The sequence below is a fragment of the Amycolatopsis plumensis genome (assembly GCF_042652605.1).
In the GTDB taxonomy this organism is placed as follows: Bacteria; Actinomycetota; Actinomycetes; order Mycobacteriales; family Pseudonocardiaceae; genus Amycolatopsis; species Amycolatopsis plumensis.
Map to the genome: position 1 here is coordinate 3,555,250 of NZ_JBHSJY010000001.1, position 56,292 is coordinate 3,611,541.

Consider the following 56,292-nt stretch of genomic DNA (forward strand, 5'->3'; position numbering starts at 1 on the left):
CACACCGGACCGAACAGGGCCGCGGGCGGTGCCCACGGCGGCTGCTCGAGCCGCGCGTAGGCCTCCCGCGCCGACGTGGCGGCCAGGCCGCCGACCACGGCCACGACGGCGACGACGCCCAGGAATCCGGCCAGCATGAGCCACTGGTTGCGGTGCGGGGCGCGTTCGGTCACCGGCTGTTCCCCTCCCGGGCGGCTGCCCGCCATCTTAGGCGGGTTTGGGAGTATGGACCGGTGAGCACTGGAACCGAGCAGTCCAAGGCATGGTTCGACCGGGCGAAGACGGCCATCCCGGGCGGGGTGAACTCGCCGGTCCGGGCGTTCAACTCGGTCGGCGGCACGCCGCGGTTCATGGTCCGCGGCGAGGGCCCGCACCTGTGGGACGCCGACGGCAACCGCTACGTCGACCTGGTGTCGTCCTGGGGCCCGATGATCCTGGGGCACGCGCACCCGGCGGTCGTCGAGGCGGCGCGCACGGCGGCGACGTCCGGGCTCTCGTTCGGCACGCCGACGATCGGCGAGGTCGAGCTGGCCGAGGAGATCATCAACCGCGTCGGGCCCGTCGAGCGGGTCCGGCTGGTCAACTCGGGCACCGAGGCCACGATGAGCGCGATCCGGCTGGCCAGGGGCTTCACCGGCCGCACGAAGATCGTGAAGTTCGCCGGCTGTTACCACGGTCACGTCGACGCGCTGCTCGCGCAGGCCGGCTCCGGCGTCGCGACGCTCGGGCTGCCGACGTCGCCGGGTGTCACCGGCGCGCAGGCTGCGGACACGCTGGTGCTGCCCTACAACGACCTCGACGCGGTCCGGAAGTCCTTTGAGGACAACCCGGGGGAGATCGCCGCGGTGATCACCGAGGCGGCGGCCGGGAACATGGGCGCGGTCGCGCCCGAAGACGGCTTCAACGCGGGCCTGCGTGACCTCGCCCACGAGCACGGCGCGCTGCTGATCATGGACGAGGTGATGACCGGCTTCCGCGTCTCGGCCGCGGGCTGGTTCGGCCTCGACAGCGTGGCCGGCGACCTCTACACGTTCGGCAAGGTGATGTCCGGCGGCCTCCCGGCGGCGGCCTTCGGCGGCCGCGCCGACGTGATGGCCAAGCTTGCGCCGGGCGGCCCGGTCTACCAGGCCGGGACGCTCTCCGGGAACCCGGTCGCGGTGGCCACGGGCCTCGCGACGCTGCGCGCGGCCGACCACGCCGTGTACGCGGCTCTCGACGCCAACGCCAAGCGCCTCGGCAACCTCTTCCACGCCGCTCTGAGCGAAGCGGGGGTTGCGCACAACGTCCAGTACGCGGGCAACCTGGTGAGCGTGTTCTTCGGTGAGGCTCCGGTCCGCGACTACGCCGGCGCGCAGGCGTCCGAGACGTGGCGCTTCCCGCCGTTCTTCCACGCGTTGCTCGACGGAGGCGTGTACGCGCCTCCGAGCGCGTACGAGGCCTGGTTCGTCAACGCGGCGATGGACGACGAAGCGTTTTCGGTGATCGAAGCGGCGCTGCCCGCGGCGGCGCGCGCGGCGGCGGAGGCCGTCCAGTGACCACCGTCGTCCACATGCTGCGTCACGGCGAAGTGCACAACCCGGAGAAGATCCTGTACGGCCGTCTCGAGGGGTACCGGCTCTCCGAGCGCGGGCAGCGGCAGGCGCTGACGGTCGCCGAGGCCGTCGCGGGGCACGATCTCGTGCACGTCGTGGCGTCGCCGCTGCAGCGGGCGCAGGAGACGGCGGCCCCGATCGCCGCCGCGCACCGGCTCGACATCGCGACCGATCCCGGGTTGATCGAGGCGGGGAACCAGTTCGAAGGCCTGCACGTGGCGGTCGGCGACGGCGCGCTGCGGGAGCCTCGCCACTGGCCGAAGCTGGTCAACCCGTTCAAGCCGTCGTGGGGCGAGCCCTACATCGAGATCGCGCACCGGATGCTCGGCGCGGTCCACCGGGCCCGCGAGGCGGCTGACGGACACGAAGCGCTGTGCGTGTCGCACCAGCTGCCGATCTGGACGCTGCGGCGGTTCCTCGAGGGCAAGCGCCTCTGGCACGACCCCCGCCGCCGCCAGTGCTCGCTGGCGTCCCTGACGTCGCTGGTGTTCGACGGCGACGAGCTGCGCGAGATCGTCTACAGCGAGCCCGCGGGCGCCACCGACCCGAAGGTGACCGGGGCATGAGGTCGCTTCTGGTGGTGCTCGCGGTGCTGGCCCTGGCGGGCTGCAGCACGGGCAAGGACGCGGTGGTCCAGGGGAGCAGCTTCAGCTTCGTCTCCCCGGGCGGCCAGGTCGACATCACCTACGACGTCGCCCAGCGCCAGACGGCCCCGGTGCTGGCCGGCGAGGACCTGATGAACGAGGGCAAGCAGCTGTCGCTGGCGGACTACGCGGGCAAGGTCGTGGTGCTCAACCTGTGGGGCCAGTGGTGCGGGCCGTGCCGCACGGAGGCGCCGGAGATGGAGTCGCTGGCCAAGCAGGGTGTGCAGGTGGTGGGCATCGACGTCCGCGACCCGGCGCGCGAAGTGGCCCAGGACTTCGTGCGCGACCGGCAGCTGACGTACCCGTCGATCTACGACCCGGACGGCCGGGTGCTGCTCAAGCTGAGCGGTTACCCGAGGAACATCATCCCGTCGACGATCGTGCTGGACAAGCAGCACCGCGTGGCGGCGGTGTTCCTGCGGCCGGTGCTGGCCCAGGACCTCCTCCCGGTGGCGCAGCGGCTGACCGCGGAAGCTTGACCCGGTGACGGCCGAGGAGCTGCTGCAGGACCAGCCGCACCGCCGGGTCGTCCGCGTCGGCGACACGGTCCGTCGCCCGGTGCACCCCTGGACGCCCGCGGTCCACGCTCTGCTCCGGCATCTGGAGGACGTCGGCTTCCCCGCCGCGCCCCGGGTGCTCGGCATCGACGACGAGGGCCGCGAGGTGCTCACCTACCTGGCGGGCGAATCGGGCCCGCAGGGCTGGGCCCAGGTGGTCGGCGACGCCGGCTTGGCCGCCTTCGCCCGGCTGCTGCGCGACTATCACGACGCGGTGGCCGGCTTCCGGCTCGCCGGCGAACTGACGTGGTGCACCGGGACCGGGACCGGCGAGGTGGTCTGCCACGGCGACTTCGGCCCGTGGAACACCGTCTGGCGGGACGGGCGGCCGGTCGGGCTTCTGGACTGGGACTACGCCCGGCCCGGGCCCCGGCGCCACGACGTCGCCTACGCGCTGGAGTACGTGGCACCCTTCCGCGACGACGCCGAATGCCTCCGCGCCCTCCGCTACCCCGAGCCGCCCGACCGGCGCCGCCGGGTGGAGGTGTTCGCCGAGGCGTACGGCCTGACGTCGACGGCGGGGCTGGTCGACGCGGTGCTCGACGTCCAGCAGTCCGGGATCGAGGAGGTCCGCCGGGCGGCGGAGCAGGGGCTCCAGCCGCAGGTCCACTGGGTGGCGGAGGGGTTTCTCGACGAGCTGGCGGCCCGGGTCGAGTGGAGCCGGGCCCACCGGCACCTGTTCGAATGACGCGCGCTCCGCACCGGGCCGGGCCACCGGGACCAAGGTCCTGAACTGCTGTGACCGAGGTCCTGTGAAGCGGCCCCGGCGTTCTCACCAGGACCTCACTGCCTACCCTCAACGGGGTGAACTCCGTGACCGAGCTGGCGATCTCCGGGCCGCTGCTGCTCGCCGCGGGTGTCGCGCTGCTGGCCGGGGCCGTCTCCTTCGCCTCTCCCTGCGTCGTGCCGCTCGTGCCGGGGTACCTCGCCTACCTCGCCGCGCTCGTCGGGGCCGAGGCGCCCGCCGTCAGTGCCGATGAAGAGCGCAAGCAGGGGCGGTGGGCCGTTGTCGGGGCCGCCTTGCTGTTCGTGCTCGGGTTCACCGTCGTGTTCGTCGCCACGCTGGGCACGCTCGTCTGGCTCGCCGCCACGCTCGTGCTCAACCAGGACCTGCTGCAGCGCCTCGGCGGGGTGCTGACCATCGCCATGGCCCTGGTCTTCCTCGGCTGGATCCCCGGCCTGCAGCGCGAGATCCGCTCGCACCACGTGCCGCGCGGCGGGGTCTGGAGCGCTCCGCTGCTCGGCGCGATCTTCGGGCTCGGCTGGACGCCGTGCATCGGCCCGACGCTGTCCGCGGTCATGACGCTGGCCAGCGCCACCGGCGGCGCCGAGGTCCGCGGGTACCTGCTGATCACCGTCTACTGCCTCGGCCTCGGGCTGCCGTTCCTGCTCATCGCGCTCGGTGCCCGCTGGGCCGTGCGCGCCACCGACTGGGTGCGCCGGCACGGCCGCCAGGTGCAGATCTTCGGCGGCGTGCTCCTGCTGGCCGTCGGCATCCTGCTGGTCACCGGCGTCTGGGGGGATCTGATGGGCTGGCTCCGCAACGAGTTCACCGGCACCCTGGAGCTGCCGCTGTGACGACCACGGAGGCACCCCCCAAGACGCCGCCGGGACCGACGCCCGCGAAGCGGACCTTCGCCTTCCTGCGCAACACCTGGCGCGGCCTGACGTCGATGCGCACCGCGCTCGTCCTGCTGTTCCTCCTCGCGCTGGCCGCCCTGCCGGGCGCGCTCCTGCCGCAGCGGAAGCTCAACGCGCCCAAGGTCGACGAGTACATCACCGCCCACGGCTGGTGGGGGACGCTGCTCGACAAGCTCGAGTTCTACGACGTCTACTCCAGCATCTGGTTCTCGGCCATCTACCTGCTGCTGATGGTCTCGCTGGTGGGCTGCCTGACCCCGCGCAGCTTCGAGTACGTCCGGGCGATGCGCGCGAAGCCGGTGCTGACGCCGCGCAACCTGGCCCGGATGCCGCACTACCGGCTCGGCCGGGGCAAGACCGACGTCGCGGCCGAGATCGCCGCCGCCCACCGGCAGCTCGCCGGCTGGCGCCGCGTCGAACGCGAGGAAGCCGGGGGTGTCCGGACCATCTCGGCCGAACGCGGGTTCCTGCGCGAGACCGGCAACCTGCTGTTCCACTTCAGCATGCTCGGCCTGATCGTGTTCTTCGCCCTCGGCAAGCTCTACGGCTACGAGGGCCAGGTCATCGTCCAGGCCGACGGCGACAGCTTCTGCAACGCGGGCATCTACAACTACGACTCCTTCAACGCGGGCCTGCGCGTCGACGGCACCGACCTCGACCCGTTCTGCGTGAAGGTCAACGACTTCACCGCGCGCTACACCGAGTCGGGCCAGCCGGACTACTACCACTCGAACATCGAGTACCAGTCCGGCCCGGACCTCGAGACGGGCACCTGGCGCCCGTACGGCCTCGAGGTCAACTCGCCGCTGCGGACCGCGGGCGACCGCGTCTACCTGCTCGGCCACGGCTACTCGCCGAAGTTCACGGTCACCTTCCCGGACGGCTCGCAGCGCACCCAGAACACCCAGTGGCGCACGGTCGACCCGGCCACGATGCTCGCCGAAGGCGCGACGAAGTTCGACCAGCCGGGCATCACCGACGAGGTGCAGCGGCGGACCCGCCAGCTGGCCATCACCGGCCTGTTCGCCCCGACGGCGTTCCTGCACGGCAACGTCCTGACGTCGTCGGCGCCCGAGGCGAACGACCCGGCGGTCGCCGTCGACGTCCTGCGCGGCGACCTCGGCCTGGACTCCGGGCGCGGCCAGTCGGTCTTCGAGGTCGACCAGACGCGGGTCGACGACGGCAGGCTGAAGAAGATCGCCCGCCAGAACCTCAACGTCGGCGAGGAGATCAAGCTCGACGACGGCACGAAGGTCCGCTTCGACGGTGTCGGCCAGTGGGTCTCGCTGCAGATTTCCCACGACCCCACGCAGGGGTTCGTGCTCGGTTTCGCCATCGCGATGTTCGTCGGCCTCGGCGCTTCCCTGCTGGTCAAGCGCCGCCGGCTGTGGGTGCGGGTGCAGCCGGGGACCGACGACGACCCGGGTACCGTGATCGAGGTCGCCGGGCTGGCCCGCACCGACCAGGCCGGCTACGGCGAAGAGTTCCACCGGGTCAGCGAACGCCTGATCAGTGGGCAGAAGGGCTGAGGCATGCCGATCAACGAGACGCTCTCGACCTACAGCGACTGGCTGTACACGACCGCCGCGGCGATCTACGTCGTCGCGCTGATGATGACGCTGGTCGAACAGGGTTTCGGCGCCAAGGGCCGGCTCGCCACCGAACGCGCCAAGCTGCGGGCCCGTGAGCTCGTCGGCGCCGGTGGGCCGCCGGTCGAGGAGGTCCCGGCCGCGCAGCGCGAGGTCGGCCGTCCCGAGCGGATCGGCCGGATGGGCGCGGCGCTGCTCGTGCTCGGCGCGCTGCTGCAGCTGACGGCGATCGTGCTGCGCGGCCTCGCCGTGCACCGCGCGCCGTGGGGCAACATGTACGAGTACGGCATGGCCGTCACCTTCATCACGGTGGTGACCTGGCTGATCGTCATGAAGAAGTTCCCGGTCCGGCACCTCACCGGCTTTCTGCTGCTGCCCGTCGTGATCCTGATGTTCATCAACGGCACGCTGCTGTACACGACCGCGGCGCCGGTGCAGCCCGCGCTGCAGTCGTACTGGCTGGTCATCCACGTCGCCGCGGCCATCATCGGCTCCGGCGTCTTCCTGGTGCCGGGCGTCGCGAGCGTGCTGTACCTGTTCCGCGCGGCCTACGAAAAAAGCACAGCCAAGGACAGTCTTGAAAACAGCACTGTGAAGTTCGCCCGCTTCGCCCCGAAGCTGCCCGCGGCCGACGTCCTCGACCGGATCGCCTACCGGACCACCATCTTCGCCTTCCCGGTGTTCACCTTCGGCGTGCTCTGCGGCGCGGTCTGGGCGGAGTCGGCGTGGGGCCGGTTCTGGGGCTGGGACCCCAAGGAGACCTGCGCGTTCATCGCCTGGGTCGTCTACGCGGCCTACCTGCACTCGCGGGCGACGGCGGGCTGGCGCGGGACGCGGGCCGCGATCATCAACATCGTCGGGTTCGCCGCGATGATCTTCAACCTGTTCTTCGTGAACCTCGTCTCGGTCGGCCTGCACTCCTACGCCGGGGTGGGCTGAGCAGCCCGCGCGTCCGCCGACTACCGTCGACACCGGGGGCGGAGTGTCAGGCGGAGCGCGTGGAGGTTTTCACCGGTGACCGGACCCAGCGAAGAATCGGCTCCAGGCCACCCCGAACAGGCTGAACCGGCTGCTGCGGCGCCGCAGCCGGGGCTGTTCGCCGACGATCGGACGGACTCGCACCCGCACCCCGAGACGTCGGGGGCGTTCGACGTGCAGCCGACCCAGGCGGTGCCGCCGCCCAACCCGGCCGTGTCGGGCCCGCACCAGGTGCCCAACCCCGCCGTGTCGGGGCCGCACCAGGTGCCCTACGGCTACGACCAGAACCTCCCGCCGCTGCAGCCGCAGTACGGCGACCCGGCGCAGGAGTACCAGGCCCAGGCCCAGGCCCAGTACCCGCAGCAGCCGCCGTCCGGGCTGCCGCAGCCCCAGGGCGGCCGGCACGCGGCGCCGCAGCCCGGCCCGGGCCACGGCCACGACCTGTCGACCGCGCACCTGGTCAAGCAGACCAAGCGGCCGCCGCAGTCCGGCTGGCGCAAGGCGCTCTACGTCGGCTCCGGGAAGCTGGTCAACCCGGGGAGAGCCCGGCGGACACCCGCCGCCGCGAGCTCATCGCCCGCGTCAACCAGCCGCTGCGCGGGTGCTACAAGATCGCGATGCTGTCGCTCAAGGGCGGCGTCGGCAAGACCACGGTGACGACCACGCTGGGCTCGACGTTCGCGTCCCTGCGCGGCGACCGCGTGGTGGCGGTGGACGCCAACCCGGACCGCGGCACGCTGTCGCAGAAGATCCCGCTGGAGACGACCGCGACGGTCCGCCACCTGCTGCGTGATGCCGCCCGCATCACCCGGTACAGCGACGTCCGGTCCTACACGTCCCAGGGTTCGAGCCGGCTGGAGATCCTCGCCAGCGAGCAGGACCCGGCCGTGTCGGAGGCCTTCTCCGAGGACGACTACCGGCGCACGGTCAACCTGCTGGAGCACTTCTACAACATCGTGCTCACCGACTGCGGGACCGGCCTGATGCACTCGGCGATGAAGGGCGTCCTGGACGTCGCGGACGCGCTGGTCGTGGTCTCGTCCGGCTCGGTCGACGGCGCCCGCAGCGCCTCGGCCACGCTCGACTGGCTCGAGGCGCACGGCTACGGCGAGCTGGTCAAGCGCTCGGTGGCGGTGATCAACTCGGTCCGGCCGAAGGGCGGCTCGGTCGACCTCGACAAGCTGTCGGCCCACTTCGGCGCGAAGGTCCGGGCGGTCTGCAAGGTGCCGTTCGACCCGCACCTGGAAGAAGGCGCCGAGATCGAGCTGGACCGCCTGTCCGGCGACACCCGCCTGGCCCTCCTGGACCTGGCGGCGACCGTCGCCGACGGCTTCGCCACCCCGCTTTCCCAGGGCTACCGCTGAGCCTCGAGCGCAGTGAATGACTCATTCCTGGCGTCTGACGCCAGGAATGAGTCATTCACTGCAGCCGGGACGGGGCAGCGAAGGTAAAGGGGTTCCTAAAGGTCTTCGTCCCGGCGTTTGCGTTGCTGTTCGGCCAGCTGACGCAGGAAGTCGGGGTCGTCGTCCGGGGCGAGCGGGGCCCGGCGCGGGGCCGAGGTCACCCCGATCCGCTGGCCGGCGAACGACCGCCACAGGAGCAGGGCGACGACCAGCGCGCCGACCGCCGCGAGCAGAGCGAGCATGCCGGATCCTTCCGTATGGCTGCCTGTCCCCCGAGGTTAACCGGTCCGGCCGTGTGGTGGGCCTGAAGCCGGGCCGGTGGCGCACGAAGGCCGTGCCGGGGACGGGTGGGTTCCCGTACCCGACACGGCCCTGGCGTCCGGATGGTTCAGGCGTTGCGAGCCGGTTCGCTGGCGTCGGTGGTCAGCTCGGCGAGGAGCTCGTTGACCTCGGACTCCCGGAACCGCCGGTGCCCGCCTGGCGTGCGGATCGAGCCGATGCGGCCCGCCGTCGCCCACCGCGTCACCGTCTTCGGGTCCACTCGGAACAGCGCTGCCACCTCGCCAGGGGTGAGCAGGCGTCCGCCCATCGTCGCGGTCATTTTCCGCCTCCTTAACGAACTCACTGCTATACCGGAGGCGTCCGGGCCCTTCTGCCCGTCGCGCCGGGGTAGCCAACAAGGCAATCGTTGCACTTCACCCGTCGGGTACTCGAACGGTTGTCTCTGAGTAAAGAGCCCTTAAAGGTCAAAACGGACAGGTTGTTTGTCCTCGGCAACTACCCTGCGGTGACCTGACGTGCGGAGACGGCCCTCTCCCGGCCGGTGGCGGCGAGGCGTGGTGCCAATGGGGGATTGTCCAACCGCATAGAGTGATCCTCGTGGATCAGTTGGACCGGAAGATCATCGCAGCGTTGCGCATCAACGGACGGGCCACCTACGCCGATCTCGGACGAGCCGTCGGGCTGTCCGCGTCGTCGGTGCACGAGCGCGTGGGCAAGCTGGAGGCCGCCGGCGTGATCACCGGCTACCACGCGGTCGTCGACCCGAGCTCGGTCGGCCTCGGCGTCACCGCCCTCGTCAGCATCCACCCGACCGACACCGCGACGGAGGACGACGTCGCCGACGCGCTCGCCGAGCTCGACGAGGTCGAGAGCTGCTACGCGGTGGCGGGTGACGAGGCCTTCGTCGTCAAGGTGCGCGTGTCGACCGTCGACGAGCTGGAGCGGACGCTGGGCCGGCTGCGCCGCATCCCCGGCGTCGGCCGGACGAACACGACCGTGGTGCTCTCGACGCGGTTCGAGGGCCGCCCGAACAACGCGGGCCTGCAGAAGGACCGGCCGGGCGGGGCGTAGCCTGCGTTGATGTGAGCGACGAGAAGGCCGGCCACCTGCCCCGTGACCTGACGCTGTACCTGCTGGCGCGGTTCGTGCTGGTCGGGGTGATCGCGTGGGCGCTGTCCCTGACCGGCGTTCCGCTGCTGGTCGCCCTGCTGATCGGCCTGGTCGTCGGGCTGCCGCTCGGCCTGCTGCTGTTCCGCCCGCTCAACGCCCGCGTGACCGCCGGGCTGGCGAAGCGCAACGAGAAGCGCGCCCGCGCCCGGGCCGAGCTGCGCGCGCAGCTGCGTGGGGACGCCGCCGGGCAGCCGGAATGAGCCGCCCGCACAACCGCAGCTGGGTCCGCGAGGCCGTCCGGATCATCGAGGCCGACGCCAACCGCAGCGCCGACACGCACCTGCACGTCTTCCCGCTGCCCCCGGAGTGGGGCATCGACCTGTACCTCAAGGACGAGTCGGTGCACCCGACCGGCTCCCTGAAGCACCGGCTGGCCCGGTCACTGTTCCTCTACGGGCTGGTCAACGGCCAGATCGGGCCGGACACCGTGCTCGTCGAGGCCTCCAGCGGATCGACCGCGGTGTCCGAGGCCTACTTCGCGCGGATGCTGGGCCTGCGGTTCATCACCGTCGTGCCCCGGCGCACTTCGAAGGAGAAGATCGCGCTCATCGAGTTCTACGGCGGCGAGTGCCACTTCGTCGACCAGGCCCCGGCGATGTACCCGGAGGCCGAGCGGCTCGCGGCCGAGTGCGGCGGGCACTACCTCGACCAGTTCACCTACGCCGAGCGCGCGACGGACTGGCGCGGCAACAACAACATCGCCGAGTCGGTGTTCGCGCAGATGCGCTCGGAGCGCCACCCGATCCCGAAGTGGATCGTCGTCGGCGCGGGCACCGGCGGCACGAGCGCGACCTTCGGCCGGTACGTCCGCTACAAGCGCCACACGACGAAGGTCTGCGTCGTCGACCCGGAGAACTCGTCGTTCTACGGCGCCTGGGAGACCGGCGCCCTCGACTACGGCACCGGCATGCCCTCGCGGATCGAGGGCATCGGACGGCCGCGCTGCGAGCCGTCGTTCGTGCCGGGCGTGATCGACGAGATGTTCCAGATCCCCGACGCCGGGTCCCTGGCGGCGATCCGGCTGCTGCGCGAGCGGACCGGCCACTGGGCGGGCGGCTCGACCGGCACGAACCTGTACGGCGCCTTCCGGCTCATCTCCCGGATGGTCGAGGACGGCCAGGCGGGCAGCGTGGTGACGCTCCTGTGCGACGGCGGCGAGCGGTACGCGCACACCTACTACAACGACGAGTGGCTGGCCCAGCAGAACCTCGACATCGCGCCGCACACGGCGTTGTTCGAGGAATTCCTCGCGACCGGGAAGTTCCCCGAGCTTTAGAGGTTCAGCCCGACCGCGGCCAGCACCGCCCAGGCGAGCATCGCCAGCCCGGTGTCGCGCAGGGCCGGGATGAGGTCGCGGCCGGTCGCGTTGTGGCGGATCGCGCTGACCGACTGGATCAGCAGCGGCGCGCTGAGCAGGGGGAGTGCGGTGAGCGCGTGCAGCGTGAACCCGAGGACCAGGGTGAGCACGTACGGCACCGCGATCAGGGCCAGGTACAGCCGCCGGGTGCCTTGGTCGCCCAGGCGCGTCGCCAGGGTGCGCTTGCCGGACTCGATGTCGGTCGGGATGTCACGCAGGTTGTTGGCCGTCAGGACCGCCGTCGAGAAGCAGCCGACCGCGACCGCGCAGGCCAGCGCCGCCCAGCTGACCCGGCCCGCCTGGACGTACACCGTGCCGAGCACGCCGGCCAGGCCGAAGAAGACGAACACCGCGATCTCGCCGAAGCCGTAGTAGCCGTAGGGCTTCTTGCCGCCGGTGTAGAACCACGCGCCGAGGATGCACAGCGCGCCCATCCCCAGCAGCCACCAGTGCCCGCTGACGGCCACCAGGACCAGGCCGAGCACTCCGGCCAGGCCCAGGGAGACCAGCGCGGCGGTCAGCACGGCCTTCGGCGCGGCGACCTTCGAACCGACCAGGCGCAGCGGGCCGACGCGGTTTTCGTCCGTGCCGCGGATGCCGTCGGAGTAGTCGTTGGCGTAGTTGACGCCGACGATGAGCGAGAGGGAGACCAGCAACGCCAGCACGGACCGCCACCAGGAGAAGGCGTCCAGCGCGATCGCCGCGCCGACCCCCGCCACCACCGGCGCCACCGCGTTGGGCAGCGTCCGCGGCCGGGCCCCTTCGATCCACTCGCTCAAGCTCGCCATGGCGCCATTCAACGCCATGGTGATCAGCGCGCGGCGGGGAGCCCGGACCGGTCGCCGTCCAGGGCGTCGAGCTGCCGCTGGACGCGTTCGGCGTCGTGGGGCCGGTCCTGCTGCCGGTACATCTCGAGTGCTTCGCGCCACACCGTGCGGGCGTCGTCGTGGTGGCCGAGAGCGGCGTGCGGCTCGCCGAGGCGGTCGAGGGTGTCGGCCACCTGGAAGGTGTTGCCGCTCTCACGGTAGAGGGCGAGGGCGGCCTGGTAGTGCCCGATCGCCTCGGCGTGGTGGCCGGTGTGGAACTCGATGTAGCCGAGGCTGTCCAGGGTGTCCGCCTCGGCGTGGGCGTCGCCGTGGTCCCGGTGCAGGGCAAGCGCGGCCGTGCAGTGGTCGCGCGCGGTCTCGAAGTCGCCGGTCCGGGCGGCGAACCAGCCCACCTGGTTGAGCCCGCGCGCCTCCCAGACCCGCTGGCCCACGACGCGGAAGAGCTCCAGCGCGCGGGAGGCGTGCGCGAGTGCCTCGTGGTCGTCGCCCTGCAGCTGCCAAGCCCACGAAAGACTGTGGTGGGCCAGGCTCTCTTCCGTGGCGTCTTCGTGGTGTTCGGCGAGGGCGATGGCCTCGTGCAGGTGCTTGACCGCCTCGTCGTGCCGCCGGAACCAGAGGAAGACGTCGCCGAGCAGCCGGTGCGCCCGGATGCCCGCGGCCGGGTCGGCCAGGTGCGCGGTGGCGCCCATCGCGGCCTGCCACACCGTGAGCCGGTCGTGGAGCCGCCCCCGCCGGTTCTGGAAGGTGTGCAGTCCCCACGCCAGGTGCCACACCGCGTCGTGCCACCCGAGCGCCGCGGCGGTGCGCTGGGCGGCCAGGAGGTTGGCGTGCTCGCCGTCGAACCACGTCATGGCGCCGGAGTCGTCGGGCGGCGAGCCGGGTTCGGCGCCGGGTGCCGGGGCCGGGGGCGGCACGACCGTGCGGTGCGGATCCAGCCGGTGGTCGGCCGCGTGCGCGGTGTGGGTGTAGAAGTCGATCACCCGGCGCAGCGCGGCGTCACGCTCTTCGCGCGGGAAGTCCCGCTCGGCGGTGGCCGTGGCGTAGTCGCGGATGAGGTCGTGCATCGCGTAACGGCCGCCGGCGCGGCGAGTCAGCAGCGAGGCCTCCTCCAGCATGCTCAGCACCCTGGCGGTCCGCCGCGGGGACGTGCCGGCGAGCGCGGCCGCGGCGGGCAGTCCGATGTCCGCTCCGGGCGCGATGCCGAGCAGGGCGAACAAGGTGCGCTGTTCGCTGGTGAGGGCCCGCAGCGACCACGACAGGACCGTCGGCAGGCTGACCGTGGGATCTTCGTGGTCGAGCGCGTCGAGGCCGAGGTCGCGCAGTTCGGCGGCGAACTCGGCGAGCGGGATGTGCGGCCGGGTGTGCGCGTGGCGGCTCATGATGGCCAGCGCCAGCGGATAGCGCCCGCACAGGCTGATCAGCGCTTCGGCCGCGGCCGGCTCGGCGGCGATCCGGGCCTCGCCGAGGCGTTCGGCCAGCAGGGCGTGTGCTTCGGCGTGGCTGAGGATGTCGAGCTGCAGGTGCCGGGCGCCGTAGCGGGTGATCAGCGGGGCGAGGTGCCGACGGCTGGTGACGATGGTCGTGCCGGCCGGGCTGCCCGGCAGCAGCGGGACCACCTGGTCGGCGTTCGCCGCGTTGTCCAGCACGACCAGCACCCGCTTGCCGTCGACGAGCTTCCGGTACAGCGCGACCTGGGCGTCCTGGTCGGGCGGGATGCGGCTGGGGGTGACACCCAGCGCGCCGAGGAACCCGCGCAGCACGACGGACGGCTCGAGCGGCGCACCGGCGGGGGAGAACCCGTGCAGGTCGGCGAACAGCCTGCCGTCCGGGAACCGCTCGCGGTGGGCGTGTGCCCAGTGCAGGGCCAGCCAGGTCTTGCCGACCCCGCCCGCGCCGGCCAGCGCGGAGATCTGCACCACGCGGCTCTCGTCCCCCTCGGGACGGGACGCGGCGGTGAGCGCGGCGAGCTCGCCGGTCCGGCCGATGAACGACGGCGGTGCCGCGGGGAAGTGGTGCGGCACCGCGTCGGGCTCGGTTCCCGCCGCGGTCAGCTCCGGATCGCCCCGGAGGACCCGCTGGTGCAGCTCCCGCAGCGGCGGGCTGGGGTCGGCGCCCAGCTCCTCGACGAGCCGCCGGCGCAGCTGCTCGTAGTGGGCGAGGGCGTCGGCCTGGCGGCCGCAGCGGTAGAGGGCCAGCACGACCTGGCCCGCGAGCCGCTCGTCGAGGAGATGCTCGCGGGTCCACGACGTCAGTTCCGCCAGCAGTTCGGCGTGCCGGCCTTGGCGCAGCCGCACGTCGGCGTGGTCGAGCTCCGCCGCCCACTGCTCGGCCCGCAGATCGCGGCGCAGCTCGTCGGCCCACTCGGTGCCGACGTCGGCCAGCGCTTCCCCGCGCCAGAGCGCGAGGGCCCGCTCGAAGAGGACGGCGGCGGTCTCGTCGTCTCCGGCCTCGCGCGCCTCGGCGACGAGCCGGCGGAACCGGTGCAGGTCGACCGCGTCGGGGTCGACGCGCGGGAGGTAGCCGCCGCCGAGCCGCTCGATCTCCAGCCCGCCGCCGGCCAGCAGGCCACGCAGCCGGGACAGGTAGCTGTACAGCGTGTCGCGCGCCCGCAGCGGCGGGTTCTCCGGCCACACGCGGTCGATCAGCTGCTCGACCGGCACCATCCGGTTCGCGTCGGCGAGCAGGGCCGCCAGCACCGACCGCTGCCGGACCGGCCCGAGATCCACCGGCCTGCCGTCCTGGCGCGCTTCGACCGTGCCCAGCAACCGGAACTCCACCCCTGCGCCCTCCCCGCGGCCACCGGCCCCGTGGCGGGCCGGCAGTGCATTCGACCAGCTCGTTCAAGCGGGCTGCAAGGTTTCACCACGATGCGTACGGCACGGTGGTGGACACACCGCGTGAGTGAGCGGTCGCGGGAGCGGGGCCGGGACCATGCCGTCGAGGGGGCGGCACGGTCCCGGTTCGCCCGGGTCAGTCGGTGGACGGCACCTGCAGGACGAGCGAGCCGCTGTTCGGGTCCGCGGTGGGACCGTCGGCCAGCGCCGCACCCGCAGGAAGGAGGACCCCCAGGGCGACGACGGTGCTGATCAGGGCGGTGCGAATCAGGCGCGTCATGGTGGGTAGCCAAGCGGCCGCGCGCCGTGAATGTCAAGGAAGTGCCGCCATTCAGCCGTTCGAAATCGATCCGAACCGATTCCGCACCGCGGCCCGGTCGACCTTGCCCGGCCCGCGCAGCGGCAGCTCGGCGCCGAACTCGATGCGCTTCGGGGTGGCCGCCGCGCCCAGCTCCGCGCGGACCGCCGCGCGCAGGTCGCCGTGCTCACCCCGCGGGACGACCAGCGCCACCACGGCTTCGCCCCACTCCGGGTCCGGCACGCCCACGACGCACGCGTCGCGCACCCCGGGCTGCGCGCAGAGGCACCGCTCGATCGCGTTCGCCGACACCTTCACGCCGCCGGTGTTGATCATGTCGTCGGCCCGGCCGAGGACCTCGATGCGGCCGTCTTCGTGCCGGATCCCGCGGTCGGACGTGGTGAACCAGCCGTCCGAGAACGACTCGGCGGTCAGGTCCGGGCGAAGCCGGTAGCCGTGCGCGAGGACGTCTCCGGCGATGCGGATCCGGTCGCCGTCGACGTCGACGCGGACGCCGTCGAGGGGAAAGCCGTCGTAGACGCAGCCGCTGGCCGTCTCGCTCATGCCGTACGCGGGCACGATCCGGACCCCGGCGTCGGCGGCGCGTTCCCGCAGGGCGGGCGGGGTCGCGGCCGCGCCGACCACGATCGCGTCGAACGTCCTCGCCGCGGCCAGCCCGGCGCCGCCGTCGTCGAGCAGGCGGACCAGCTGGGTGGGCACCAGCGCCGTGTAGCGCGGGCTGCCCTCGAGCTTCGCCGCCGCGGCCGCGAAGTCGTCCGGGCGGAAGCCGGTGCCGGTCAGCAGCACCGGGGTCGTTCCGGCCAGCAGCGACCGGACCAGCACCTGCAGCCCGCCGATGTACTGCGCCGGGGTCGCCAGCAGCCAGTGCCCGGGGCCGCCGAGCCGGGCGTGCGTGGCCTCGGCGGACGCGGTCAGCGCGCGGGCCGACAGCAGCACGCCCTTGGGGGCGCCGGTCGAGCCCGAGGTGGCGATGACCACGGCGGTGCCCGGTTCGGCGGGCTCGTCCGGGGCCATCGCGTCGCGCAGGGCCGGGTCGGTGAACGGCAGCACCGCCGGGCCCCCGCCCAGCGCGTCCGCGAGGGCGTCCTTGAGCCTGGTCAGCGCGGACGGCGAGCCGTCGAGGTGGACCGGGAGCAGCTCAGTAGTAATAGGGGACGTCCTTGAAGTCGGGGTCGCGCTTCTGGAGGAAGGCGTCACGGCCTTCGACGGCCTCGTCCTGCATGTAGGCCAACCGGGTGGTTTCGCCGGCGAACAGCTGCTGGCCGACCAGGCCGTCGTCGGTGAGGTTGAACGCGTACTTGAGCATCCGCTGCGCCGTCGGCGACTTGCGGGTGATCTCCCACGCCCAGGTCAAGGCCTCTTTTTCCAGGTCGGCGTGCGGAACGACGGCGTTGACCGCCCCCATGTGGTGCATCTGCTCGGCGGAGTACTCCCGGCCGAGGAAGAAGATCTCGCGGGCGAACTTCTGCCCGACCATCTTCGCCAGGTACGCCGAGCCGTAGCCGCCGTCGAACGAGCCAACGTCGGCGTCGGTCTGCTTGAACTTCGCGTGCTCGGCCGAGGCGAGGGTGAGATCGCACACGACGTGCAGGGAGTGCCCGCCGCCCGCGGCCCAGCCCGGCACCACCGCGATCACCGGTTTCGGCATGAAGCGGATGAGCCGCTGGCACTCGAGGATGTGCAGCCGGCCGGCCCGCGCCGGGTCCACCGTGTCGGAGGTCTCCCCGCTCGCGTACTGATACCCGGAGCGTCCGCGAATACGCTGGTCACCACCGGAGCAGAACGCCCATCCGCCGTCCTTGGGCGACGGGCCGTTCCCGGTGAGCAGGACACAGCCGACATCGGCGCTCATCCGGGCGTGGTCGAGGGCCCGGTAGAGCTCGTCGACGGTGTGCGGCCGGAAGGCGTTGCGGACCTCCGGGCGGTCGAACGCGATGCGCACCACGCGTTTGCCGCCCCGGTTCTCAGCGGAACGGTGGTAGGTGATGTCGGTGAAGGCGAAACCTTCGACCTCGGTCCACGCGGCGGGGTCGAACAGCTCGGAAACTCGGGCGTCATCCACGTTTGCGAGGATAGGACCTGTGGACATATCTGCTGTGCTGGCTGCCGCCTCCGCGGTAAAGAGTGCGTCGGCGGGCGACGGATGCGAGGCCTGCCGGTGAACCCTTCCACCGCGCAGGCCAGGGTCATCGTCGACGAACTCGTCCGCAACACCGTTTCCCACGTCGTCCTCTGCCCGGGCTCCCGCAACGCGCCGCTGTCCATCGCGCTGTACGACGCGGCGGCCGCCGGGAAGCTCCGGCTGCACGTCCGCATCGACGAGCGCGGGGCCGCGTTCCTCGCGCTCGGCATCGCCGCGCGCACCGGACGGCCGGTGGCCGTGCTCTGCACGTCCGGCACCGCGGCCGCGAACTTCCACCCCGCCGTCCTGGAGGCCGACCGGGCCGGCGTCCCGCTGATCGTGCTGACCGCCGACCGGCCGCCCGAGCTGCGGGCCGCCGGGGCGTCGCAGGTCATCGACCAGCACCAGCTCTACGGCGACGCCGTCCGCTACTTCGACGAGCTGGCCGTCGCCGAGCGGCGGGCCGGCCAGAACTCGTACTGGCGCAGCCAGATCTGCCGGGCCTGGAACGCCGCCTACGGCGAGTGGCGCTGCGGGCCGGTGCACCTGAACATCCCGTTCCGCGAGCCGCTCGTGCCGGACCTCGACGACACCGGTGAGTGGTACGAGTCCCTGGACGGCCGAGCCGACGGTTCCCGCTGGACCGAGCTGCCGGACTTCGGCGCGCTGCCGTCGTTCGTGGTGCCCTCGGCGCGGCACGGCCTGGTCATCGCGTGCGACACCGGCGTCCAGGCGGCCAGCGAGTGGGCCGAGCAGCACGGCTGGCCGGTGATCTCCGAGACCGGCGGGATCGGGCTGTCCGGCGGCACGGCGATCTCGTCCGGGGTGTGGCTGCTGGCCGTCGAGGAGTTCATCAGCAGGCACAAGCCGGAGCAGGTGCTCTGCCTCGGCCGTCCGACGGTGTTCCGGCAGATCCAGCAGGTCCTCTCGGACGCCTCGGTCGAGGTGCTGCTGGTGCGCCCGGACTCGGACTGGCCCGCGCCCGCGCACAACGTCCGGCAGGTCGGGCAGTGGTTCGACGAGCCGACCAAGCCCGCCGACCCGGAGTGGCTGGCGAGCTGGCGCCGGGCCGACGCGGCGGCCGCGTCCGCGGTGGCGGCGACGCTGGCCGAGGAGCCGTGGCCGTCGGGGTTGCGGGTGGCGACCGAGCTGGTGGACGCGCTGCCCCCGGACTCGCTGCTGGTCGTCGGCTCGTCCAACCCGACGCGGGACGTGGCGCTGGCCGGCCGGCTGCGTCCGGACGTCCTCGTGCACCGCAACCGCGGCGTCGCGGGCATCGACGGCACGGTCTCGACGGCCATCGGCGCCGCGTACGTCCACCGCGGGCCGTCGTACGCGCTGCTGGGTGACCTGACGTTCCTGCACGACGCGTCCGGGCTGCTGACCGGGCCCGCCGAGCAGCGTCCCGACCTGACGATCGTGGTCCTCAACGACGACGGCGGCGGCATCTTTTCGCTGCTCGAGCAGGGGGCGCCGGAGCACTCGGCCAGCTTCGAGCGCGTCTTCGGCACGCCGCACGGCGCCGACCTGGGCGCCCTGTGCGCGGGTTATCGCGTCCCGCACGTCGTCGCGGAGACGTTGACGGAGTTCCGGGCGGCACTGGCCCCCGCGCCGGGATTGCGGGTGGTCGAGGTGCGAGTGGACCGGACGCGCCACCGCGACCTGCACGCCCGCCTGCGCGCGGCGGTGTCCGAGGCCGTCTCCGCGCGCTGACGTCAACCGCTTTCCGGGTGGAATCCCAGCAGGCAAGAAACCTCCCTTCGGCTGTTCCTGGGTGCTTCCTGGCTGGCTACGTTCGAGCGCGCTGCTTCCTCACTCCTCTGGAGGATTTCGAATGCGTGCAAGAACGCGCACCGGCCTCGGTGCGCTCGCGGCCGGCGTCGTCTCGGTGCTGCTCGCCGGCACCGCGAGCGCGGCGCCCTCGCCCGGCGCCCCCGGCGTGGGCGACCCCTACTACCCGAACGCCGGCAACGGCGGCACGGACGTGCTGCACTACGACATCCGGCTGACCTACCAGCCCGCGACCGACCTGCTGTCGGGCACGACGACGCTGCTGCTCACCGCCACGCAGGACCTCTCGCGGTTCGACCTGGACTTCGCGCTGAAGGCCTCCAGCGTGCGGGTGAACAACCGCCCGGCCCAGTTCACGAACCAGACCGGCAACGGCGAGCTCGTCGTCACGCCGGCCCAGCCGCTGCTCAAGGGCCAGACCGCGACGGTCGTCGTCGCGTACGCGGACACGCCGTCGACCGAGACGGTGGACGGGATCAACGCCTGGAAGAAGGGTTCCTTCGGCGCGCTGGGCATCGACGAGCCGCAGAGCTCGGCGTGGTGGTTCCCGGCCAACGACCACCCGACCGACAAGGCGACCTACGACGTCTCGATCGAGGCGCCGGACGGCAACGTCGCCATCTCCAACGGCTCGCTGGTCCGGACCCAGAAGAGCCGGGCGGGCTGGACGCGCTGGCAGTGGCGCAGCACGAAGCCGCAGGCCACGTATCTGACGTCGTTCATCGTCGGCAATTACGAGCTGGTCCAGTCGACGACCCCGGACGGCAAGCCGTTCATCACCGCCTACGGTGCCGACCTCGGCGACTCGCTGTACGCGGCGAAGGCCAGCGTCGAGCGGACACCGGAGATCGACGAGTTCCTGGCGACCCAGTTCGGCCCGTACCCGTTCGAGGCCGAGGGTGGCGTGGTGACCAGCGGGATCGGCTTCTCGCTGGAGAACCAGACGCGGCCGACGTACGGCGCCCGGAACTTCCGCGCGGGCTCGAACACGACGTTGATCGCGCACGAGAACGCCCACCAGTGGTTCGGCGACAACGTCTCGCTCGGCCGCTGGAGCGACATCTGGCTGAACGAAGGCTTCGCGTCGTACGCGGAGTGGCTGTGGTCGGAGCACGAGGGCGAGGGCACGGTCGCCGAGCTGGCCCAGTACACGTACGACTCGAACCCGGCCGACGGCGACCTGTGGAAGCTCGTCCCGGCCGACCCCGGAGCGGACAACCAGTTCGACAACGCGGTCTACGACCGGGGCGCGTTGACGCTCCAGGCGCTGCGGACGGCCGTCGGCGACGAGGCGTTCTTCAAGATCCTGCAGACCTGGCAGGCCACGAAGGGCGGCAAGGACGGGCGGATCCTCGAGTTCATCGCGCTGGCGGAGAAGATCTCGGGCAAGCCGCTGCACGACCTGTTCCAGACGTGGCTGTACACGGCGGGCAAGCCGGCGGTGGGCCCGAACGGCGCTGCTCCCGCGGCGCTGCGTTCCGCCGCTCCGGGTTCCGTGAAGCCTCGGTCGTACGACCAGATCCAGCAGAACCACCGGTTCCTCGCCGCTTCACACGCGGGCTGAGCCGGAACGCTACGCTCGCGGCGTGAGCACGAGAGGTGAGCGGGCGAGGCGCGTCGGGTGGTGGGTCATCCTCGGCGTTGCCTCGCTCCTCACCGTGATGTGCGGCTGCTTGCTGTTCGCGGCGATCCGGAACGACAGCGCGATCTCCGCGCAGATGGGGACGGCGACGGCCACGGTGGACTCGGTGGCCTTCGACCGGACGATCATCCACTTCGAGACGCCGGACGGGATCGTGCACAGTCCGGCCAACGGGGTGCTGTACCCGGATGGGCTGGCGGCCGGGCAGCTGGTGCGGATCGAGTACGACGCTTCTGATCCGGAGCTGGCTCGGGTGGCTGGGCGGTCGGCGGCTTTGACGTTGCTGCCGTTGGGGAGCTTTGTGTTTTTCACCTGGGTGGTGGCTGGGCCGGCGCTTTGGTGGATTCGGCGGCAGGGTAAGCGGGCTTCGGTTGCTTCTTCTGTCTGAGCTGGGGCTGTCTGAGCTGGGGCTGTCTGAGCTGGGGCTGCCGGGGCTGGGGTTTGGGCGCCGGTGAGTGGGCTGCCGGGGTTTCCCCCGCTCCTCGTCCTTTGATTGTTCAACACCGGAGAGCCGGCCTCAAGGGCGCCTTCGGCGTCGCTTCGCGATTCGCTTCGCTCACCCTTGACCCCGGCTCTCCGGTGCTGACTGCGGCTGGGACGAGGTTCGGGGGAGGTGTAGGGCGGGTGCCTGTTGGCCAGGCGATCCCTCGCCTTCGGGGCAGCTGTTGTCCTCACCCCAAGGCAGGGGCGCTCCGCTGAACCGGGCAAACCGGTCCGGTGGGCGTTGTGGTGGCGCAGTGAATGACTCATTCATTGCGTCTGGGGTCAGGAATGAGTCATTCATGACGCGGCTGGGGCGGGCGTGCCCAGCCACGTCTGGCGCGTGATTTCGTACTCGACCTCGCCCTGCTCCGCTCCCTCGATCGGGTCGTCGTACTCGCCGGCCGAGATGAACGCTCGCTTGAACGTCATGCCCACCGAGGCCATCGTTGCCCGGGAAGGGGTGTTCACCGCCATCGTCTGGGCGAAAATCCGGTTCAGCCCCAGCTCCTCGAAGCCGTACCGGAGCACCGCCAACGATCCCTCACGGGCGTACCCCTGCCGCCAATGCCGGCGCAGCAGCCGATACCCCAGCTCCGCCTCTCCTTCGGCATATGGCTGGTCCGGGCCGTTCGGCGGGCGCAGGAGCCACCACCCCACGAACTCCTCGCCCGCGAAACCCATCCAGAACCCGAAGCCCGGCGCGGTGGCCATCCGCCGTGCGTGCATCCGGGAGACTTCCTCCCGGGTCGAGGCGCGGCCGGTCAGGTACCGCATCACCGCCGGATCCGAGTCCAGCTCGTACTCCAGCTCCAGGTGATCGTCGGACAAAGGCACCAGCGTGAGCCGTGGTGTGGGCAGCGTCGGCATGGCTCGATCTTCGCCCCCGGCGCAACCCGATTCAGCCCGCCGTCTCCTGCCACCAGCCCAGGACCTCGTCCGCCACCCCGGGGGCCGCCACCAGCAGGCCGTCCGTCGGCAACGCCGTGTCCTCGCCGTGCTTGTCCAGGACCACCGCGCCCGCCTCGATGGCCATGGCCACCGAGCCCGCCACGTCCCACTCGTGGTAGCTGTGCAGCACCGCCGCCGCCGCGTGGCCCAACGCCACCTGGGCGATCGACAGCGCCGCGGACCCGAGCACGCGGACGCCCGCGTGGGCCGCCGCCGCTCTCTCGATGAAGCCGCCCATTCCCGGCCAAGGACCCGTGCGGGCCAGTTCCGTGCACACCAGCGAGCCCGCCGTGACGCAGCGGTCGGTCAGGTGCACCGGTTTGCCGTTCGCGCGGGCTCCGCGGCCGCGCGCCGCCGCGTAGATCTGGGCGCGGTACGGGTCCGCCACCACGCCCACCACCGGGCCCGCCGCGTCCACCAGCGCCAAGCTGTACGCGCACCACGGCACCCCGGCCACGTAGTTCGCCGTGCCGTCCACCGAGTCCACCACCCAGCGGTACTCCGCGACGTCCGCTCCGTGATCCGCGCCGAACTCGTGGCCGACCACCGGGATGCCCGGGAACTCCGCCGTCAGGACGCGGCGGGTGTGGCGCTCCAGGATCCGGTCCGTGTCGGTGACCCAGTCGAACGGCGAATCCAGCGTCGAAGGGTGCGCGCCGCGGCCGGCGGTCGCGGTGATCACGTCGGTGGCGTCGTTGGCCAGCCGCCCGGCCACTTCGAGCGCCCTCGACAGCAGACCGGGCTCGACGGGCCGCGGCGGCCGTGAGGACAAGAGGGTCATGCCTGCTTAGTCTGGGCCACCCGGGTTTCCGGCACACGACCTTGAGATGACATGTCGTAGCCGATCTGTTCCGGCACCGTTGGCCCGAGTGTCACACGAGCGCCAGGATCGGGTGCGATCGTCCATGACGTGCGAGTCGCCATAGTCACCGAAAGTTTCCTGCCCCAGGTGAACGGCGTGACCAACTCCGTCCTCCGGGTCGTCGAGCACCTGCGCGAACGCGCGCACGACGTGCTGATCATCGCGCCCGGCCCCGGCCCGGACTCCTACCGCGGGGCCCCGGTGGTCCGGATCCCCGCGCTCGACGTCCCCGGGGTCAGCTCCCTGCCGATCGGCCTGCCGACGCGCACCGTGCTCACCGCGCTCACCGCGTTCGGCCCGGACGTCGTGCACCTGGCCTCGCCGTTCGTGGTCGGCGCGCGCGGGCTCGCCGCCGCGAGACGGCTGCGCGTCCCCTCGATCGCCGTCTACCAGACCGACATCGCCGGGTTCGCCGCCGCGTACGGCTTCGGCATCGCCGCCCGCGCCGCGTGGCGCTGGGTACGGCGGCTGCACTCGCGGGCCGACCGGACCCTCGCGCCGTCCAGCGACTCGGTCGAGCAGCTGGAGCTGCACGGCGTCCCGCGGGTGCACCGGTGGGCCCGCGGTGTTGACATCGAGCGCTTTTCCCCGGACCACGCCGACGCGGCGCTGCGGGCCGAACTGGCGCCGAACGGCGAGCTGCTCGTCGGGTTCGTCGGACGGCTGGCCCCGGAGAAGGAGGTCGACCGGCTGGCCGCGCTGGCCGGGATGCCGGGGATCCGGGTGGTCGTCGTCGGCGACGGTCCCGAACTCGAAAGCCTCAGGGCGCAGCTGCCGGGCGCGGCCTTCCTCGGCGCGAAGTACGGCGAAGACCTTTCGAAGGCGTACGCGAGCTTCGACGTCTTCGTCCACACCGGTCCGCACGAGACGTTCTGCCAGGCGGTGCAGGAGGCCATGGCGTCCGGCCTGCCGGTGCTCGCGCCGGACGCCGGTGGCCCGAAGGACCTCGTGCTGCCCGGCCGCACCGGCTACCTGCTGCCCGCCGAACGCGAGCAGTTCGGGCCGGCGCTCGTCGAGAAGGTCGGCGCCCTGCGTGACGCCGCTTTGCGCGCGAGGCTCGGCGAGAAGGCGCGCAAGGTCGTGCTCGGCCGGACCTGGCCCGCCGTCTGCCGCGAGCTGATGGACCACTACGAAGCCGTGCAGGGCCGGGCCGCCCGCGCGGCCTGACCATGCACATCGTCCAGCTCGCCAACTTCTACGGGCCACGCTCGGGCGGGCTGCGCACCGCGCTGCACCACCTCGGCGCCGGGTACGTCGCCAGCGGGCACGAGGTGACGCTCGTGGTGCCCGGCACCCGGTACGCCGACGAAGTCCTGCCCACGGGGGTGCGCCGGTTTTCCCTGCCCGCGCCGAAGATCCCGGGCACCGGTGGCTACCGGGCCGTCGACCCGCACCGGGTCCGCGCGGTGCTGCGGAAGCTCGAGCCGGACCGCCTGGAGGTCTCCGACCGGCTGACGCTGCGCGGGATGGGCGGCTGGGCGAGCCGCCACGGCGTACCCAGCACGGTGATCTCCCACGAGCGGCTCGACCGTCTGCTGGAGCAGTTCCTGCTGCCCGAGCCGGTGGCGCGCCGGGTCGCCGACGTCGCGAACCGGCGGATGGCCGCGAGCTACGACACGGTCGTCTGCACGACGGCGTTCGCCCGCGCGGAGTTCGACCGGATCGCCGCGCCGAACGTCCGCCGGGTGCCGCTCGGCGTCGACTTGGCGACCTTCCGGCCCGCCATGCGCGACGACGGCTGGCGCACCGACCTGGCTTCCGGCGCGGACACCCTGCTCGTCCACTGTGGACGCCTGTCGCCGGAGAAACACGTGGAGCGCAGCGTGGACACCGTCGCTTCGCTGACCGAGGCCGGGGTGAAGGTCCGGCTGGTGGTGGCGGGCGACGGGCCGCGGCGGCGGGCTCTGGAGCGGCGGGCGCGCGGGCTGCCGGTGACGTTCCTGGGCTTCCTGCCGGGCCGTGGCGACGTCGCCCGGCTGCTGGCCAGCGCGGACGTCTCGCTGGCGCCCGGGCCGCACGAGACGTTCGGGCTCGCGGCGCTGGAGGCCCTGGCGTCCGGGACGCCGGTGGTGGTGTCGGCCTCGTCGGCGCTGCGGGAGATCGTCCGGCCCGGGTGTGGCGCGGCGGTGGACGACCACGCGCCCGCCTTCGCTTCGGCGGTGACGGACCTGCTGGACAGCCCGGAGGAGGTGCGCCGAGCGGCCGCCCGGGCGCGGGCCGAGGAGTTCACCTGGCCCGCGGCCGTGGCCGGGATGCTGGCCACCTTCCGCTGAACGTCCCGGCGGACCGGTCCAGCCCACCCCGCCCCACCGCCACCCTCAACGGACGGGCTGCGCCCGGCTGTCTACATTCAAGTCATGTCACGCGCAAGCCTGGACAAGGACCCGCACGAAGTCGCCGCGATGTTCGACGGCGTCGCGTCCGGGTACGACCGGGCGAACTCGTTCATGACCTTCGGCTTCGACCGGCGCTGGCGCACCACCACCGCCCGCGTCCTCGACGCCCGCCGCGGCGAAAAGGTCCTGGACCTGGCCGCCGGCACCGGCGTCTCGACCGTCGAGTACGCCCGTGGCGGCGCCTGGTGCCTGGCCGCGGACTTCTCCTTCGGCATGCTGCGCGCCGGGCTGCACCGCAACGTGCCGATGGTGGCGGCCGACGCGCTCAACCTGCCGTTCGCGGACGAGAGCTTCGACGCCGTGACCATCTCGCTCGCGCTGCGCAACTTCGTCGACCCGAAGGCCGCGCTCACCGAGATCGCCCGGGTGGTCAAGCCGGGCGGCAGGCTGGTCATCTGCGAGGTCTCGACGCCGCCGTTCGCGCCCATCCGGTTCGTCCACCGGCGGTTCGTCCTCAAGCTGCTGACCTGGGTCGGCAGCCGGACGTCGTCGAACCCGGAGGCGTACAAGTACCTGGCCGAATCCATGCTGACCTGGCCCGACCAGCGCACCCTCGGCGAGATCATCGCGAGCGCGGGCTGGACCGACGTCGAGTGGTTGAACCTCACATTCGGGGTCGTGGCGATCCACCGGGCGCGCAAGCCTGCCTAGACTCGCGCGTATGACGCGACGCACCGCAGACCAGGACGCCGAAGTCATCGTCGTCGGCGCCGGACCCGCCGGGTCCACCGTGGCCACCTACCTGGCCCGCGCGGGCGTCGACGTCCTGCTGCTCGAGAAGACCGAGTTCCCGCGCGAGAAGGTCTGCGGCGACGGCCTGACCCCGCGCGGCGTCAAGCAGCTCATCGACCTGGGCATCGACACGAGCGAAGAGGCGGGCTGGGTGCACAGCCGCGGCCTGCGGATCCTCACCGGCGACCTGACGCTGGAGCTCGACTGGCCGGACCTGACGAGCTACCCGCCGTACGGCGTCTCCCGCACCCGCCACGACTTCGACGACCTCCTCGCGAAGCTCGCCGTGAAGGCGGGCGCGCGGCTGTACGAGCGCACCACCGTCACCAGCGCGATCACGAACCCGAGCGGGCGCGTGGTCGGCGTCGAGGCGAAGGTCGGCCCGGAGAAGACGCCGGTGAAGTACTACGCGCCGCTGGTCCTGGCCTGCGACGGCGTGTCCGCGCGGCTCGCGCTGAGCGTCGGCATCCAGAAGAACGAGAAGCGCCCGATGGGTGTCGCGGTGCGCCAGTACTACAAGAGCCCGCGCCACGACGACCCGTTCATCGAGGGCCACCTCGAGCTGTGGGACAAGTCCGACCCGCGGAACCCGAAGCTGCTGCCGGGCTACGGCTGGGCGTTCCCGCTCGGCGACGGCACGGTCAACGTCGGCCTCGGCATGCTCTCGACGTCGGCCTCGTTCCGGAACACCGACTACCGCGCGCTGCTGCGCCAGTGGCTCGACGGGACGCCGGAGGAGTGGGGCTACCGCGAGGAGAACGCGATCGGCAAGGTCGGCGGCGCCGGCCTCCCGATGGGCTTCAACCGTACCCCGCACTACCGCGACGGCCTGCTGCTGCTCGGCGACGCGGGCGGCATGGTCAGCCCGTTCAACGGCGAAGGCATCTCGGCGGCGATGGAGTCCGCGCAGATCGCCGCGGAGGTCGTCGTGCAGGCGCTGGCGCGGCGCGAAGGGCCTTCGCGGGAGCGTGCTTTGGAGGCGTACCCGCGGGCCGTCGGTGAGCTGATGGGCGGGTACTACGCGCTGGGCAACGTCTTCGCGAAGATCATCGGCAAGCCGAAGATCATGCACGCGTGCACCAAGTACGGCCTGCGCATCAACAAGCTCCTGCCGCTGGTCTACAAGGGCCTGTCGGGCTGCTACGACGCGAAGGGCGGCGACGGCGTCGACCGCCTCATCGCGGCCCTCGCCCGTGCCACCCCCTCCCCCCGCTGACCCCAACCCGTCACTTTCCCTGGGAAAGATGCGTCTCGAGGGCCCGCGGATGCATCTTTCCCAGGGAAAGTGGCATCCTCATGCGCGCGCGGACACACGAGTGGCCTAGCAAGTTGGCCGTGCGGTCAGTGGGATAGATCACAGGTCAGCGCCCGTTTTGTCCGCCCGGAACGCGATCTTGAACGCCTTTCGCGCAGGTCGCGCGTGCGGCGTTGCCGACCCGTGACAACGATGGCGGCAGAACTTAGGAGACCCTTATAACACGGGGTACTAGGGACAAGAGTGTGAGTCGCGTCCTAGACTCCCCCCATGCTTTGTGAATCCCTTCACATCCACGACGAGTGGCTTGTGAACTATTTCACAAGCGGCTCACGGTCCAGCCACGGGCCGTAAGGAGACCCTGACCCTCGGCGGTGTGACCCAGGTCCCTTAGGGTGCCGACGAGGCCCAGCGGTTCCCCACCACAAGCACAACCGCAGCGGCGCGGAAAGGATGGCGAAGACCCCGTGCTGACGTTGCTGACCCGGACCGACACGGTGCAGCTGGCCCAAGAGGCCCCGAGCCTGAAGCCCTACCTGCCCCTGGTCCTGTTGTTCGTGCTGGCGCTGGCGTTCGCCGTGCTGTCGGTGCTGCTCGGCCCGCTCGTCGGGCCCAGCCGGTACAACAGGGCCAAGCTCTCCGCCTACGAGTGCGGTATCGAGCCGTCACCGCAGCCGCTCGTCGGCGCCGGGCGGATGCCGGTCGCGTACTACATCACCGCGATGCTGTTCATCCTGTTCGACATCGAGATGGTCTTCCTCTACCCGTTCGCCGTGCAGGCGGACGCGCTGGGCACGTTCGGCCTGGTGGAGATCCTGCTGTTCATCGCGACGGTCGGCTTCGCGTACGCCTACGTGTGGCGGCGCGGCGGCCTGGATTGGAACTAGACCCATGGGCCTGGAAGAAAAACTCCCCAACGGCGTCCTGCTGGCCAGCCTGGAAGGCCTCGTCAACTGGGCGCGCAAGAACTCGCTGTGGCCCGCCACCTTCGGTCTCGCCTGCTGCGCGATCGAGATGATGACGGTCGGCGGTTCCCGCTACGACATCGCCCGCTTCGGCATGGAGCGCTTCAGCGCGACGCCGCGGCAGGCCGACCTGATGATCGTCGCCGGGCGGGTCACCCAGAAGATGGCCCCGGTCCTGCGCCAGATCTACGACCAGATGGCCGAGCCGCGCTGGGTCCTCGCGATGGGCGTCTGCGCCTCCTCCGGCGGCATGTTCAACAACTACGCCGTGGTCCAGGGCGTCGACCACATCGTGCCGGTCGACATGTACCTGCCCGGCTGCCCGCCGCGGCCGGAGATGCTGCTGGACGCGATCCTCAAGCTGCACGCCAAGATCCAGGACGAGCCGATCAACGCCCGCCGCGCCGCCATCCGCGCGGCCAGCGGGGCGCGCACCGAGCTCGTCGCGTCGTCGATCAAGTACGCGAAGAAGTAGAGCGATGACTGAGAACCCCCAACCCGGCGAAGAGCAGTCGAGCGCCGAGCGAGCCGAAACCGGCCTGACGGCGAAGGGACCGGGCTCGGCCGAAGCGGTCGTCACCGGCCGCGAACGCCGGGGCATGTTCGGCGTCCAGGGCAGCGGTGACACCTCCGGCTACGGCGGCGTCCGGCTCCCGGCGTACAGCCCGGCGCCGGCCGAGCGCCCGTACGGCGGCTGGTTCGACCAGTTCGCCGACGAGTTCTACGCCGCGCTGGCCGAGCGCAAGATCCCCGCCGAGGCGATCCTGCAGACCACGGTCGACCGCGGCGAGATCACCTTCTACGTCGCCCGCGAGCACCTGCCCGCGATCGCGAAGACCCTGCGCGACGACGGCGGCCTCCGCTTCGAGCTGCTGTCGTCGGTGTCCGGCGTGGACTACGGCGTCGACGTCCCGCAGCGGCTGCATGCGGTCTACCACTTCACGTCGCTGACCTACCGGCGCCGGATCCGGCTCGAGGTCACCCTCGACGTCGAGGACGCGCACGTGCCGTCGCTGGTCGGGGTCTACCCGACCGCCGACTGGCAGGAGCGCGAGACCTGGGACATGTTCGGGATCGTCTTCGACGGCCACCCGGCGCTGACCCGGATCCTCATGCCGGACGACTGGGACGGCCACCCCCAGCGCAAGGACTACCCGCTCGGCGGGATCCCGGTCGAATACAAGGGCGCGGAGATCCCGCCGCCGGACCAGCGGAGGTCGTACTCGTGACCACTGAGAACCTTTCCGACGTCACCACGGGCACGTCGACCACCGAGACCGGCAGCGACAGCACGGACAACGCGAACTACGCCGACTCCCGCGACACCACCGAAGGCCGCGTCTACACGGTCTCCGGCGGCGACTGGGACGACGTCATCGCCGACGCCCAGCACGACGAGCGCATGGTCATCAACATGGGCCCGCAGCACCCGTCGACGCACGGCGTGCTCCGGCTCGTGCTGGAGATGGAGGGCGAGACCGTCACGCAGCTGCGGTCGGTCATCGGCTACCTGCACACCGGCATCGAGAAGAACTGCGAGTACCGGACCTGGACCCAGGGCGTCACCTTCGTGACGCGCATGGACTACCTGGCGCCGCTGTCGACGGAGATGGCGTACTGCCTCGGCGTCGAGAAGCTGCTGCAGATCGAAGCCCCGCGCCGCGCGCAGCTGCTGCGCGTGATGCTGCTGGAGATCAACCGGATCGGCTCGCACCTGGTCTACATCGCCACCGGCGGCATGGAGCTCGGCGCCACCACCGCGATGACGCTCGGCTTCCGCGAGCGCGAAGAGGTGCTGCACCTGCTGGAGCACCTGACCGGCCTGCGGATGAACCACGCGTTCATCCGCCCCGGCGGTCTCGCGCAGGACATGCCGGCCGACTACGTCGAGGTCGTCAAGGCGTTCCTCAAGACGATGAAGGAACGCCTTCCGCTCTACGACAAGCTCTTCACCGGCCAGCCGATCTGGCGCAACCGGCTCAAGGGCGTCGGCTACCTGCCGGTGGACGCGTGCCTCGCGCTCGGCGTCACCGGCCCGGTGCTGCGGTCCGCGGGCCTGCCGTGGGACCTGCGCAAGACCGAGCCGTACTCCTGCTACGACGAGTTCGAGTTCGACGTCCCGGTCGACAACGGCGCCGACTGCTGGTCGCGCTACCTGATCCGGGTGCACGAGATGCACGAGAGCCTCAAGATCATCGAGCAGTGCCTGGAGAAGCTCGAGCCGGGCCCGGTCATGGTCGAGGACAAGAAGATCGCGTGGCCGGCGCAGCTGTCGATCGGCAGCGACGGCATGGGCAACTCGCTCGAGCACGTCAAGAAGATCATGGGCCAGTCGATGGAGTCCCTGATCCACCACTTCAAGCTGGTCACCGAGGGCTTCAAGGTCCCGCCGGGACAGGTCTACGCGCCGGTCGAGTCGCCGCGCGGCGAGCTGGGCGTGCACCTGGTCTCCGACGGCGGCACCCGGCCGCTGCGGGTCCACGTGCGCGAACCGAGCTTCGTGAACCTGCAGTCGATGCCCGCCATGGCCGAAGGCGGCCTGGTCGCCGACGTGATCGCCGCCATCGCCTCGATCGACCCCGTCATGGGGGGAGTGGACCGATGACCACAGCAGTTCCCGAGCCGGGCCCGAACTACGCGGCGACGACGCACGCCGCGGCTTCGGCCGACACCGACGTCGTCGCCATCGCGCCGGACCCGGAAGTGGCCGCCGGCATCATCACCGAGACGCCTCTCGAGGACATCTTCGACGCCGACATCCACGCCAAGGCGCAGGAGCTGATCGCGCGTTACCCGATGTCCCGTTCGGCGCTGCTGCCGATGCTGCACCTCGTGCAGTCGGTGCAGGGCTACGTCAGCCAGGAGGGCATCGCGTTCTGCGCGAAGCAGCTCGACCTGTCCGACGCCGAGGTCAGCGCGGTCGCGACGTTCTACACGATGTACAAGCGCAAGCCGTGCGGCGAGCACCTCGTGAGCGTCTGCACCAACACGCTGTGCGCGGCCATGGGCGGCGACGCGATCTACAAGAAGCTCCAGACGCACCTCGGTTCCGAGGAGAACCCGCTGGGGCACAACGAGACCGCGGGCACGCCCAACGAGCCGGGCTCGATCACCCTCGAGCACGCCGAGTGCCTCGCGGCCTGCGACCTCGCGCCGGTCATCCAGGTCAACTACGAGTACTTCGACAACCAGACCGAGGAGAAGGCCGTCGCGCTGGTCGACGCGCTGCAGGCGGGCAAGAAGCCGGCCCCGACGCGCGGTGCCCCGCTGACGAACTTCAAGGGCGCCGAGCTGCAGCTCGCCGGGTTCTTCCCGGAGGACGAGGCGGCCTACCGCCGGGACGTCGACGGCCCGTCGCAGGCCGTCGAGACGCTGCGGGGCGCGAAGCTCGCGCAGGAGCGCGGCTGGGTCGCCCCGGTGGCCCAGGACGTTCCGCTGCCAGAAGTGGAGAAGAAGTAGTGGCTGACCCCATCACTCCGGTCCTCACCAAGCGCTGGCTGTCGCCGAACTCCTGGCAGATCGGGACGTACGAGGCACTCGAGGGCTACACCGCCGTCCGCAAGGCACTGGCCGGGACGCCGGAGCAGCTCGTCCAGCTGGTCAAGGACTCCGGCCTGCGCGGCCGCGGCGGCGCGGGCTTCCCGGCCGGCATCAAGTGGTCCTTCATGCCGCCGAACTTCGACAAGCCGCACTACCTGGTGATCAACGCCGACGAGGGCGAGCCGGGGACCTGCAAGGACATCCCGCTGATGATGGCGGACCCGCACTCGCTCATCGAGGGCTGCATCATCGCCTCGTACGCGATGCGGTCCAACCACTGCTTCATCTACGTCCGCGGCGAGGCCCTGCACTGCATCCGCCGCCTCAACGCGGCCGTGCGCGAAGCCGAAGCGGCGGGCTACCTGGGCGAGAACATCCTCGGCTCCGGCTTCGACCTCAAGATCACCGTCCACGCGGGCGCGGGCGCGTACATCTGCGGCGAAGAGACGGCGCTGCTCGACTCCCTCGAGGGACGTCGTGGCCAGCCGCGGCTCAAGCCGCCGTTCCCGGCCGCCGCCGGTCTGTACGCCGCACCGACCACGGTGAACAACGTCGAGACCATCGCGAGCGCGCCGTTCATCGTCAACGGCGGCTCCAGCTGGTTCCGCGAGATGGGCCGCGAGAAGTCGCCCGGCCCGAAGATCTACTCGATCTCCGGCCACGTCGAGAAGCCCGGCCAGTACGAGTGCCCGCTCGGCACCACGCTGCGCGAGCTGCTGGACATGGCGGGCGGCATGAAGGACGGCATCCCGCTCAAGTTCTGGACCCCGGGCGGCTCGTCCACCCCGATGTTCACCGCCGAGCACCTCGACGTTCCCCTGGACTTCGAAGGCGCGGCGGAAGCCGGGTCGATGCTGGGCACCACCGCCGTCCAGGTCTTCAACGAGACCGTGTCGGTGCCGTGGGCCGTGATGAAGTGGACCCAGTTCTACGAGCACGAGTCCTGCGGCAAGTGCACGCCGTGCCGCGAAGGCACCTACTGGCTGGCGCAGATCCTCGAGCGGATGGTCGACGGCCACGGCACCGAGGAGGACATCGACACCCTCCTCGACGTCTGCGACAACATCCTCGGCCGGTCGTTCTGCGCCCTCGGCGACGGCGCGGTGTCGCCGATCACCAGCGGCATCAAGTACTTCCGCGAGGAGTTCCTCGCGCTGTGCGAAGCGAACCGGCACGAACAGACCAAGCCCGAACTCGTGGGAGCGCAGGCATGACGATCGCCCCCGACAAGCCCGAAACGACCGAGACGCCGGTCCCCGAGGGCCACGTCAAGCTGGTCATCGACGGCGAAGAGGTCATCGCCCCCAAGGGCGAGCTCCTCATCCGCACGGCCGAACGCCTCGGCACGGTCATCCCGCGGTTCTGCGACCACCCCCTCCTCGACCCGGCGGGCGCCTGCCGCCAGTGCCTGGTCGAGGTCGAGATGGGCGGCCGTCCGATGCCGAAGCCGCAGGCGTCCTGCACGATGACCGTCGCCGACGGCATGGTCGTCAAGACGCAGCTGACCTCGCCGGTCGCGGACAAGGCCCAGCAGGGCGTGATGGAACTCCTGCTCATCAACCACCCGCTGGACTGCCCGGTCTGCGACAAGGGCGGCGAGTGCCCGCTGCAGAACCAGGCGCTGGCCCACGGCCGCACCGAGTCCCGGTTCGTCGACACGAAGCGGACGTTCCCGAAGCCGCTGCCGATCTCCACGCAGGTGCTGCTGGACCGCGAACGCTGCGTGCTCTGCCAGCGCTGCACCCGGTTCTCCCGCGAGATCGCCGGCGACCCGTTCATCGAGCTCCTCGAACGCGGCGCCCACCAGCAGATCGGCACCGCGGAGACGGCGGACGTCCTGGACCTGGCTTCGCGGACGACCAGCGGCCAGCCGTTCCAGTCCTACTTCTCCGGCAACGTCATCCAGATCTGCCCGGTCGGGGCCCTGACGAGCGCGGCGTACCGGTTCCGGTCGCGGCCGTTCGACCTGGTGTCCTCGCCGAGCGTCTGCGAGCACTGCTCGTCCGGCTGCGCCGAGCGCACCGACTTCCGGCGCGGCAAGGTCCAGCGCAAGCTGGCCGGCGACGACCCGGACGTCAACGAAGAGTGGATCTGCGACAAGGGCCGGTTCGCCTTCCGCTACACCACGGCCGAGGACCGCATCCGCCGCCCGCTCGTCCGGAACCAGACGACCGGTGAGCTGGAAGAGGCGTCCTGGACCGACGCGCTGCGGATCGCCGCGGCGGGCCTCACCGAGGCCCGCGGCAACGGCGGCGTCGGCGTCCTGACCGGTGGCCGGCTGACCGTCGAGGACGCCTACGCGTACTCGAAGTTCGCCCGCGTCGCCCTGCGGACCAACGACGTCGACTTCCGCGCCCGCCCGCACTCGGCCGAGGAACTGGCCTTCCTCACCTCGCACGTCGTGGGCGTGACGCCGGAGTCCGGCGTCACCTTCGGCGAGATCGAGCGGGCCCGCACGGTCCTGTGCGTCGCCTTCGAGCCCGAGGACGAGGCCCCGATCGTGTTCCTGCGGCTGCGCAAGGCGGCCCGCCGGAACAAGACCCGGGTCGTCCACTTGGGACAGTGGACGACGTCGTCGGTGCGCAAGACGTTCGGCGAGCTGCTCGCCTGCGTCCCCGGCCAGGAGGCCGCGGCCGTCGACGGCATCGCCAAGCACGCGCCGGACCTCGACGAGGCCCTGCGCGGCGAAGGCGCCGTCGTCCTGGTCGGCGAGCGCGCCGCCGCGATCCCCGGCCTGTTCGCCGCCCTGCACGACCTGGTCGAGCGCACCGGCGTCCGGCTCGCGTGGATCCCGCGCCGCGCCGGCGACCGGGGCGCCCTGGAGACCGGCTGCGTGCCGTCCCTGCTGCCCGGCGGCCGCCGGGTCGGCGACGACGCCGCCCGCGTCGCCGTCGAGAACGCCTGGGGCGTCCCGCTCCCGGCCACCCCGGGCCGCGACACGACCGACATCCTGCTGGCCGCTTCGGCCGGCGAGCTCGGCGGCCTGGTCGTCGGCGGGGTCGACCCGTACGACCTGCCGGACCCGGACCTCGCGCTGCGCGCGCTGGACACCGCCGGGTTCGTGGTCAGCCTCGAACTGCGGCACAGCGCGGTGACCGAGCGCGCGGACGTGGTGCTCCCGGTGGCCGCGTCGGACGAGAAGTCCGGCAGCTACCTCAACTGGGAGGGCCGCACCCGCCCGTTCGACACGACGATCGAAGGCACCGGCGCCCTGCCGGACTGCCGGGTGCTCGACACGCTCGCCGTCGAGATGGACGCGGACCTGTTCACGCAGACGCCGGCCGCCGCGCGCGGCGACTTCGAGAAGCTGGGCCAGGCCTCGGCGCTGCGCTGGAGCCACGTCGCCGCCGAGGTCGCGCCGCCCGCGACGCCGGGTGACGGCCAGGCGGTCCTCTCGACCTGGCGCCAGCTGATCGACAACGGGTCCCTGCAGGACGGCGAGCCGCACCTCAAGGGCACCCAGCGCACGCCGGTCGCGCGGCTGTCCGCGGCGACCGCGGCCGGGCTCGGCGTCACCGTCACGGTGAGCACCGAGCGCGGTGCGATCACGCTGCCGGTGGAGATCGCCGACCTGCCCGACGGCGTCGTGTGGCTGCCGGGCAACTCCGACGGCTCCGCCGTGTTCAAGACGCTCGGCGCCGGGCACGGCGCCGTCGTGAACCTCGCTGGAGGTGGGCAATGACCCCGCTGCTGACCGAAGCCGCCGTCGGGAGCGTTCCCGACGCGGCCACGCGGGCGGCGCTGCTGGCCGACGACCCGTTGTGGCTGATCCTGCTCAAGTGCGTGGTCATCCTGCTGATCGGGCCGATCATGACGATCTTCCTGATCGTCTGGGAGCGCAAGGCGGTCGGCCGGATGCAGAACCGGCCCGGCCCCAACCGGGTCGGCCCCGGCGGCTACCTGCAGTCCCTGGCGGACGCGATCAAGCTGCCGTTCAAGGAACAGATCATCCCGGACACCGCCGACCGCAAGGTGTACTTCCTCGCCCCGGTCGTCTGCGTGGTGCCGTCGCTGATCGCGCTGTCGGCCATCCCGTTCGGGCCGGTCGTGTCGATCTTCGGCGAGCGGACCGTGCTGCAGCTGCTCGACCTGCCGGTCAGCGCGCTGGTGATCCTGGCGTGCTCCTCGATCGGCGTCTACGGGATCGTGCTCGCCGGCTGGTCGTCCGGCTCGCCGTACCCGCTGCTCGGCGGCATGCGCAGCGCGGCGCAGGTGATCTCCTACGAGATCGCGATGGGCCTGTCGATCGTCGCGGTGATCCTGCAGGCGGGGTCGCTGAACCTGGCCGACATCGTCGGCAAGCAGCAGCCGGCGTGGTTCCTCTACCTGGTCCCGAGCTTCGTGATCTACCTGATCTCGATGGTCGGCGAGACCAACCGGGCGCCGTTCGATCTCCCGGAGGCCGAGTCGGAGCTGGTCGGCGGCTTCCACACCGAGTACAGCTCGATGAAGTTCGCGATGTTCTTCCTCGCCGAGTACGTCAACATGGTGATCGTGTCGGCGTTCGCGACGACGCTGTTCCTCGGCGGCTGGATGGCCCCGTGGCCGCTGTCGCTGATCGGGAACAACGTCCTCAACACCGGCTGGTGGCCGGTGCTGTGGTTCTTCGCGAAGATGTTCGTCCTGCTGTTCGGGTTCATCTGGCTGCGCGGCACGCTGCCCCGCCTGCGCTACGACCAGTTCATGCGGCTGGGCTGGAAGGTCCTGGTCCCGCTGAACCTCGTGTGGATCGTCATGGTGACCTTCGCGAAGGTGATCACCTGGAACACCGCGACCATCATCATCGCCGCGGTCGCGATCTTCATCGTCGCTTCGCTGTTCTTCTACGTCCGCGCCGCGGGCCGGGAAGAGGAGAGCGAGTCGATCCCGGTCACCGGCGGCGGCTTCCCGGTCCCGCCGCTGGACCTCAAGGTTCCGCAGACCACCCCGCGTCAGAAGGCTTTGGCCAAGGCCGAGGCGAAGGCGGCCCGCCGCAAGCCGGCGGCCGTCGGTACCGCAAAGGAAGGGGCACAAGATGGGGTTTCTTGATCCCGTCAAGGGCTTCGGCGTCACCTTCGGGATGATGTTCAAGAAGGTCGCCACCGAGGAGTACCCGGAGGCCGGCGCCCCCGCCGCCCCGCGTTACCACGGGCGCCACCAGCTGAACCGCCACCCGGACGGCCTCGAGAAGTGCGTCGGCTGCGAGCTGTGCGCGTGGGCGTGCCCGGCGGACGCGATCTTCGTCGAGGGCGGTGACAACACCGAGGAGGCCCGGTTCTCGCCGGGGGAGCGGTACGGCAAGGACTACCAGATCAACTACCTGCGCTGCATCGGCTGCGGCCTCTGCATCGAGGCGTGCCCGACCCGGTCGCTGACGATGATCAACTTCTACGAGCTGGCCGACGACGACCGCCAGCGGCTGATCTACACGAAGGAGGACCTGCTCGCCCCGCTGCTGCCCGGCATGGAGCAGCCGCCGCACCCGATGCGGCTCGGCGAAAACGAGCAGGACTACTACGTGAACGGCCCCGAACTGGCTCGCGGGGAGGGCGTCAAGTGATCTCCGCGGTTTTGGCGGCGGCGCCGAACGTGTCGGCCGGGGTCTCCACCGGGGAAGCCGTCGCGTTCTGGATCCTCGGGCCGCTGTCCCTGCTCGGCGCGCTCGGCATGATCTTCTCCCGCAACGCCGTCCACTCGGCGCTGTGGCTGGTGCTCACGATGCTGAGCCTGGGCGCGCTGTACATGATCCAGTCGGCGCCGTTCCTGGGCTTCACCCAGATCATCGTCTACACCGGCGCGATCATGATGCTGTTCCTCTTCGTGCTGATGCTGGTCGGCCGCGAAAGCTCCGACTCCGTCGTCGAAGTCCTGCGTGGCCAGCGGCTGGCGGCGACGGTGCTCGGCATCGGGCTGGCCGCCCTGCTGGCCACCGGCATCTACCGGGCGCTGGAGAACGTCACCCCGGCCGTTCCGCTCGACTCGACCACGCCGGCGGGTGGCGGGCCGAAGGGCCTCGGCCGGTTGATCTTCACCGACTACCTGTTCCCGTTCGAGCTGACGTCGGCGCTGCTCATCACCGCCGCCATCGGCGCGATGGTGCTGGCCTTCACCGACCGGCACGGCAAGGGCGGCAAGCTCTCGCAGAAGGAGCTGGTGCTCCTGCGCTTCCGCGGCGAGCACGACCGGCCGTCGCCGCTGCCCGGCCCGGGTGTCTTCGCCACCGCCAACTCGGTGGCCACCCCGGCGCTGCTGCCGGACGGCTCGGTGGCCCCGGAGTCGCTGTCGGCGATCATCGAGTCCACCTCGGCGATCGAGCTGGCGAAGGAACGCAAGCTCGTCGCGGACGAGGGCCCGCACCCGGACGCGCACGCGCTGGTCGGTTCCGAGGCCGCTCCGGAAGGCCCGGAAGGGGAGAAGGCATGACCCCCACGTACTACCTGCTGCTGTCGGCGCTGCTGTTCGCGCTCGGCGCGGTCGGCGTGCTGGTGCGGCGCAACGCGATCGTCGTGTTCATGTGCATCGAGCTGATGCTCAACGCGGTGAACCTGTCGCTGGTCACCTTCGCCCGGATCAACGGCGGGCTCGACGGCCAGATCATGGCGTTCTTCGTCATGGTCGTCGCGGCCGCCGAGGTCGTGGTCGGCCTGGCGATCATCATGGCCATCTTCCGCACCCGGCGCTCGGCCTCGGTCGACGACACCAACCTGCTGAAGTACTAGGAGACCCCCGAGTGACCGCATCATCGTGGCTGCTGGTGGCCCTCCCTGCCCTCGGCGCCCTGATCCTCTTGCTGGCAGGGAAACGCGCCAAGGCGTGGGGGCATCTGCTCGGCTGTGCCACCGTCACCCTCGCCTTCGTCTACGGGCTGATCCTCTTCTTCACGGCCGACGGCAAGGCCACTGTGGACACGAAGGTCTACTCGTGGATCCCGGTCGGCCAGCTGCAGGTGGACTTCGGGCTGCGGATCGACGCGCTGTCGCTGACGTTCGTGCTGCTCATCACCGGCGTCGGCATGCTGATCCACTACTACTCGATCGGCTACATGGCCGACGACGAGGGCCGGTACCGCTTCTTCGCGTACCTCAACCTCTTCGTCGCGTCGATGCTGGTCCTGGTGCTGGGCAACAGCTTCGTGACGCTCTACATGGGCTGGGAGGGCGTGGGTCTCGCGTCCTACCTGCTCATCGGCTGGTACCAGGGCCGCCCGTCCGCCGCCACCGCGGCGAAGAAGGCGTTCCTGATGAACCGCGTCGGGGACGTCGGGCTCGCGCTGGCGATCTTCATCATGTTCAAGTACGTGGGTTCGACCGGCTACGCCGAGGTCTTCAAGGCGGTCGGTGACGGCAAGTTCTCCACGGGCGCGATCACCGCGATGGCGATCCTGCTCCTGCTGGGCGCCTGCGGTAAGTCCGGCCAGTTCCCGCTGCAGGCGTGGCTCCCGGACGCGATGGAGGGCCCGACCCCGGTGTCGGCCCTGATCCACGCGGCGACGATGGTGACCGCGGGCGTCTACCTGGTGGCCCGCTCGAAGGACATCTTCAACGCCACCGAAGACGGCCGCCTGATCGTGACGCTGGTCGGCACGGTGACCCTGCTGCTCGGGTGCATCATCGGCTGCGCGTACGACGACATCAAGAAGGTTCTCGCGTACTCGACGGTCAGCCAGATCGGCTACATGATGCTGGCCGTCGGCCTCGGCCCCGTCGCGTACGCGCTGGGCATCATGCACCTGGTGGCGCACGGCTTCTTCAAGGCCGGGCTGTTCCTCGGCGCCGGGTCGGTCATGCACGCGATGAACGACGAAGTCGACATGCGGAAGTTCGGCGGCCTCTGGAAGAAGATGCCGATCACCTTCTGGACGTTCGCCCTCGGCTACGCCGCCTTGATCGGCTTCCCGCTGCTGTCCGGCTTCTGGACGAAGGACGCGATCATCGAAGCGGCGTTCGGCCAGGAAGGCTGGCGCGGCTGGGTGATGGGTGGCGCGGCCCTGCTGGGCGCCGGGCTGACGGCGTTCTACATGACCCGCCTGATGATGATGACGTTCTTCGGCAAGGCGCGCTGGAAGGAACTCAAGTCGGCCGACGGCCGCGAGTTCCACCCGCACGAGGCCAAGCCGATCATGTGGGTGCCGATGGTGATCCTGGCGATCGGCTCGGTGTTCGCCGGTGGGCTCTTCACTCTCAACAAGTCCTTCGTGACCTGGCTGGCCCCGGCGGTCGGCGAGGCACCGGAGGAGCACTTCGGGATCAACAAGTGGCTGATGTCCGGCATCGTGGTCGGGATTTCCCTGATCGGCGCGGTCATCGCCTACCTGATCTTCCGCCGCGACGTCCCGGTCGAGCAGCCCCAGCGGGTCTCGTTCGTCACCCGGGCCGCGCGCAAGGACCTCTACGGCAACGCCCTCAACGAGACGCTGGTCGCCCGCCCGGGCACCTGGCTCTCGCGGGCGCTGGTGTACGTCGACAACCGCGGCGTCGACGGCGCGGTCAACGGCCTGGCCGCCGGTCTCGGCGGCGGGTCCGGCCGGCTGAGGCGGCTGCAGACCGGGTTCGTCCGGTCGTACGCGCTGTCGATGCTGGGCGGCACGTTCCTGCTTCTGGCGGCTCTCCTGCTGGTGAGGTTCTCCTGATGACCTGGTTGCTCATCCTCATCCTGGTGCCGCTCGCCGGCTCGCTGGTGCTGGCGTTCCTCAAGGGGAACGACCGCGCCGCGGTGCTGGCCGCGCTCGGGTTCTCGATCCTCGAGTTCCTGCTGGTGATCCCCTTCTGGCTCAGCTACAACGCGTCCGGGCCCCGGCTGCAGATGACGTCGAGCTTCGACTGGATCCCCAGCTTCGGCGTGCACATCGCGTTCGGCACCGACGGCATCGCGCTGATCATGATCGCGGTGATCGCGCTGCTGGTGCCGATCGTCGTCGGCGGGCTCGGCACGCTGGACAAGCTCCCGGCGGGCCGCAGCGCGGGCGGGTTCCTGTCGCTGATCCTGCTGCAGGAGGCGCTCACGATCGGCGTGTTCGCCGCGACCGACGTCTTCCTGTTCTACGTGCTGTTCGAGATCATGCTGATCCCGATGTACTTCCTCATCGGCGGCTACGGCGGCGCGAACCGGCAGTACGCGGCGGTGAAGTTCTTCCTGTACTCGTTCCTCGGCGGCCTGATCATGCTGGCCTCGGCGATCGGGGCGTACTCGCTGGCGGCGGACAAGCTCGGCAAGGGCACGTTCGACTGGCAGACGCTGGTGACGGTGGTGCGCGACGCGCCGCTGTCCACGCAGATCTGGCTGTTCCTCGGGTTCTTCCTGGCGTTCGCGATCAAGGCGCCGCTGGTGCCGTTCCACACCTGGCTGCCGGACGCGGCGGGGGAGGCGCCGATCGGCGTCGCCGTCCTGCTGGTCGGCGTGCTGGACAAGGTGGGCACGTTCGGGTTCCTGCGCTACTGCCTGCCGATGTTCCCGGAGGCGAGCAAGACCCTCGCCCCGCTGGTGCTGGTGCTCTCGGTGATCGGCGTCCTGTACGGCTCGATCCTCGCGGCGGGCCAGCGGGACATGAAGCGGTTCATCGCCTACGTGTCCATCGCCCACTTCGGCTTCATCTCGCTCGGCATCTTCGCGTTCAACGAGCAGGCGATGGTCGGCTCGGCGACGTACATGCTGAACCACAGCCTGGCGACCGGCATGCTGATCGTGGTGATCGGCCTGGTGATCGCGCGCGGCGGGTCGTCGCGCATTTCGGACTACGGCGGCATGGCCAAAGTGACCCCGTTGCTGGCCGGGCTGTTCCTGCTCGCCGGTCTGTCCACTTTGTCCCTGCCGGGCACCAACTCGTTCGTCTCCGAGTTCCTGGTGCTCCTCGGGTCCTTTGTGGACCAGCCGGTGTACACGATCCTCGCCACGGTGGGCATGGTCCTGGCCGCGGCGTACGTCCTGTGGCTCTACCAGCGGGTCTTCCAGGGCCCGGTCCGCGGTGACGCCCTGGTGGGTGTCGGCGGGGGCCCGGGCACGGCGATCGCGCCGGAACTCGGTGCCAAGAAGGCCATCCGCGACCTGAACGGTCGCGAGATCGCGATCCTCGCGCCGCTGGTCGTGCTGATCCTCGTTCTCGGCTTCTACCCGAAGCCGGTGCTCGACACAGTCACCCCGACGGTGCAGCAGACGCTGTCCGCGGTCCAGGGAGGCAAGTAAAAGTGCTCGACATCCTCCTGACCCAGGCGCAGTCGCCGATCACGACGCCGTCGATCAACTACCCGGCCGTGCTGCCGGTGCTGATCGTCCTCGGCGCGGCGTGCGTCAGCGTGCTGGTCGAGGCGTTCGCGGCGAAGCGGTCGCGGTTCGGCATCCAGGTGGGCCTGAGCCTGGCGTCGATCGTCGCGGCCGGCGTCAGCCTGATCATCTACGCGACGGGCGACGCGCCCGCGACCGGCGTCACGACGTTCAGCGGCGCGATCTCGATCGACCGGCCGGCGCTGTTCCTCTGGGGCACGCTGCTGGCGCTGGCGGTGGGCGCGGTGCTGCTGATTTCGGACCGCGTGGTCGAGCCGGGCGGCGCGCTGGTCGCGCAGGCCGGCATCCGCCCGGGCACGGTCCAGGACCGCGCCCAGACGGCGACGGTGATGCAGACCGAGGTGTTCCCGCTGACGCTGTTCGCGCTCGGCGGCATGATGGCCTTCACCGCGGCGAACGACCTGCTGACGATGTTCATCGCGCTGGAAGTGCTTTCGCTGCCGCTGTACCTGATGTGCGGCCTCGCGCGGCGGCGGCGGTTGCTGTCGCAGGAAGCGGCGGTCAAGTACTTCCTGCTCGGCGCGTTCTCCTCGGCGTTCTTCCTGTACGGGCTGGCGCTGCTGTACGGCTACGCGAACTCGGTGAAGCTGGGCGACATCGCGGCCGCGGCGGCGGGCACGGACCGGTCGGACACGCTGCTGTTCGCCGGGCTGGGCCTGTTGGTGGTCGGCCTGCTGTTCAAGGGATCGGTCGGCCCGTTCCACACGTGGACCCCGGACGTGTACCAGGGCGCCCCGACCCCGGTGACGGCGTTCATGGCGGCGTGCACGAAGGTCGCGGCGTTCGGCGGCATCCTGCGGGTGCTGTCGGTGGCGTTCTCGTCGACTTCCTGGGAGTGGCGGGGAGTCCTCTGGGGCGTGGCGATCATTTCGATGGTGATCGGCGCGGTGCTCGGCCTGACCCAGACGGACGTCAAGCGCATGGTGGCGTACTCGTCGATCGCCCACGCGGGCTTCCTGCTGGTCGGGGCGATCGCGATGACGAAGGACGGGTTGTCGAGCACGCTGTTCTACCTGCTGGCGTACGGCTTCACGACGCTGGCGGCGTTCGGCGTGATCAGCCTGGTCCGGGATTCCTCCGGCGAGGCGACGCACCTCTCGGCGTGGGCCGGGCTGGCGAAGCGGTCGCCGCTGCTGGCCGGGGTGTTCACGTTCTTGCTGCTGGCGCTGGCGGGCATTCCGTTGACGTCCGGTTTCGTCGGCAAGTTCGTGGTGTTCTCGGCGGCGTTGTCGGACGGAATGGCCCCGCTGGTGGTGGTCGCGCTGGTGTTCAGCGCGGTGGCGGCGTTCTTCTACCTGCGCGTGATCGTCCTGATGTACTTCTCGGAGCCGGCGGCGGACGGCCCGTCGGTCTCGGTCCCGGGCTTCGGCACCGGAACGGCGATCTTCCTGGGCACGGCGGTGACGCTGGTGCTCGGCCTGGTCCCGGCGTTCGCCCTCGGCTGGGCGGGTTCGGGCGGGTTCGCTTTCTGAGCGTTGTTTTCCCCGGCCGCCACTCCCTCATCGAGAGGGGGTGGCGGCCTTCAGTTTGTGGCTGAGTTCTTCAGGGCGCCCGGGAACAACGCTGATGTACCCCTCGGCCCGCGTGATCCCGACGCGGCCGGCCTCGAGATCGAGGTAGTTGACGGTGACGCCGGCGGTGTGCAGCTGCCCGACGCCGTAGTGGGGTTGCTGGAAGAAGGCGTCGAGTTCCTGCGCTTCGCGGCTGCGCGCGGGGGCGTCGTCGAAGATGTCGCTTTCCTGCGGCTTCTGAAAATCTTCCTGGGGAAGCGAGAACGGCTTGATGTGGGCGGCCGGGTAGCCGGGCAGGTGCGCGACGAGGGCGTCGGCGGGGTGGCCGTTCACTTCGGTGAGTTCGACCTGATCGTGTTTGCAGACAACGCAAACCCCACTCCGCCCTCTGGCGGCGACCAGAACCCCGATCTGTTCGGTGGCGTCCCGCGCGTGGGCGACGAATTCCCGGGCCGGCTGGTCGATGAGGTGCAGCAGGTCTTCGAATTCGGGCGTGAAGCCGTTGCCTTGAACGAAGCCATGAGGGCTGAGTTCTTCGAAGGCGGCCCGGTTGACTTGTCTCGCCGCTTGGGGCGGGATGTAGCGGAGCCCCTTGGCGAAGACCGGGTGCGGATCGCCGCAGCCGACTTGCCGCATGGCGGTGAGCAGGGTGTTCAGCGAGAAGGAGATCATCGCTTCTTGTTCTCACCGATGACCGGGGGCATGGGTTTTTCGGTGAAGCCGCCGAAGGTTTCGTCGGGATCGGGGTTTTGCAGGTAGGGAGCCTTCTTCTTTTCCCGGTCTTCTTCTTTCCCGCCCCGCCCGCCCATAGGGGCGCCGCCCATGGGGAGGCCGTTCGCGCCCCGGGGGCCGGTGGAGCCGCGGGTGGGGGTGGTGCCGGGGAGGCGTTCCTCGGGGAGTCGGGCGCCGGTGCTGCTGCCGGGGAAGCGTCCGCCTGGGGTGCCGGTTCCCCTGTTGGACCCCGGGGTTCCTGTGGTGCCCGGCGGGAAGCTGGCACCGGTGTAGGGACCGGTCCCGGGTCCGAAGCCGCCGGACCAGTTGGGTCCAGGGTTGGTGAGGTTGCTGACGGGCTGGCCGGTGGGGCCGAACTCGTAGCCACCCTGAGCGGTGGGTAGGACGGGCCGGGGGAGGTAGCTGTTGGCGTGGGTGCTGGAGTCCGGGGTTCCGGGCTTCCAGGCCTGGTTTTGGTCTGGCCGGTCTTGCTGGAATTGTTGGTTTTGCTGGTTCAGCTGATTCTGTTGGTTCTGCTGGTTCGGTGTCTGTTCCCGATTCCCGCCGGTGATCCGGTCCTGCGTGGGCCTGTGCCGATCTTGGGCGGGAACCTCAGTCTGCCGCGGATTCCGCGCCCATTCCCCGGTATCGGTGGGCCCGCCGGTCCGATCGGAGGTCCTCATGGAGACGGAACCCCCGAAGTCGGCAAGCTGCGCGTATTGGGCGGGCATCTGTCCACCGTTGGCGTTGCTGGCGGAGTGGTAGGCGCTGAAGGCGTCGATGTTGGCTTGGCTGTCCGCTTGCCACCCGGCAACTTTGGTGTTGTAGGAATCCCACTTATCGTCCCGGATGGCACGGAGGACATCATCGGTGTCCAAAGCAGGCGGCTGAGCGGGTACGGGCTTGACGGAGTACTTGGCGGTCCCAAAAGCTTCCATTTGAGCCGCAACAGCGCTCTGCGCATTCTTGAGATGCACAGCATCATCGGCGGCGGCTTGAACAAGAGGAAGAGTGGCATCAGCAGCGGCCTCCCCGGCGTTGCCTCGCCAGCCGGACATGGTCTTGGCGCGGAGCGCGCTGATCCGTTGAGCCCGCTCAACCATCCGAGTGGTCAGGTGATCGGCATCGCGATGGGCGTCGGAGAGGGAGCGGGAGCCTTCACCTCCGGTGATTGTGCGTAGATCTCAGCTGCGGTCAGCGGCGACTCGGTGACCATCACTGCGCTCCCTTGATGTTTTTGACAACTTCCTCAGCGACTTCATGCGCGGCTGTACAGGGATCGCTTTTGCCGACGTTCGCTTCAGACTGGGTGATCGAAACGTCGATCATCTCGTGGTCGCTGGTACCAACAGCGATTGCGCATCGACCGCTCGTGGTGCGCTCGTCCTTCAGCCCGTACGCGACGGCTGGCAGGCCTTCCACTGGAGCCACCGGCATGAAGAGACGGAATGTCGATCCTTGCTGCTCGTAGATCGCGGTCAGGCCGGCCTGATTCACCTTGTTGAAGATGATGCCGACAGTTGCCTGGGTGGTTCCTGCCGGCTGCCAGTTGCATGTTGGGCCGCCTGGCGCGCTCAGCTCCTCTTTCGCTGTGGCGCCGGAGCCGAGAAGTGTTGTGACTTCTTCTCCGGTCAAAGCTTCGCAGGGCGTTTGCTTGAATCGGGTGGTGTCCAGCGGCGAATCGACCTTGGGTACGCCAGGACCCGGGACGGCATCCGTCTGCGGGGATGATGTGGTCGCTGGCGAAGCCATCCCGGCCTTCACATCCGAGCACGCCGTCAGGACCAGCAGAGATGCGCTGAGCAGGACAATCAAGCGGCGCATCACAGCGTTCCTTCTGTTTGCTTAATCTCGGTGACGTGGGTTTCCTCGATCGCCGCGTACTTGCCAAGCGCCTTCGCGAACTTCTCCGCCATCGCGCGGCAGTACTCTGCTCGTTGTTGAAGAGCGGTATCCAGGGCATCCCCCGACGCGCGGATCCTTTCGGCGTTGCCGGCACTTGCGTACTCCAGGCCGGGACCGTGAGTGGTCGCGATGGCTCGGGCCTGCTCGCGGTCCTCTTGGAACTCGCGTGCCAGGTCGTTCCACTCGTGCATCAGCTCACGAAGCGTCTGCTCGTCATACTCAAACCCAGCAGACCCACCACCATCCCCACCCCCATAAGACCCAGCCCGCGGCACCCCATGAGGCCCCGGAAGCTCCCAATCCGCCCCCGGGTCATAAACCGGCCCCTCAGCCACAACACACCGTCGTCATCAGCTCTCCCCTAGCTCGCAGTGTGCTCCACCCCGAGCACCCTGCGTATCCGACGCATCGCACCCTACCAGGGTTCCCCCAGCCGAAAACCAAGGTCACAAGGGCCGCGGCCGTCCTCTCGGCGCTCTCCCAAGCCGCGGCCCTCGTGACGTCTACGGGGTGGGGGAACAGCTCGTCTTCCCCAGCGTCACCGTTCCCGTGATGCCCGATGCCGGCAGGAAATCGATGCGCAGCATCGTCAACCCCACGCTTCCGTCGCCCGGCAGGTCCTGGACGTTGAACACCGCGTTCGCCAGGGCCGTTCCGTCCGCTTTCCGGATCGGCGACACGTAACCCGCCGGCACCGGGCTCGGCGGGTTCGTGATCCCCGACATCCCGCCGTACGTCCAGTTCGCGCTCGTCTGCGTCTGCGTTCCGTCGCACGTCACCGTGAAGGTCGCCAATTTCACGCGGGGGCCACCCGCCGAAACCAGCGCCGACAGCTCGAAGTTCTTGCCCGTCGCCGTGGACTTCGTGGTCGAACCGGTTGTCGTGCAGGATGACGTGCCGCCGCCGAAGGTGATCCCGGTTTTCGACACCGGTTCGGCCGTTGCGCTCGCTGGGCCGTCCAGTGCGCAGTGACCCTGCGGCGGGATCGTGATCGTCGTGCCCGCCTTCGTGAACGAGGCCGAGCCGATGTCCGCCACGCCGGCCGGCGAAGCCGCCGATGCCGGTGATGCGCCCGAAGCGGCCAGGCCCGTCACCACCAAAGCCGTGACGATCGTGCTGCGCATCCGGTGTCCTCCTCGCCGCCTGGTGAGCGGCCCGGCTCGGCCGCTGCTCCACGACTGAATATCCGTCCGCCGGAGACGTCCGTTGCGCCCGGAATCTCCGATCACCCTTTCGAGGAGCGCGAACCACCCGGGGCGGTGTCATGTTCGTCACCGTTTCCGCAGGACAGCGGGTAAACGACCGCGCGCGGTAGCCACTACGCTCAAGGGGCAACCGACCGGTGCACGAGTAGAGCGGAGCCGACGTGTCTGTGCCTTCCCCAGCCCCCGGGGCGGGATCCCTCCCCGCTGCGCCGGGCGGCGCCCTCGACGACCTGCGGGCGTCGGTCGGGCTGCAGATCGCCGACGAAACCCTGCTGCGGTCGATCGCCGGCGGGCTGACCGAGGTCGAGAAGCTGCTGCGCGAGGTCGTCCGCAGTGACGTCCAGGCCGTCAACGACGCCGCGTTGCACCTGGTCGAGGCCGGGGGCAAACGCTTCCGTCCGCTGTTCACCCTGCTCTCCGCGCAGTTCGGGCCGAAGCAGGACGACCACGTCATCATCGCCGCCGCCGCGGTCGAGCTGGTGCACCTGGCCACGCTCTACCACGACGACGTCATGGACGAGGCCGACATGCGGCGCGGCGCCGAGAGCGTCAACGCCCGCTGGGACAACACCATCGCCATCCTCACCGGCGACTTCCTCTTCGCCCACGCCTCGCGCCTGGTCGCCGACCTCGGCACGGACGCCGCGCGGATCATCGCCGAGACCTTCGGCGAGCTGGTCACCGGCCAGATGCGGGAGACCGTCGGCCCCGGCCCGGGTGACGACGCCGTCGCGCACTACCTCACCGTGATCGCGCAGAAGACCGGCTCGCTGATCGCCACCTCCGGCCGGTTCGGCGGCATGATGTCCGGCGCCGCCGAGGAGCACGTCGAGGCGCTGCGCCGATTCGGCGACATCATCGGCACCGCCTTCCAGATCTCCGACGACATCATCGACATCGCGTCGCCGTCCGACGAGCTCGGCAAGGCGCAGGGCACCGACCTGCGCGAAGGCGTCCGGACGCTGCCCATGCTGTACGCGCTGGCCGACCCGGACACCGACCCGCGGCTCATCGAGCTGCTGTCCGGCCCGATCGCCGACGACGCCCTCGTCCAGGAGGCGCTCGAGCTGCTGCGGGTCAGTAGCGGACTCGATCGAGCACGCGTCACCCTTTCCGACTACGCTCAGCGCGCGCGAGCCGAGCTTTCCGCGCTCCCCGCGTCACCCGCCCGGGACGCGTGCGAGTCGGTCGCGGACTACCTGGTCGCGCGCACGCGCTGAAGCACTTAACAGGGGCAGGGATAGATGTCCATATTCGGACAGGTCTGGCTGTGGAGCCTCGCCGCGTTCTTCGTCGGCGCCGTCCTCACCTGGCTGGTGCTGGTGCTGCCGCTCCGCAGGAGCGTTCGCCGGCTGGAGAGCTCGCTGGCGCAGGCCCACGCCGACGCGGCGCGCACCCCGGCTAACGCGGCCTCGGTGAACGCCACCGCCGAAGTGTTCCGGCGGCCCGAGCTGGAGCCGACCCGCCAGGAGACCTCCTACCCCGGCACGCTGGTCGCCGCGCCGCCGATCCACCGCGACGACGTGCACGACGACATCGACGAGGACTTCGCCGAACTGGACGCCCAGGTGCCGTCGCGGAGGGCGCCGGAGACGGAACCCGTCCGCGCGCAGGAACCGGAGCCCGAGGAAGACGACCCGTACCGCAACGCGGCCGCCCAGTTCCTGACGCCGGAGGAAGAGCCGGAGCGGGCCGCCTCGACGCAGTACCTCACGCCGGTCGGGGACTCGTTCGAAGACGACGCGGAGCTGGAGTCGCCTGCCCCGTCGAGGCTCGAGCAGAAGCTCGACCCGGACCCGGCGGGCTCGCTGTTCCAGCGGCCGTCCGGCGAGGCGGCGGCCGTGCCGGACTGGTTCGACGACGAGCGGCCGTCCGAGCGCTCGGCGTTCGAAGAGCCGGTGGAGCGCACCCGCTTCATCACCGAGCACCCCGGTGCGGTGCACCAGGACGACGAGCAGCCGGAAGAGGACGAGTCGCCGCAGTACGCGTTCGGGGGCGACATCGCCGAAAGTGAGCTGGACGTGCCGCCGGAGACCCCCGCCGAAGCGACGCAGGTGCTGCCGAAGCGGCAGCCCCGGGGATCCGTGCGCGGCGGGTTCGACGCGCCGCAGCCGATCCAGCCGTCGATGCGCACGGTGGAACGCCGCGAACCCGACCTGTCCGGCGCGCACAGCGGTTCGCTGTTCGAGCCGTCGGTGCAGCCGAACCAGGCGGGTGTCGTGGCGCCGGAGCCGCCCCCGGCCCGCCAGGCGGCGGGCGACTCGGTTCCGCCGGGCCCGTTCGGCCCCGGTTCGGCGATGCCGCGCCCGGGTGGCGGGGCACCCAGCGACAGCTTCGCCGTGAAGGCCAGCGTCACCGCCTTGCGGTACTGCACCGAGGAATCGGCGCAGTTCCCGAAGATGGTCGCGGAGGTCTGGTTCCGGACGGCCGAGGACGCCGAGCGCGTCGGGTTCCGCCCGCTCAGCTGACGCCCGGCGCGGCCTGGAACAGGACCAGGGCCGCGCCTCCGGGATCGGTGACCACCACCAGCGAACCGAACGGCAGGTCGGTGCGCTCGCGCACCAGGGTTCCGCCCAGCTCCAGCGCTTTCGCCGTGGCCGCGTCCACATCGGACACCGGCGCGTAGGGCAGCCACTGCGGCGCGCGCTCGTCGCCCGGCGAGAGCTGGGTGAGGCCGCCCCAGGGCGTGCCGCCGGTCGTCAGCAGGGTGCCGTCGGTTTCCCAGCCGAGCAACTCCGCGTAGAACCGCTTGCTGCCCGCCGCGTCGGCGGTGCGGACGTCGAAGAACACGAACGGTGAGTCAGGTCGCATGACCTGAAACTTAGGACAGGTGTCCCAACGAAGGCAACCCCGGAAACGCCGAAGGCCGCCATGCCCAGGGCATGGCGGCCTTCGGAAAGCAGCGGGTTACGCGACCGTCCAGGTGTCCTTGCCCCGCAACAGACCCTGCAGGTCCGGCTTGCGGGCCGCGCGGGCCTCCTCGACCTGGGCGCGGGCGCCGTCGTCGTAGGTCGGGCGCTCGACCTGGCGGAGGATGCCCGTCGGGACGTGGTTGAGGTTCTGGTCGCCCAGGCGCGACAGCGCGAACGCGTACGACGTGTCCGTGATCGACGGGTCGTGCACCACGATGTTGTCTTCGCCGATGTCGGCCACCTTGGCGACGTCCAGACCACCCCAGTCGCCGCGCTTGACGCCGAACTCCTGGTTCGGGCCGAAGCGGATCGGCTCGCCCGCGCGCAGCGGGATCAGGCGCGTCGCGGCTTCGTCGGCGTCCTTGAGGACGTCGAACGCGCCGTCGTTGAAGATCGGGCAGTTCTGGTAGATCTCGACCAGCGCCGAGCCGCGGTGCTGCGCCGCCGCCTGCAGGACCTCGGTCAGGCCCTTGCGGTCGGAGTCCAGCGCCCGGCCCACGAACGACGCCTCCGCGCCGATCGCCAGCGACAGCGGGTTGAACGGCGTGTCCACCGAACCCATCGGCGTGGACTTGGTGACCATGCCCTGGCCGGACGTCGGGGAGTACTGGCCCTTGGTCAGCCCGTAGATCCGGTTGTTGAACAGCAGGATCTTGATGTTCACGTTGCGGCGCAGCGCGTGGATCAGGTGGTTGCCGCCGATGGACAGCGCGTCGCCGTCACCGGTCACCACCCACACCGACAGGTCCGGGCGCGTCGTCGCGAGCCCGGTCGCGATCGACGGCGCGCGGCCGTGGATCGAGTGCATGCCGTAGGTGTTCAGGTAGTACGGGAACCGCGACGAGCAGCCGATGCCCGAGATGAACACGATGTTCTCGCGCTTGAGGCCGAGCGTCGGCAAGAACGACTGGACCGCGTTCAGCACGACGTAGTCGCCGCAGCCGGGACACCAGCGGACCTCCTGGTCCGACTTGTAGTCCTTGGCCTTCTGCGGCTCGTCGGTGGCCGGCACAAGGTCCAGGCCGCCGAGGTGGGGTATCCCCAGGTCGACTGTAGTCATTCCGCCTCCGCGGGAAAGAGAACGTCGGCGGTGGTCATTTCGCCGCCTCCGTAGCAACGCCGGTGATGATCTCCGAGAACAGGTTCTGCAGCTCTTCGGCCTTGAAGGGCAGGCCGGCCACCTTCGTGTGCGAGTGGACGTCGACCAGGTACTTGGCCCGCAGCAGCAGCGCGAGCTGGCCGAGGTTCATCTCCGGCACCACGACCTTGTCGTAGCTGCGCAGGATGTCGCCCAGGTTGGCCGGCAGCGGGTTGAGGTGCCGCAGGTGGGCCTGCGCGATCGGCAGGCCGAGCTTGCGCACGCGACGGCAGGCCGCGCCGATCGGGCCGAACGACGAGCCCCAGCCCAGCGCCAGGACGCGCGCCTTGCCGCCGGAGGGATCGTCGACGACGAGGTCGGGGACGTCGATGCCATCGACCTTCGCCTGCCGCAACCGGACCATCTTGTCGTGGTTGTCGGGGTCGTAGGAGATGTGGCCGGTCTTGTCGGCCTTCTCCAGCCCGCCGATGCGGTGCTGCAGCCCCGCGGTGCCCGGGATCGCCCACGCGCGGGCGAGCGTCTCGGGGTCGCGGACGTACGGCCAGAACTCGCCGGAGTCGTTGTCCGCGTTGGGTTCGGTCGCGAACTCGACCCGCAGGTCGGGCAGCTCGTCGACGTCCGGGATCAGCCACGGCTCGGAGCCGTTCGCGATCGCGCCGTCCGAGAGCAGCAGCACCGGGGTGCGGTACTTCAGCGCGATCCGGGTGGCCTCGACGGCCGCGTCGAAGCAGTCCGCCGGCGAGAGCGGCGCGATGACCGGGACCGGCGATTCGCCGTTGCGGCCGAACATCGCCTGCAGCAGGTCGGCCTGCTCGGTCTTGGTCGGCAGCCCGGTGGACGGGCCACCGCGCTGGACGTCGATGACGACCAGCGGCAGCTCCACCATCACGCCGAGGCCGACGGCTTCGGACTTCAGCGCGACACCCGGCCCGGACGTCGAGGTGACGCCGAGCGCGCCGCCGTAGGACGCGCCGAGCGCGGCGCCGATGCCGGCGATCTCGTCTTCGGCCTGGAAGGTGATGATGCCGAAGTTCTTGTGCTTGGACAGCTCGTGGAGGATGTCCGAGGCCGGGGTGATCGGGTACGTGCCGAGCAGGATCTGCAGGCCGGAGCGCTGCCCGGCGGCCACGATCCCGTACGCCAGCGCGGTGTTGCCGGTGATCTGCCGGTAGGTGCCCTGGGTCAGCTTCGCCGGCGCGACCTGGAACGTCGTCGCGAAGGACTCGGTGGTCTCGCCGTAGTTCCAGCCCGCGCGGAAGGCGAGGATGTTCGCCTCGGCGATGTCCGGCTTCTTCGCGAACTTCTCGCGCAGGAACCGCTCGGTGCCCTCGGTCGGCCGGTGGTACATCCACGAGAGCAGGCCGAGCGCGAACATGTTCTTGCAGCGCTCGGCGTCCTTCTTGCCGAGGCCGGTTTCGGCGAGCGCGCCCTGGGTCAGGGTCGACATGGCGACCCGGTGCACCTGGTACGGCGCCAGCGTGTCGTCGTCCAGCGGGTCCGTCGCGTAGCCGACCTTGGTCAGGTTGCGCTTGATGAACTCGTCGGTGTTAAGGATGATCGTGCCGCCGTGCGGGACGTCGCCGAGGTTCGCCTTGAGGGCGGCCGGGTTCATCGCCACCAGCACGTCCGGGCGGTCGCCGGGGGTGAGGATGTCGTAGTCGGCGAAGTGCACCTGGAAGCTCGAGACGCCGGGGATGGTGCCCTGTGGTGCGCGGATCTCGGCGGGGAAGTTCGGCATCGTCGACAGGTCGTTGCCGAACGCGGCGGCTTCGGACGTGAAGCGGTCGCCGGTCAGCTGCATGCCGTCACCGGAGTCGCCCGCGAACCGGATGACCACCCGGTCCAGCTTGCTGACCTCGGTCGGCCTGGTTGCGGCGAGCGAGCCGTGACCAGCGCCGTTGCCGTTCGCACTCGTGCTCATGGGTCAGGGATTCCCTCTCTCCCGACGGTACGGCTTCCGTTCGCCTGCCGGTGCCGCGGCTGCGTTCACCAGGTCTACTCACGAGGTTAGCTCGCCCTCAGCACCGATGTTGGCGGTGTCCCGGGTGTTGGACGACCTCTTCGGTGCTCTTCGATGTCCCTTCGCAGGTCCGCCAGATACCTGTAACCGATGGTAACGGTCACCTGCTGCGCCGCGCTGTGATGCGCGTCTCGCGAAGGTAGGTCCCACCGGCTTGAGTCACGGCCGAGAACGAATCCGGTCTCGCATCAGGGAAAGTCGTTCGGCGAACTCCGGGGACGCCAGCGAGGCCAGCTGAGGCCGGATTTCGACGTCGACCGCGTCGCGGTGTTCGGCCAGGCCCGCGGTCGTGCGGAGGCTGCGCTTGGTGGCGATCAGCGCTTCGCGCGGCGCGGCCACGGCGGGGTGAGCGAGCTCACGCGCGGCCGTGACGAGGTCGTCGTGGCCGCCGTCGACCACGCGCAGCGCCAGCCCGGCGCGGACCGCGGCCTCGGCGTCGAGGGGCTGGCCGAACAACGTCATGGCGGCGGCCTGCTGCGGGCCGGCCAGCCGCTGCGTCATCCAGGTCATCCCGCCGCCCGGGTGCAGCCCGAGTTCGAGGAACCGGGCGACGAACTTCGCGCGCGGCCCGGCCAGCCGCACATCGGCGGCGAGGGCGAGGTTCAGCCCGGCCCCCACGGCCGCACCCCCGACGGCGGCGATGGTCGGCAGCTCGCACCGCGCCACGGCGAGGAAGCCTTCGTAGATGGCGCGCAGACCCGTTTCGTCGGCGTTCGCCAGAGCGGACAGATCGGCACCGGCGCAGAAGGCGGGCGGCGTCCCGGTGACGACGACGGCGTGCACGGACTCGTCGCGTTCCGCGGCCTCGACGGCCGCGGCGAGCTGCGCGGAGAGATCGAGGGTCAGCGCGTTCCGGCTGCCGGGAGCGTCGACGGTCAGCAGGGCGACGCCGCCGGAGTGCTCGCTGACGATGCGGTCGGTCATGGCCTCAGGGTGGCATGGCCGGTGGTCGGGGTGGAGTTCGAGTCGGGGAGCTGGCGATGCAGGCGGTCGACCGGTGGGGCGGTGACGTTTCCAGGCTGCGGGTGGGCGGACCTGCGGCTGCACCCGGACGAGGCACCGGCGGTGTTGAGGGCGCGGGGAGCCAAGGGCTCAGTGGCGAGGGGCTGGGGGCTGAGCTGCCGGGGTCTGGGCGGCCGAGGAGCTGAGGGTGTGCCTCCGGCCCCCGATGACCAGCGTATCGGCGACGGCCGACAGTTTCGGGCCTCGTCGCGCGCCCGGCCGCCCGCCTGTCCACATCCGGTCCCCGGTGGCCCAGTCATCCACAGCCGGCCGCCCGGAGGGCCGAAACCGTCGGCCCCCGCCGATACGCTGGAAACCGGGGGCCGGAGGCCTCACTGCTCCGGAGTAGGCGGCCGTTCCAGCAGCCGCGAGAGCACCACGGTCGACACCGTCCGGTCCACGATCTCCAGCCCCCGCAGCCGCTCCAGGGCCGTCTCCAGGTGGTGGATGTCCGCCGCCCGCAGGTGGACGATCGCGTCCGCCGCGCCCGACACCGTGTACGCCGCCACCACTTCCGGCAACGGTTCCAGCCGCGCGCGGATCCGGGCCGGCGTGATGTTGCCCTGGCACGTGACCTCGACGAACGCCTCCGTTCCCCAGCCCAGCGCCTCCGGGTCGACCACCGCCGTGAAGCCCCGCAGGACACCCGTTTCCAGCAGCCGGTCGACGCGCCTCTTCACCGCCGGCGCGGACAGGCCGACCACCTTGCCGATCTCCGCGTAGCTGGAGCGGGCGTTCGCCACGAGGCACGAAACGATTCGCTGGTCGATGGTGTTCACACGCAACATCTAGCACAGTTGTGCGCAGCGAACAGCGATTGATTGCGATATTAGGTGCACCTTACCCTGCAATCATGCAGGCGATGCGCGTACCGACCACTCGTCGATACCTCATGTGCCCGCCGCGCTTCTTCGCGGTGGACTACGTGATCAACCCCTGGATGGACCCGACCCAGCCGGTCAGCGCCGACGTCGCCGTCGCGCAGTGGACCGAGCTGCGCGACACCTACCGCCGCCTCGGCCACACCGTCGAGGAGATCGAGCCCCAGCCCGGCCTGCCCGACATGGTCTTCGCGGCGAACTCCGGCACCGTCGTCGACGGCCGCGTGCTCGGCTCGCGGTTCCGCGCCCCGCAGCGCGCCGCCGAGGCCGAGCACTTCCGCCGCTGGTTCGTCGAACACGGCTACCGCGACATCACCATGCCGGAGAAGATCAACGAGGCCGAGGGCGACTTCGCCTGGACCGGCACCCTGCTGCTCGCCGGCACCGGCTTCCGCACCGACCCGGCCGCGCACGCCGAGGCCCAGGAAGTCCTCGGCGTCCCGGTCGTCTCGTTGCAGCTGGTCGACCCGCGCTACTACCACCTCGACACCGCGCTGTTCGTGCTCGCCGAGGCGACCGACACGACCCGCGCCCAGATCGTCTACTACCCGGAGGCCTTCTCGGCCGGTTCGCGCCGGGTGCTCGAGCGGGTGTTCCCGGACGCGGTGCTCGCTACCAGCGAAGACGCCGAGTGCTTCGGCCTCAACGGCGTGTCCGACGGCCGCAACGTCGTTCTCCCCGTCGAGGCCACCCGACTGGGTGAACTTCTCGCCGCCCGCGGATACGAACCCGTCTACGTCGACATCTCTGAGCTGCGGAAAGCCGGCGGCGGCCCGAAGTGCTGCACGCTGGAAATCCGCAAAGGCTGAATAGCCGCAAAAAACTGTAACTCCCCCGTTTGCCACCGCGATTAATCGAAG

Annotated in this window: 54 protein-coding genes and 1 pseudogene (1 of these 55 only partly in view); 35 read left to right on the forward strand and 20 right to left on the reverse strand. The window is 70.6% G+C overall.

Annotated elements, in window-relative coordinates:
• On the reverse strand, positions 1-173 hold the beginning of the coding sequence (locus ACFPLC_RS17205; protein ID WP_378189350.1) for a TspO/MBR family protein. The gene continues 304 nt to the left of window position 1, outside the view; the window shows 173 of its 477 coding nt (coding positions 1-173); its start codon is at positions 171-173; its stop codon lies beyond the left edge, outside the window.
• A 60-nt stretch (positions 174-233) separates the two neighbouring features.
• On the opposite strand from ACFPLC_RS17205, the gene hemL reads away from it, so the two are divergent.
• The 8 genes and pseudogenes from hemL (at position 234) to ACFPLC_RS17245 (ending at position 8,365) form a co-directional block, all read left to right on the forward strand.
• Complete coding sequence (gene hemL / locus ACFPLC_RS17210) at positions 234-1,535, forward strand: glutamate-1-semialdehyde 2,1-aminomutase (RefSeq protein ID WP_378189349.1); 1,302 nt, start codon at positions 234-236, stop codon at positions 1,533-1,535.
• Positions 1,532-2,158, forward strand: coding sequence for a histidine phosphatase family protein (locus ACFPLC_RS17215; protein WP_191311455.1), 627 nt, complete (start codon positions 1,532-1,534; stop codon positions 2,156-2,158). The genes hemL and ACFPLC_RS17215 overlap by 4 nt, the downstream gene beginning before the upstream one ends.
• Positions 2,155-2,715 carry a TlpA family protein disulfide reductase gene (locus ACFPLC_RS17220; protein WP_378189347.1) on the forward strand — a complete coding sequence of 187 codons (561 nt, stop codon included), beginning with the start codon at positions 2,155-2,157 and terminating at the stop codon, positions 2,713-2,715. Before ACFPLC_RS17215 ends, ACFPLC_RS17220 begins: the two co-directional genes overlap by 4 nt.
• A gap of 4 nt (positions 2,716-2,719) precedes the next feature.
• Entirely contained in the window at positions 2,720-3,481 is a 762-nt protein-coding gene (locus ACFPLC_RS17225; RefSeq protein WP_378189346.1) for an aminoglycoside phosphotransferase family protein, read from the forward strand.
• Positions 3,482-3,597: 116 nt separating this feature from the next.
• Positions 3,598-4,371 (forward strand): cytochrome c biogenesis CcdA family protein, encoded by a 774-nt coding sequence (locus tag ACFPLC_RS17230; RefSeq protein WP_378189345.1) that lies wholly within the window; start codon positions 3,598-3,600, stop codon positions 4,369-4,371.
• Entirely contained in the window at positions 4,368-5,963 is a 1,596-nt protein-coding gene (resB, locus tag ACFPLC_RS17235; RefSeq protein ID WP_378189344.1) for a cytochrome c biogenesis protein ResB, read from the forward strand. Before ACFPLC_RS17230 ends, resB begins: the two co-directional genes overlap by 4 nt.
• Before the next feature lie 3 nt (positions 5,964-5,966).
• Positions 5,967-6,962 (forward strand): c-type cytochrome biogenesis protein CcsB, encoded by a 996-nt coding sequence (gene ccsB / locus ACFPLC_RS17240; RefSeq protein WP_378189343.1) that lies wholly within the window; start codon positions 5,967-5,969, stop codon positions 6,960-6,962.
• Between the two features lie 75 nt (positions 6,963-7,037).
• A pseudogene (locus ACFPLC_RS17245) lies at positions 7,038-8,365 on the forward strand (MinD/ParA family ATP-binding protein).
• A 95-nt stretch (positions 8,366-8,460) separates the two neighbouring features.
• Here ACFPLC_RS17245 and ACFPLC_RS17250 read toward each other — a convergent pair.
• The gene (locus ACFPLC_RS17250; protein ID WP_091303901.1) at positions 8,461-8,646 is read right to left on the reverse strand and encodes a hypothetical protein; all 186 of its coding nucleotides are present in this window, start codon (positions 8,644-8,646) and stop codon (positions 8,461-8,463) included.
• Positions 8,647-8,792: 146 nt separating this feature from the next.
• Positions 8,793-9,005 carry a BldC family transcriptional regulator gene (locus tag ACFPLC_RS17255; RefSeq protein ID WP_003081896.1) on the reverse strand — a complete coding sequence of 71 codons (213 nt, stop codon included), beginning with the start codon at positions 9,003-9,005 and terminating at the stop codon, positions 8,793-8,795.
• Between the two features lie 278 nt (positions 9,006-9,283).
• Between ACFPLC_RS17255 and ACFPLC_RS17260 the strand changes: the two genes are divergently transcribed.
• Genes ACFPLC_RS17260 through cds1 form a run of 3 tightly spaced genes read left to right on the forward strand, consistent with a single transcriptional unit; the run spans position 9,284 to position 11,132 of the window.
• On the forward strand, positions 9,284-9,757 hold the full coding sequence (locus tag ACFPLC_RS17260) for an Lrp/AsnC family transcriptional regulator (protein ID WP_191311466.1): 474 nt from the start codon (positions 9,284-9,286) through the stop codon (positions 9,755-9,757).
• An 11-nt stretch (positions 9,758-9,768) separates the two neighbouring features.
• Entirely contained in the window at positions 9,769-10,056 is a 288-nt protein-coding gene (locus ACFPLC_RS17265) for a DUF4229 domain-containing protein (RefSeq protein ID WP_378189340.1), read from the forward strand.
• Positions 10,053-11,132 (forward strand): L-cysteine desulfhydrase Cds1, encoded by a 1,080-nt coding sequence (gene cds1 / locus ACFPLC_RS17270; protein WP_378189339.1) that lies wholly within the window; start codon positions 10,053-10,055, stop codon positions 11,130-11,132. Before ACFPLC_RS17265 ends, cds1 begins: the two co-directional genes overlap by 4 nt.
• Here cds1 and ACFPLC_RS17275 read toward each other — a convergent pair.
• The 5 genes from ACFPLC_RS17275 to ACFPLC_RS17295 form a co-directional block, all read right to left on the reverse strand.
• Positions 11,129-12,001 carry a 1,4-dihydroxy-2-naphthoate polyprenyltransferase gene (locus ACFPLC_RS17275; protein ID WP_378189338.1) on the reverse strand — a complete coding sequence of 291 codons (873 nt, stop codon included), beginning with the start codon at positions 11,999-12,001 and terminating at the stop codon, positions 11,129-11,131. The genes cds1 and ACFPLC_RS17275 overlap by 4 nt on opposite strands.
• A gap of 23 nt (positions 12,002-12,024) precedes the next feature.
• Positions 12,025-14,817, reverse strand: coding sequence for an AfsR/SARP family transcriptional regulator (locus ACFPLC_RS17280; RefSeq protein WP_378189337.1), 2,793 nt, complete (start codon positions 14,815-14,817; stop codon positions 12,025-12,027).
• A gap of 193 nt (positions 14,818-15,010) precedes the next feature.
• Positions 15,011-15,154, reverse strand: a complete 144-nt coding sequence (locus ACFPLC_RS17285; protein ID WP_191311470.1) for a hypothetical protein — start codon at positions 15,152-15,154, stop codon at positions 15,011-15,013.
• Between the two features lie 51 nt (positions 15,155-15,205).
• Positions 15,206-16,330, reverse strand: coding sequence for an o-succinylbenzoate--CoA ligase (gene menE, locus ACFPLC_RS17290; RefSeq protein ID WP_378189601.1), 1,125 nt, complete (start codon positions 16,328-16,330; stop codon positions 15,206-15,208).
• 1 nt (position 16,331) lies between these two features.
• On the reverse strand, positions 16,332-17,255 hold the full coding sequence (locus ACFPLC_RS17295) for a 1,4-dihydroxy-2-naphthoyl-CoA synthase (protein WP_191311472.1): 924 nt from the start codon (positions 17,253-17,255) through the stop codon (positions 16,332-16,334).
• A 96-nt stretch (positions 17,256-17,351) separates the two neighbouring features.
• Here ACFPLC_RS17295 and menD point away from each other — a divergent pair, with 96 nt between their 5' ends.
• The 3 genes from menD (at position 17,352) to ACFPLC_RS17310 (ending at position 21,136) form a co-directional block, all read left to right on the forward strand.
• Positions 17,352-19,028 carry a 2-succinyl-5-enolpyruvyl-6-hydroxy-3-cyclohexene-1-carboxylic-acid synthase gene (menD, locus tag ACFPLC_RS17300; protein ID WP_378189336.1) on the forward strand — a complete coding sequence of 559 codons (1,677 nt, stop codon included), beginning with the start codon at positions 17,352-17,354 and terminating at the stop codon, positions 19,026-19,028.
• A 121-nt stretch (positions 19,029-19,149) separates the two neighbouring features.
• Complete coding sequence (locus ACFPLC_RS17305; RefSeq protein WP_378189335.1) at positions 19,150-20,670, forward strand: M1 family metallopeptidase; 1,521 nt, start codon at positions 19,150-19,152, stop codon at positions 20,668-20,670.
• A 22-nt stretch (positions 20,671-20,692) separates the two neighbouring features.
• Complete coding sequence (locus tag ACFPLC_RS17310; RefSeq protein ID WP_378189334.1) at positions 20,693-21,136, forward strand: DUF3592 domain-containing protein; 444 nt, start codon at positions 20,693-20,695, stop codon at positions 21,134-21,136.
• Between the two features lie 392 nt (positions 21,137-21,528).
• Here the strand turns inward: ACFPLC_RS17310 and ACFPLC_RS17315 are convergent, their stop codons facing one another.
• Together ACFPLC_RS17315 and ACFPLC_RS17320 are read right to left on the reverse strand one after the other, a co-directional pair.
• Positions 21,529-22,098 carry a GNAT family N-acetyltransferase gene (locus ACFPLC_RS17315; RefSeq protein WP_378189333.1) on the reverse strand — a complete coding sequence of 190 codons (570 nt, stop codon included), beginning with the start codon at positions 22,096-22,098 and terminating at the stop codon, positions 21,529-21,531.
• Between the two features lie 31 nt (positions 22,099-22,129).
• Positions 22,130-22,960, reverse strand: coding sequence for an inositol monophosphatase family protein (locus ACFPLC_RS17320; RefSeq protein ID WP_191311482.1), 831 nt, complete (start codon positions 22,958-22,960; stop codon positions 22,130-22,132).
• Between the two features lie 129 nt (positions 22,961-23,089).
• On the opposite strand from ACFPLC_RS17320, the gene ACFPLC_RS17325 reads away from it, so the two are divergent.
• The 18 genes from ACFPLC_RS17325 (at position 23,090) to nuoN (ending at position 43,658) form a co-directional block, all read left to right on the forward strand.
• Positions 23,090-24,208: a glycosyltransferase family 4 protein gene (locus ACFPLC_RS17325; RefSeq protein WP_378235862.1), complete on the forward strand. Its 1,119-nt coding sequence runs from the start codon at positions 23,090-23,092 to the stop codon at positions 24,206-24,208.
• Positions 24,209-24,210: 2 nt separating this feature from the next.
• Positions 24,211-25,314, forward strand: coding sequence for a glycosyltransferase (locus ACFPLC_RS17330; RefSeq protein WP_378189331.1), 1,104 nt, complete (start codon positions 24,211-24,213; stop codon positions 25,312-25,314).
• Positions 25,315-25,398: 84 nt separating this feature from the next.
• Positions 25,399-26,088: a class I SAM-dependent methyltransferase gene (locus ACFPLC_RS17335; RefSeq protein WP_378189330.1), complete on the forward strand. Its 690-nt coding sequence runs from the start codon at positions 25,399-25,401 to the stop codon at positions 26,086-26,088.
• 10 nt (positions 26,089-26,098) lie between these two features.
• Positions 26,099-27,385 carry a geranylgeranyl reductase family protein gene (locus tag ACFPLC_RS17340; RefSeq protein WP_378189329.1) on the forward strand — a complete coding sequence of 429 codons (1,287 nt, stop codon included), beginning with the start codon at positions 26,099-26,101 and terminating at the stop codon, positions 27,383-27,385.
• Positions 27,386-27,891: 506 nt separating this feature from the next.
• A complete protein-coding gene (locus ACFPLC_RS17345; protein ID WP_051736101.1) occupies positions 27,892-28,311 on the forward strand; it encodes an NADH-quinone oxidoreductase subunit A in 420 nt (139 codons plus the stop codon).
• A gap of 4 nt (positions 28,312-28,315) precedes the next feature.
• Complete coding sequence (locus ACFPLC_RS17350; protein ID WP_093954411.1) at positions 28,316-28,864, forward strand: NuoB/complex I 20 kDa subunit family protein; 549 nt, start codon at positions 28,316-28,318, stop codon at positions 28,862-28,864.
• Between the two features lie 4 nt (positions 28,865-28,868).
• Positions 28,869-29,618 (forward strand): NADH-quinone oxidoreductase subunit C, encoded by a 750-nt coding sequence (locus tag ACFPLC_RS17355; RefSeq protein ID WP_378189327.1) that lies wholly within the window; start codon positions 28,869-28,871, stop codon positions 29,616-29,618.
• Complete coding sequence (locus ACFPLC_RS17360; protein ID WP_378189326.1) at positions 29,615-30,994, forward strand: NADH-quinone oxidoreductase subunit D; 1,380 nt, start codon at positions 29,615-29,617, stop codon at positions 30,992-30,994. The genes ACFPLC_RS17355 and ACFPLC_RS17360 overlap by 4 nt, the downstream gene beginning before the upstream one ends.
• Positions 30,991-31,848 carry an NADH-quinone oxidoreductase subunit NuoE gene (gene nuoE, locus ACFPLC_RS17365; protein WP_378189325.1) on the forward strand — a complete coding sequence of 286 codons (858 nt, stop codon included), beginning with the start codon at positions 30,991-30,993 and terminating at the stop codon, positions 31,846-31,848. The genes ACFPLC_RS17360 and nuoE overlap by 4 nt, the downstream gene beginning before the upstream one ends.
• On the forward strand, positions 31,848-33,143 hold the full coding sequence (gene nuoF / locus ACFPLC_RS17370) for an NADH-quinone oxidoreductase subunit NuoF (RefSeq protein WP_378189324.1): 1,296 nt from the start codon (positions 31,848-31,850) through the stop codon (positions 33,141-33,143). The genes nuoE and nuoF overlap by 1 nt, the downstream gene beginning before the upstream one ends.
• Positions 33,140-35,611: an NADH-quinone oxidoreductase subunit G gene (locus ACFPLC_RS17375; RefSeq protein ID WP_378189323.1), complete on the forward strand. Its 2,472-nt coding sequence runs from the start codon at positions 33,140-33,142 to the stop codon at positions 35,609-35,611. The genes nuoF and ACFPLC_RS17375 overlap by 4 nt, the downstream gene beginning before the upstream one ends.
• Entirely contained in the window at positions 35,608-36,957 is a 1,350-nt protein-coding gene (nuoH, locus tag ACFPLC_RS17380; RefSeq protein ID WP_191311500.1) for an NADH-quinone oxidoreductase subunit NuoH, read from the forward strand. Before ACFPLC_RS17375 ends, nuoH begins: the two co-directional genes overlap by 4 nt.
• Entirely contained in the window at positions 36,944-37,468 is a 525-nt protein-coding gene (nuoI, locus tag ACFPLC_RS17385; RefSeq protein WP_043783834.1) for an NADH-quinone oxidoreductase subunit NuoI, read from the forward strand. Before nuoH ends, nuoI begins: the two co-directional genes overlap by 14 nt.
• A complete protein-coding gene (locus tag ACFPLC_RS17390; protein WP_191311504.1) occupies positions 37,465-38,331 on the forward strand; it encodes an NADH-quinone oxidoreductase subunit J in 867 nt (288 codons plus the stop codon). Before nuoI ends, ACFPLC_RS17390 begins: the two co-directional genes overlap by 4 nt.
• Positions 38,328-38,627, forward strand: coding sequence for an NADH-quinone oxidoreductase subunit NuoK (nuoK, locus tag ACFPLC_RS17395; protein ID WP_003081840.1), 300 nt, complete (start codon positions 38,328-38,330; stop codon positions 38,625-38,627). Before ACFPLC_RS17390 ends, nuoK begins: the two co-directional genes overlap by 4 nt.
• Positions 38,628-38,638: 11 nt before the next feature.
• On the forward strand, positions 38,639-40,537 hold the full coding sequence (gene nuoL, locus ACFPLC_RS17400; protein ID WP_378189322.1) for an NADH-quinone oxidoreductase subunit L: 1,899 nt from the start codon (positions 38,639-38,641) through the stop codon (positions 40,535-40,537).
• Complete coding sequence (locus tag ACFPLC_RS17405; RefSeq protein ID WP_378189321.1) at positions 40,537-42,087, forward strand: NADH-quinone oxidoreductase subunit M; 1,551 nt, start codon at positions 40,537-40,539, stop codon at positions 42,085-42,087. The genes nuoL and ACFPLC_RS17405 overlap by 1 nt, the downstream gene beginning before the upstream one ends.
• 2 nt (positions 42,088-42,089) lie before the next feature.
• Complete coding sequence (gene nuoN / locus ACFPLC_RS17410) at positions 42,090-43,658, forward strand: NADH-quinone oxidoreductase subunit NuoN (RefSeq protein ID WP_378189320.1); 1,569 nt, start codon at positions 42,090-42,092, stop codon at positions 43,656-43,658.
• 27 nt (positions 43,659-43,685) lie between these two features.
• On the opposite strand, the gene ACFPLC_RS17415 is transcribed toward nuoN, so the two are convergent.
• From ACFPLC_RS17415 to ACFPLC_RS17435, 5 genes are all read right to left on the reverse strand, one after another.
• Complete coding sequence (locus ACFPLC_RS17415) at positions 43,686-44,369, reverse strand: ESX secretion-associated protein EspG (RefSeq protein WP_378189319.1); 684 nt, start codon at positions 44,367-44,369, stop codon at positions 43,686-43,688.
• Positions 44,366-45,580, reverse strand: coding sequence for a PPE domain-containing protein (locus ACFPLC_RS17420; protein ID WP_378236273.1), 1,215 nt, complete (start codon positions 45,578-45,580; stop codon positions 44,366-44,368). The genes ACFPLC_RS17415 and ACFPLC_RS17420 overlap by 4 nt, the downstream gene beginning before the upstream one ends.
• Positions 45,581-45,623: 43 nt before the next feature.
• Positions 45,624-46,232 carry a DUF3558 domain-containing protein gene (locus ACFPLC_RS17425; RefSeq protein WP_378189318.1) on the reverse strand — a complete coding sequence of 203 codons (609 nt, stop codon included), beginning with the start codon at positions 46,230-46,232 and terminating at the stop codon, positions 45,624-45,626.
• Entirely contained in the window at positions 46,232-46,504 is a 273-nt protein-coding gene (locus ACFPLC_RS17430; protein ID WP_378189317.1) for a hypothetical protein, read from the reverse strand. The genes ACFPLC_RS17425 and ACFPLC_RS17430 overlap by 1 nt, the downstream gene beginning before the upstream one ends.
• Before the next feature lie 312 nt (positions 46,505-46,816).
• Positions 46,817-47,437 carry a hypothetical protein gene (locus tag ACFPLC_RS17435; RefSeq protein ID WP_378189316.1) on the reverse strand — a complete coding sequence of 207 codons (621 nt, stop codon included), beginning with the start codon at positions 47,435-47,437 and terminating at the stop codon, positions 46,817-46,819.
• 248 nt (positions 47,438-47,685) lie between these two features.
• On the opposite strand from ACFPLC_RS17435, the gene ACFPLC_RS17440 reads away from it, so the two are divergent.
• Together ACFPLC_RS17440 and ACFPLC_RS17445 are read left to right on the forward strand one after the other, a co-directional pair.
• On the forward strand, positions 47,686-48,738 hold the full coding sequence (locus tag ACFPLC_RS17440) for a polyprenyl synthetase family protein (RefSeq protein WP_378189597.1): 1,053 nt from the start codon (positions 47,686-47,688) through the stop codon (positions 48,736-48,738).
• A 24-nt stretch (positions 48,739-48,762) separates the two neighbouring features.
• Positions 48,763-49,986, forward strand: coding sequence for a sunset domain-containing protein (locus ACFPLC_RS17445; RefSeq protein WP_378189315.1), 1,224 nt, complete (start codon positions 48,763-48,765; stop codon positions 49,984-49,986).
• On the opposite strand, the gene ACFPLC_RS17450 is transcribed toward ACFPLC_RS17445, so the two are convergent.
• The 5 genes from ACFPLC_RS17450 to ACFPLC_RS17470 form a co-directional block, all read right to left on the reverse strand.
• Positions 49,979-50,329, reverse strand: coding sequence for a VOC family protein (locus tag ACFPLC_RS17450; protein ID WP_378189313.1), 351 nt, complete (start codon positions 50,327-50,329; stop codon positions 49,979-49,981). The two genes, ACFPLC_RS17445 and ACFPLC_RS17450, sit on opposite strands and share 8 nt — an antisense overlap.
• Positions 50,330-50,425: 96 nt before the next feature.
• Positions 50,426-51,490, reverse strand: a complete 1,065-nt coding sequence (locus tag ACFPLC_RS17455; protein WP_378189312.1) for a 2-oxoacid:ferredoxin oxidoreductase subunit beta — start codon at positions 51,488-51,490, stop codon at positions 50,426-50,428.
• Between the two features lie 34 nt (positions 51,491-51,524).
• Positions 51,525-53,450: a 2-oxoacid:acceptor oxidoreductase subunit alpha gene (locus tag ACFPLC_RS17460; RefSeq protein WP_191311527.1), complete on the reverse strand. Its 1,926-nt coding sequence runs from the start codon at positions 53,448-53,450 to the stop codon at positions 51,525-51,527.
• A 258-nt stretch (positions 53,451-53,708) separates the two neighbouring features.
• Positions 53,709-54,473, reverse strand: a complete 765-nt coding sequence (locus ACFPLC_RS17465; protein WP_378189311.1) for an enoyl-CoA hydratase — start codon at positions 54,471-54,473, stop codon at positions 53,709-53,711.
• Positions 54,474-54,883: 410 nt separating this feature from the next.
• Positions 54,884-55,330 (reverse strand): Lrp/AsnC family transcriptional regulator, encoded by a 447-nt coding sequence (locus tag ACFPLC_RS17470; protein ID WP_191311670.1) that lies wholly within the window; start codon positions 55,328-55,330, stop codon positions 54,884-54,886.
• Between the two features lie 74 nt (positions 55,331-55,404).
• On the opposite strand from ACFPLC_RS17470, the gene ddaH reads away from it, so the two are divergent.
• Positions 55,405-56,241 (forward strand): dimethylargininase, encoded by an 837-nt coding sequence (ddaH, locus tag ACFPLC_RS17475; RefSeq protein WP_378189310.1) that lies wholly within the window; start codon positions 55,405-55,407, stop codon positions 56,239-56,241.
• Positions 56,242-56,292: the final 51 nt, after the last annotated feature.

Bases quoted from the DNA above. Each gene is read 5' to 3' on its own strand.
- ACFPLC_RS17250 (WP_091303901.1), bottom strand. From the start codon at position 8,646: ATGCTCGCTCTGCTCGCGGCGGTCGGCGCGCTGGTCGTCGCCCTGCTC.
- ACFPLC_RS17275 (WP_378189338.1), bottom strand. From the start codon at position 12,001: ATGGCGAGCTTGAGCGAGTGGATCGAAGGGGCCCGGCCGCGGACGCTG.
- nuoE (WP_378189325.1), top strand. From the start codon at position 30,991: ATGACCACAGCAGTTCCCGAGCCGGGCCCGAACTACGCGGCGACGACG.
- ACFPLC_RS17335 (WP_378189330.1), top strand. From the start codon at position 25,399: ATGTCACGCGCAAGCCTGGACAAGGACCCGCACGAAGTCGCCGCGATG.
- ACFPLC_RS17355 (WP_378189327.1), top strand. From the start codon at position 28,869: ATGACTGAGAACCCCCAACCCGGCGAAGAGCAGTCGAGCGCCGAGCGA.
- nuoI (WP_043783834.1), top strand. From the start codon at position 36,944: ATGGGGTTTCTTGATCCCGTCAAGGGCTTCGGCGTCACCTTCGGGATG.
- ccsB (WP_378189343.1), top strand. From the start codon at position 5,967: ATGCCGATCAACGAGACGCTCTCGACCTACAGCGACTGGCTGTACACG.
- ACFPLC_RS17445 (WP_378189315.1), top strand. From the start codon at position 48,763: ATGTCCATATTCGGACAGGTCTGGCTGTGGAGCCTCGCCGCGTTCTTC.
- nuoK (WP_003081840.1), top strand. From the start codon at position 38,328: ATGACCCCCACGTACTACCTGCTGCTGTCGGCGCTGCTGTTCGCGCTC.
- ACFPLC_RS17320 (WP_191311482.1), bottom strand. From the start codon at position 22,960: ATGACCCTCTTGTCCTCACGGCCGCCGCGGCCCGTCGAGCCCGGTCTG.
- ddaH (WP_378189310.1), top strand. From the start codon at position 55,405: ATGCAGGCGATGCGCGTACCGACCACTCGTCGATACCTCATGTGCCCG.
- ACFPLC_RS17255 (WP_003081896.1), bottom strand. From the start codon at position 9,005: ATGACCGCGACGATGGGCGGACGCCTGCTCACCCCTGGCGAGGTGGCA.
- ACFPLC_RS17435 (WP_378189316.1), bottom strand. From the start codon at position 47,437: ATGCGCAGCACGATCGTCACGGCTTTGGTGGTGACGGGCCTGGCCGCT.
- nuoH (WP_191311500.1), top strand. From the start codon at position 35,608: ATGACCCCGCTGCTGACCGAAGCCGCCGTCGGGAGCGTTCCCGACGCG.
- ACFPLC_RS17285 (WP_191311470.1), bottom strand. From the start codon at position 15,154: ATGACGCGCCTGATTCGCACCGCCCTGATCAGCACCGTCGTCGCCCTG.
- ACFPLC_RS17405 (WP_378189321.1), top strand. From the start codon at position 40,537: ATGACCTGGTTGCTCATCCTCATCCTGGTGCCGCTCGCCGGCTCGCTG.
- ACFPLC_RS17455 (WP_378189312.1), bottom strand. From the start codon at position 51,490: ATGACTACAGTCGACCTGGGGATACCCCACCTCGGCGGCCTGGACCTT.
- ACFPLC_RS17430 (WP_378189317.1), bottom strand. From the start codon at position 46,504: ATGCACGAGTGGAACGACCTGGCACGCGAGTTCCAAGAGGACCGCGAG.
- ACFPLC_RS17330 (WP_378189331.1), top strand. From the start codon at position 24,211: ATGCACATCGTCCAGCTCGCCAACTTCTACGGGCCACGCTCGGGCGGG.
- ACFPLC_RS17340 (WP_378189329.1), top strand. From the start codon at position 26,099: ATGACGCGACGCACCGCAGACCAGGACGCCGAAGTCATCGTCGTCGGC.
- ACFPLC_RS17350 (WP_093954411.1), top strand. From the start codon at position 28,316: ATGGGCCTGGAAGAAAAACTCCCCAACGGCGTCCTGCTGGCCAGCCTG.
- ACFPLC_RS17465 (WP_378189311.1), bottom strand. From the start codon at position 54,473: ATGACCGACCGCATCGTCAGCGAGCACTCCGGCGGCGTCGCCCTGCTG.
- ACFPLC_RS17450 (WP_378189313.1), bottom strand. From the start codon at position 50,329: ATGCGACCTGACTCACCGTTCGTGTTCTTCGACGTCCGCACCGCCGAC.
- ACFPLC_RS17415 (WP_378189319.1), bottom strand. From the start codon at position 44,369: ATGATCTCCTTCTCGCTGAACACCCTGCTCACCGCCATGCGGCAAGTC.
- cds1 (WP_378189339.1), top strand. From the start codon at position 10,053: ATGAGCCGCCCGCACAACCGCAGCTGGGTCCGCGAGGCCGTCCGGATC.
- ACFPLC_RS17305 (WP_378189335.1), top strand. From the start codon at position 19,150: ATGCGTGCAAGAACGCGCACCGGCCTCGGTGCGCTCGCGGCCGGCGTC.
- ACFPLC_RS17425 (WP_378189318.1), bottom strand. From the start codon at position 46,232: ATGCGCCGCTTGATTGTCCTGCTCAGCGCATCTCTGCTGGTCCTGACG.
- ACFPLC_RS17315 (WP_378189333.1), bottom strand. From the start codon at position 22,098: ATGCCGACGCTGCCCACACCACGGCTCACGCTGGTGCCTTTGTCCGAC.
- ACFPLC_RS17375 (WP_378189323.1), top strand. From the start codon at position 33,140: ATGACGATCGCCCCCGACAAGCCCGAAACGACCGAGACGCCGGTCCCC.
- ACFPLC_RS17220 (WP_378189347.1), top strand. From the start codon at position 2,155: ATGAGGTCGCTTCTGGTGGTGCTCGCGGTGCTGGCCCTGGCGGGCTGC.
- ACFPLC_RS17460 (WP_191311527.1), bottom strand. From the start codon at position 53,450: ATGAGCACGAGTGCGAACGGCAACGGCGCTGGTCACGGCTCGCTCGCC.